Source organism: Flavobacterium sp. MEB061, assembly GCF_000834715.1.
In the GTDB taxonomy this organism is placed as follows: Bacteria; Bacteroidota; Bacteroidia; order Flavobacteriales; family Flavobacteriaceae; genus Flavobacterium; species Flavobacterium pectinovorum.
In genome coordinates this window covers 519,045-576,715 of record NZ_JXQR01000015.1, presented here as the reverse complement: position 1 = coordinate 576,715, position 57,671 = coordinate 519,045, and the positions used below count along the sequence as shown (strand labels likewise).

Below are 57,671 nucleotides of genomic sequence, written 5' to 3'. Positions count from 1 at the left end.
AATATCCTTTACTCAAAGATGAAACTATCAAAAAATGGAAAAAACCGCCCACACTTATTTTTGGCATTCTGGAAGAAGAATGTAAAAAATTGTCTTTATAATTTGAGCTTATATTTCTCCCGTCATCAAAATATTTTCTTTTACACCTTTGTTTTTTAGCATTCTAAAGTGAGAACGCACCGCATGGTAAAAAGGATAAGAAGTATAAGGAAGATCATATTCCTGAGCGTAACGCCTTATAATTGGCGTAATATAAGGATAATACGTATGACCAACTCCCGGAAAAAGATGATGTGCAACATGATGCGTGAACCCGCCGTATAAAAAGTTAGCCAATTTACTATCTGTACTAAAATCCTTAGTTACAATCATTTGATGCAAAGCCCAGCTCGCAGATAGATTTCCTTCATCATCTGTTACCGGAAAATGGGCGTCTTCGTCAACATGTGTAGATACAAGTGCTACAACTCCAAGCATACTTCCGCATAAATGCATGGCAAACCAGGCGCCTAAAACAACATACCAAGGCTGATTTAAAACCATCATCGGAATAAAAAGCAAATAGATAAGATTGAATACTTTTGCTGCAAATAACTTATAGATTTCTTTTTTCGGAATCTGATCAACTACTTTCTTTACATAATTGTCTTTCTTCCCAAAAAAGTCCTTAAAATCGCGAATATAAATCCAATTTAGGCTATACAACGGATAAATAAACCACATATAAATATGCTGATATTTATGGTAATTGAACAGCGGACTATTGGGGAAAATCCTGATGATATCGCTTTGCTTAATATCAATATCCCAATCGGGAACGTTAGGATACGCATGATGAAGACCAACATGGCGACGTATCCAAAGCCAATGATTACTGCCAAAAAGTTCTAATGCGTAAGTAAACCATTCGTTATGTTTTGGCTTTTTAAATAGTGCTCCGTGCGCCGCATCATGAAATGCATTGATAAAAAGTACAATCATGTTTATACCGCACAAAATATAAAAGCTATAAAGTAAAGGCGTGCTGTTACCGAATAACAGAATACAGGTGTAAAATAAAAAAAAGAGTACTAAAAGTCCAATAGACTTAATGATATTCAATCGGTACAAAGATGAATTTTTTAAAACTGTTTCTCTCACTTCTCGTTGCAGCATTTTAAAAAAATCATCAGTACCAGGTTTTAGATAAACCGGGCGTTTTAATTTTTCCATAATGGTTATTGGATAGAAATTCTTACATCAAATTTATTAAAAATCTTAAAAATAAATAATAAATTTTGCAATTATTTAAGGATAAACCATTACTTACTAGCCTTTTACATCTATTCACTAGCAAAATACTTTATCAAACAAAAAATAAGTTTAGTAGTAAAAAAAATGTTAATTTTGATTGCCCCTTTACCACAATCTACTAAAAATAACTTATGAAAAAAAATTTACATCTTAGATTAAATCAGATGAAAAAATTAAAGCCGCTATTCATTTATGCTTTCTTTTTACTGATTTCATGGCAGGCAAATTGCCAGTACATTACAGAAACCCTCGCTCCTACGGCGGTTATTAAAGAAGGTTTGTCATTAGAACAATCTTCAGACGGACGGATTTTTATCGCTGAAAGAGCAGGAATCGTCAAGGTTTTTCAAAACAATGCTGTTTCAACCGTTTTTACTGTTACTACTGTTACAGATGCTGAACAAGGACTTCTTGGACTTACACTTCATCCTGATTTTGCTACAAACGGTTATATTTACGTTTTTTATTCTATTGATGACGCAGGTGTAATCAGACACCGAATTGAAAGAATACAAATCAATGCAGCCAATCAGGTTTTAGGGAGACAGGAAATTTTATTGCTGGAACCTATTGGCGGCGGATTTCACAACGGTGGAGATTTAAAATTCTTTAACGGATTTTTGTATGTAACTGTTGGTGATAGTCAGCAAAATACAAACTCGCAGGATTTAGATACTTATAAAGGAAAAATTTTACGTTTGACAGAAAACGGATTACCTGCGCCCGGAAATCCTTTTTACGGAAGCGGTTCTATACAAAGACAAAGCATCTGGGTTTACGGTTTTAGAAATCCGTGGCGATTGGTTCCAAATGTAGCAGCCAATAAATTATTTGTTTTGGATGTTGGAACTTCATGGGAAGAAATAAACGAAATCAGCAATCCAACGATTCGCAATTATGCCTGGGGACATCCGCAAGGCGGTGACGGTAACCAAACCGAAACGAATTTGTTTACCAATCCCATTTTTACCTACGCCACCGGAAGTATTGGAAATGCTTTGACAAATGGTGTTTTGTACAATCCGACAACGCCAAGATATCCGAATCTTCAGGGGAAATTTATTATTAAGGATTTTGTTCGAAATGCTATTCGATCTTTTGATCCCAATGTTGAAGATCCGGTTTCTACCGAATTTTACGAAGCTCCGCAACAGCAGGCACTTGGAATGATGCTAGGCAACGACGGTTATATTTATTACTGCGCTTACGGAAACAACGGTTCTTTAATCAAATTAGATTATATCGAAACTGCAGCGCCAACAATTGTAAATCATCCGCAATCTCAAAGTATTATGGCAACAAAACCGGTTACTTTTGAAGTTACGGCAAGCGGTGTTGGGCAAACTTATCAATGGCAATTTAATAATGTAAATATCAACGGAGCAACGGCTTCTACTTATACAATTGCAAGTGTAACGGCTGCAAATGCAGGACAATACAAAGTTATTGTAACTAATACTGCAGGAAACGTAACGAGTAATCCGGCAACACTTACGGTAACACCGTTTAGTAATGCACCAACGGTTGATTTGAAATTTCCGTTAGCGACTTTAAAATGGAATGCTGATGATGTTGTTAATTTTGAAGCTACAGCAACCGATATAGAAGATGGCGTATTGCCTGCCAGTGCTTTTTCATGGAGTATGGATCTTTTTCACGAAGATATTCCCGGAGCCGGACATTCACATCCCGGTGCAAGTCCACAAGGAGTAAAATCCGGAACTTTTGTAGCATCCAATCAAGGTGAAAAAACACCAAACGTTTGGTACAGGTTTACCGTAAAAGTAACCGACAGCAACGGCTTAACCGCAACAAAATTTGTGGATATAAAACCCAATTTGGTTGATGTTACTGTAACAAGTTCTCCAGCATTACTTAATTTAGAATTCAATCAAAAGCCGGTTACTGCACCTTCGACCAAACAAGTTGTCGCCAATGCAAAACTACAAACGCTTAATGCGCCAACTCCACAATATGTTGGTAATATTAGATATGATTTTGACCATTGGAGTCAGGGCGGAACTGTAAACCAGAATTTTCAGGCACCAGTAACGGGAACTATAACCTATACAGCATTTTATACAGCGACAACACTTCCTTCTGCACCATACCAAGGGTTAATTGCACAGATTCCGGGAATTATTGAAGCTGAAAACTATGATATTGGTCCTTCTGCCTTTTTTGACAGTAATAGCGGTGGAGACACTGCTTATAGGGCTGGCGACGGTGTAGGAACCGAAGCTTGTAACGAAGGCGGATTTAATATTTCATATGTAGCTAAAAACGAATGGCTTAAATATACAGCAAAAGTAAACACAACCGGAAATTATGACGTAAAACTAAGAGTTGCAACGCCATACAATAATAAAGCACTTCATATTGAAGTTGACGGCGTAAATGTTTCCGGTCGATTTGCGGTTCCTAATACAACCGGTTTTCAAGCCTGGCAAACGATTACGATTCCAAATATTCCATTAACTCAGGGCGTTCATGTGATCACGCTTTGGTTTGATGAAGCCGACGTTAACGTAAACAAAATGGAATTTTCATTATCAGGAAATTCAACAACTCCGGTTGCTGATTTTGAAGTTAATCAATCAATGGGATGTATCAATAGTGCGGTTACCTTTACCTCTGTTTCGATTGGCACAGTTGATACTTATCTCTGGAATTTTGGCGAAAATGCAACACCAACAACCGCAACAGGTGTTGGTCCACATACTATATTATATGGCACAGAAGGCGACAAAACCGTTTCTTTAACCGTAACTAATACAGCAGGAAATAACAAAAAAGAGATTACTTATATGGTTCATAGCTGTACTCTTGATGTTGATTTCCCATTAGAAGATTCAAAAAAAGTAATCGTTTTCCCGAATCCTTCAACAGGAGTTTATCATCTTTCAAAGGAAATGGAATGGAAAATTTATTCCTCATCAGGAGCTAAAATTCAGGAAGGAAAAGGAAATCTGATTAACATCTCTGATCAGGCTTCTGGAGTATATTTCATTAAAAATAATGAAAGCAGTAAAGCAATTCATATTGTGAAACAGTAGCATTTATAAAACTCAAATTTCACTAATTTTCACTAATTTAAATTTGTGTTAATTAGTGAAATTCGTGTTTAAAAGAGAATTTAATATCTTTACTAAATGATAGAAATAGGAATAGACAGTTTTGCTTCGGCAATGTATGGCGACAATAATACGCTTAGTAGTGTTGATGCTATGGAGCAATTGCTTCAAAGAATTGAGCTTGCCGATCAGGTGGGCCTTGATGTTTTTGGAATTGGAGAACATCATAAAAAAGAATTTTTAGATTCGGCTACAGCTGTAATATTGAGTGCGGCGGCTGCGCGAACAAAAAACATACGATTGGCAAGTGCTGTAAGTGTTTTAAGCGCTGCAGATCCGGTTAGGGTTTATCAGGAATTTGCTACTTTAGATTTAGTTTCAAAAGGAAGAGCTGAAATCGTCGTAGGCCGCGGATCTTCTATTGAAGCTTATCCCCTTTTCGGATTTAATCTAAATGATTATGATGCTCTTTTTAAAGAAAAATTAGAGTTGTTATTACAAATTCGCGACAATGAATTTGTAAGCTGGTCAGGAAAATTCCGTCCGGCAATAAATAACTTGCCTGTTTACCCGAGAGCCTTACAGGAAAAATTACCAATCTGGCTAGGAGTTGGCGGAACTCCCGAATCTTTTGTACGTGCAGGATCGCTTGGTTTACCTTTAATGGTAGCCGTTATTGGCGGACAAACGTATCGTTTTCGCCCGTTGATCGATTTATATCGTGAAGCCGGAAAAGCTGCCGGTTATAAACCGGAAGAATTAAAAGTAGGTTTGCATTCTCCGGGTTATGTTTCGGGATCTACCGAAAAAGCAATCGAAGAATATTATCCGGGTTATGCTGAACTTTGGACAAAATTAGGACTGGAACGCGGCTGGCCTCCTGTAACAAAAGATAAATTTGATGGTTTAATTGACGATAAAGGTGTTTTAGTTGTGGGAAGTCCGGAACGTGTTGCCGAGAAAATTTTGACTCATAGCGAATCGCTTGGAGGTATTTCGAGATTTACGTTTCAAATGGATAACGCGGGACTTACACACAATCAATTAATGAGTGCCATAGAATTCATTGGAACAAAAGTTATTCCTTTGGTTCGTAAGGGATAAAGTCTTTTTTACCGCAAAGAGCGCAAAGGTTTTACGCAAAGAACGCAAAGTTTTATCTTATAAAGAAGGCAAAGTTCGCAAAGCTACATATTGAAAAAGCTTTGCGAACTTTGTGTTTTTCCCCTCTTTCACTTTGTGGTAAAATATTATAGTGAATAAAAAACTTAGCGAACCTTGCGTAAAATCTTTGCGATCTTTGCGATCTTTGCGGTTAAGCCTTGCCTCCTATTCCTCATACATTTCCATCCACAAACGCGTTTCTTCCAAATCAAGTTCTTTTTCTATTTTTCTGAAAATTTCCTCGTTTACAGAACCTGATTTATGCATTGTTTCCAGTTTAGCACGTTCCACATTCAGCAAATCGATTTGCAATTTGGTAAAATCGTTAAAAATCTGCCCTCCCATTACATTTCCTTTTCCGAAGAAATTCGCCGGAAGTTCTGTTTTTTGCAAACGATTAAATTTTACTTCGTATTTACTCTTGATATTATGAAGCAAATCATCATTCAATAAAGAAAAATTATCTTCGATATGTGTAATAGTTTGAGAAACAATACTATTTCGAATTTCATATTCTTCAGCTAAAATAGAATAACGCTCAATTTTTAATTTTTTAATTACCCACGGAAGTGTCAATCCCTGAATTACCAAAGTCGAAAGTATCACACAAAAAACCAGATAAATAATAAGGTTTCGCAACGGAAATACTTCTGTATCATTATTAATTGTTAACGGAAGAGCCAATGCAGCCGCCATGGATACAACGCCACGCATTCCGGACCAACCGAAAATAATCATATTGCGATAATCGAATTCTTCTTTTTGCCTGATTTTTTTACTGAGAAATCTTGGAACCAACGTTGCCGGAACCACCCATAAAAAGCGGACTAAAATAACCACGGCACTTACAGAAGCTCCCCAAATAAACAATGACAGACCAGAATAATCGCCAATTCCCGAAATAATCTGACGCAACTGAAGTCCGATTAAAATAAAGATTAATCCGTTTAGAATATTCGTAAGCACGCTCCAGATTGTATTGGTCATAATACGGCTTTCGTGTGTAAAAATAGTTCCTGATCTGGCCGAAAGAAATAAACCCGTTGTTACAACCGCCAAAACTCCCGAACATTCAAAATGTTCTGCTATTAAATAAGAAGCAAAAGGCGTTAAAAGTGTTAAGGTAGCCTCGATAACATCGTCGCACACAAACCTTTTATGAATAATACTCATGGCATAACCAACAACTAAACCAATCGCGATTCCTAATATCGACATGATAAAGAAATTCAATCCTGCCTGCCAAAGCACAAAATTACCCGCTGTAATGGCTGCAAGTGCATATTTGTAAGCTACAAGTCCGCTTGCATCATTCAATAAACTCTCGCCTTCTAAGATCGCAATAAGGCGTGGATGCAAGCCTAGTCCTTTTGTTATGGCTGTCGCCGAAACAGCATCGGGAGGTGAAACAATCGCACCCAATAAAAAAGCCAACGGCCAGGAAATATCATCAATAAGATAATGCACGGCTACTGCAACAGAAACTGTTGTAAAAAGAACCAACCCAACTGCGGCAAGTGTTATAGGGCGAATGGTTTGTTTAAACTCAGACCAGCTTGTATACCATGCTGCATGATACAAAAGCGGTGGTAAGAAGATAATAAAAACGACTTCGGGATTTAATGCAATAACCGGAAGCCCGGGAATGATACTAATTGTAACACCACAAAGAACCAATACAATAGGAACCGGGAAATTATACCTTTTACTTAAAAGACTCAGGAATGCAACCCCGAATAACAACATGATGATTACTGTGATATTCTCCATTTTTTAAATTTACTTTCGTCTGATTTTATGACTCATTTGAAGAGTACGAATATAATATTTTACAAAATAACCGCCAATCTTTGTCAAAGTTTAAAACTTTGACAAAGATCACTCAGATACCAAACAAAAAAAACGCCTCATTTCTGAGGCGTTTTTCAAGTCATGTTTTTTAATTAGTGGCGATCATCGTGGCCATGATCCTTATTTTTATCGGAATTATTTCCTTTTGATTTTTTTGAATTACCCTTTTTTGTATTATCCTTTTTTGCATTATCCTTATTCGGTTTCTGCTTGCTGTCAGGTTTGTTTCCTCTGGTTTTCTGAGGTTTTCCTTTATAGCCTTTTGGATAATTGGTAACGTGTTTTTTATGATATGAATAAGGAGAATCTCCTTTGTAATCATTCAAAACTACTTTGTAACCATCGTAAAGATCATAATTTCTGTATCTTGAAGGCAATCTTTTATCACGAACCCATTTACCGCTATTTTCATAAATATACTGGCTTTGAGCAACATCATAATAGATATCAATATCCGGTAAATAGTAATATCTGCTTTCATCATTTCCTTCAGGTCCCCAGCTTGGCGGTGTACCAATATTTACGTTTATTGATACTTGTGCATGTGCAAAAACACTCATTAAAAGCATTAGAGCAAGTCCTAATTTTTTCATTTTTTTTAGTTGTTAAGTTTAAATTTGATTTGAATAAAGCGAAAGTAATGCCATTTTTCAGGTTTATCGAACTCATTATACAGAACCTCTAAACCAATCGACGAACACCGCTTTTTAACCGATACTATTTATCAAATTTCAACCTTCAACTCAATATTTTTAAGAACTTTATTTCCATCCACCGCCTAAAGCGCGATACAAATCAACCAAAGCCTGCAGCTTTTGCAAATTATCATTTATACCATTCAATTGTGCCGATAAAAGATTTTGTTCTGATGTTAAAACATCAGTATAATTTGTCGCTGAACTGTACTCTAAAAGCTGTTGTGTAAAATCAACTGCTTTTACTAAAGATTCAATTTGTTTTTGTCTCGAATCTTCTTTTTCAACCGCCATTTGGTACGAATACATTGCATTCGAAACTTCCTGTCCGGCAACCAAAAGACTTTGCTGAAAACTATTTAAAGCTTGTAATTGTTGCGATTGTGCCGTTGTTAATCTTGCTTTGTTTAAACCCTGATTAAAAAGTGGCTGTGTTAATCCTCCAATTATCGAATAAAAAATAGAATTATCGAAGAAGTTTTTCAACTCTAAATTCGAAAACCCACCACTAGCCGTAAGCGTCAGGCTTGGATAAAAATAGGTTCTGGCCAAATTTGTATTTTCAAAAGCAACTCTGAAATTAAACTCTGCCTGACGAACATCAGGACGATTTTGTAATAACTGAGACGGTAAACCTATCGCCAGATTATCAGGAGTTTGCTGTTCTCCTAAAACGCCTCTTTCGATTGGTCCCGGAGCTTGTCCTAATAAAATATTCAAAGCATTTTCGGTTTCACGAATGCTTTGTTTAATGTCCGGAATCAATACTTCGGCAGCATAACGATTGGCTTCACTTTGTACCACAGCAGCGCCTGTAACAATTGCACCTTCTTTTAAGGCTTTGATCGTTTCTACATTTTTAACACGGGCTTCTAAAGTTTGCTGTGTAATTTCAAGAGATTTATCATAAGACAACAATAAAAAATAATTGTTGGCAATATCAGCAATCAATTGGGTTTGAACCGCTTGTTTTGCAGCATCTGTCGCAAGATAAGTGGCCAAAGCTGCTCTTTTAGTACTGCTAAGTTTTCCCCAGATATCTGCTTCCCACGACGTACTTAAACCTAATTTATAGGTTGTCGTTAAAGTATTAATATTGATTCCTGCCGGAAAGTTAAGTCCTGCTTCTGATTGTTTGGTGCGTGTTACATTGGCATCCAGATTTAAATTTGGATAATAAGCCAATTTGCTTTGGCGTAAACTGGCACGAGCCTGAACAATATTTTCAATTGCATTTTTCAAATTCAGGTTCTGATCCAGACCTTTCTGAATTAAGGCACTCAATTTTGCATCTTTAAAAACACTTTGCCAAGGCATATTCGCCAGATTTGTAGAATCGGCAGCGGCCTGATCACGAAACAGCTTATCTGTAGAAAGTGTCGTGGGACGTTCGTATTTTTTGGTAACGCAGGCACTTAAAAGTGTGGCTGCGATTACCATTAAAATATATTTATTTGAACTATGAGTCATTTTTTGTCTTTTAAATTACTACTCTTTATGAGCTTCTATCAATTGAACTTCTTCATCATCATCTTCATCGTAACCATCTTTTGCAGGTCCGCTCACTTTTTCCTGTAAAGTCTGGAAAACGATAAACAATACCGGAATTACGAATACTCCCAAAATGGTTCCGATTAACATACCTCCAACTGCTCCCGTACCAATCGATTTATTACCAACAGCTCCGGCTCCTGAAGCAAACATTAAAGGCACAAGTCCTAAAATAAAAGCAAAAGAGGTCATTAAAATTGGTCGCAAACGCGCTACAGCTCCTTCAATAGCAGCCTGAACAATTGGCAATCCTTTTCTTCTTCTGTCCAAAGCAAATTCGACAATCAAGATACCGTTCTTCGCCAGCAATCCAATCAACATGATTAAGGAAATCTGCAAATAAATATTACTGTTTAGTTTGAATATAATCGAGAACAGATAAGCTCCGGCCAATCCAAAAGGAATGGAGAACAATACAGCAAAAGGCAAAATATAACTCTCATATTGAGCACTTAACAAGAAGTAAACAAATACAAGACATAATATAAAGATGAAAATAGTTTCACTTCCTGATGCTAACTCTTCACGCGTTAAACCTGAAAATTCATATCCATAACCTGCAGGTAAATTTTCGGCCGCAACTTCCTGAATCGCTTTAATGGCATCTCCTGAACTAAAGCCCGGATTTGGCGCTCCAGTAATAGAAATCGAAGTAAACAAGTTAAATCTTGAAATAGATTCCGGACCAAAAACCCTTGTCATTTTTACAAACTCTGTAATTGGCGCCATGTTTCCTGAAGCGTTTCTAACAAAAATTTTATTTAGTCCTTCTGTATTAGTTCTAAATTCTGGTGATGCCTGAATCATAACACGGTATTGTTTCCCGAATTTATTGAAATTCGAAGCGTACAAACCTCCATAATACCCTTGCATTGTAGACAAAATTGTATTGATTGGAACTCCTGCAGCTTTAGCTTTTGCCAAATTTATATCCATCATATATTGAGGAAAACCAGGATTAAATGGCGTTGTAGCATATTGTATTTCAGGACGTTTTGAAAGTTTCTCCAGAAAATCAACATTTACTTTATAGAATTCGGCTGTAGTATGCCCTCCTTTATCCTGAAGCTGAAACTCAAATCCACCACTTTGTCCAAATCCCTGAATGGTTGGCGGTGAAATGAAGAATATATTAGCTTCACGAATACCGCTTGTTTTGGCAAAAAGCTGACCAATTACATCATTAACACTTAATTCACGTTTGTCCCAGGTTTCCAGTTTTACAATAACCATACTGTAAGCACTACCCGCTCCGGCTGTAAAGTTTTGTCCCACAATACGAAGTGTATTTTTAACTCCCGGAATAGTCTTAGCAATACTATCGACTCTTTTGGCAATTACATCAGAACGTTCCATCGAAGCTGATGGCGGTAAACTAATGTTGGCGAAAACAGTTCCCTGATCTTCCGCCGGAACGAAAGCAGACGGTGTGGTTTTCATCATATAAAATAAAGCGGCACCGGCAATTAAAATCGAAGCCAATACAATCCATTTTTTTACAGAAAGAAAACTTACAGAACGTTTGTATCGCTCTGTTACATTATCAAATGCGACGTTAAACGCAGTATAAAAACGCTGAATAAAACTTTTATGTTTATGATCGTCTGCATGTGGTTTCAATAATAAAGCACATAAAGCCGGACTTAATGTCAAGGCGTTAATGGCCGAAAGAATAATCGCAACCGCTAACGTAATACCAAATTGTTTGTAGAAAACTCCCGTAGATCCTGTAATAAAGGTAACCGGAATAAATACCGCCGCCATTACTAATGTAATCGAAATAATCGCTCCAGAAATTTCATCCATCGCATCGATTGTAGCTTTCTTAGCCGATTTGTAACCGTGATCGAGTTTGGCATGCACCGCCTCGACGACCACAATCGCATCATCGACCACAATACCAATGGCAAGAACCATTGCAAAAAGCGTCAATAAATTAATCGTAAATCCGAATAGATTCAGGAAGAAAAATGTTCCAACAATCGCAACCGGAACCGCAATGGCCGGGATTAATGTAGATCTGAAATCCTGAAGGAAGATAAAAACTACGATGAAAACCAGAATAAAAGCTTCAATCAAAGTATGAATTACTTTTTCGATAGAAGCATCAAGATTTTCGTTAACATCCACAAGAAGCGTATATTTTACTCCTTTTGGGAAATTTTTTGCTGCTTCTTCAATTAGTTTTTTAGAGTTGTTAATTACGTCACGGGCGTTAGAACCAGGCGTTTGGCTAATTGCCATCGCTGCAGATTCGACACCGTTTGTTTTAATTGTCGAAGAATAACTCAATGATCCTAATTCTACTTTTGCTACATCTTTCAATCTTAAAACCTGTCCGTTTCCAACAGATTTTATAACGATATCTCCAAATTCCTGAGCGCTTGTTAAACGTCCTTTATATTTAATTACGTATTGAAAAGCCTGATTTCCGTTTTCACCAAATTTACCCGGCGCAGCTTCGATATTTTGTTCAGCCAAAGCTGCCGAAATATCACTTGGGATCAATTTGTATTGCTGCATGATATCCGGCTTAAGCCAAATTCTCATCGAGTAATCTTTGGCACCAAAAACGGTTACATCTCCCACCCCAACCACACGTTGAATTTGCGGAACAAGATTAATCTTAGCATAATTTTGAAGAAAAGTCTGATCGTAAGCTTTATCATCGCTATATAGCGAGAATATCAACAAGTTACTACTCTGGCTTTTTGTAACTGTTACACCGGCCTGAGTTACCTCTACAGGTAATAAACTTGTGGCTCTTGAAACCCTGTTTTGCACGTTTACTGCAGCCAAATCGGGATTTGTTCCTACTTTAAAGAATATTTTTATAGACGCATTACCGTCGTTTGTTGCTGTAGAAGTCATGTAAGTCATGTTTTCTACACCATTAATTTGCTCTTCCAGCGGAATTACAATACTTTTAAGTACCACATCTGCGTTGGCTCCTGTATAACTTGCCGAAACGTTTACCGTTGGTGGAGCAATATCGGGATATTGGGAAATAGGAAGCTCTATAAGCCCTAAAACACCTAGAATGACAATAATAACCGAAATTACTGTCGAGAGTACAGGTCTTTGAATGAATATTTTAAACATGTATTTTTATTTTAAGTCTGCGTAAACAGTTTCAGCATTCTGATTTTGAGTTTTAATCTCAGTTCCTTCTTTTAAAGAGGCAACTCCTTCTAAAACAATCTGATCTCCGGCTTTTAAACCGCTTGTTACCACATAATAATTTCCGGCTTTATTTTCTAAAATCGTAATATTTGCGTTTTTGGTTTTACCGTCTTTTCCAACTGTTACTGCGAAAATTTTATCCTGAAGTTCAAACGTAGCGCTTTGCGGAATAATTAATCCCTCTTTTACCTGAGTCGGAATTCTAACTGTTGTGCTACTTCCGCTTCTGATGATTCCTCTTGGGTTTGGAAAACGAGCCCTGATGTTTACAGAACCGGTTTCTGTATTAATCAATCCGTTTACGGTTTCAATTTTTCCTTTTTCTCCGTAAATTGATCCATCAGAAAGCAATAAAGAAACCTGTGGCAATTGTTTGATTTTTTGTGCCAATGTTCCGGAACCTTCACTAAAAGTTAAAAGCACTTTTTCGTTCATTGCAAAATAAGCATAAACGTTTCCGATACTAGAAACTGTCGTTAACGGTTCGGTATTATTTGAACTTACTAAACTTCCTAAACGAAATGGAATTGATCCTACAACTCCATCAACCGGACTTGTAACTGTAGTATAACCCAAATTAGTTCTTGCATTTACCAGACTTGCATTGGCCTGAGCCAAAGTTGCCAAAGCAGAATCATAGTTATACTGAGCCGTTTCCAGTTCGTATTTGCTTATGATTTCTTTCTCAACAAGTGGTTTTACTTTATTTACAGCCAATTTTGCTGAACTTACCGCTGCCTGAGCACTTTTAATGCTTGCTGTTGCCGTACGAACTTCCTGCTCATATTCTGGAGCACTGATTTTAAACAAAGGCTGTCCTGCTCTTACAACCGCACCTTCATCAACATAAATCTTGTCGATGTAACCTTCTACTCTCGGACGAATTTCTATGTTTTGCTGTCCCTGTATACTTGCCGGATAATCAGTATTTAAAGTTGCTGATTCTGGCTGTATTACCAGTGTTTTATATTCTTTAACTTGTCCTGCAGCAGCGGCCTGAGCTGCTTTGTCATCTTTTTTACCACACGAGATGATAATAACTGATGCTGCGAAAATGCTTAAAAGTGATTGCTTATTCATTGGATATAATGTGATTTCTATAATTACGCTAACAAAATAAAAGAATTAAGTTACGTAAAAAATTTCGAATAGACGAAGAGCGACGCACAATCGATAGAGATAACCTTAGAACCGATGGATTTTTATTTAAATTAAACGAGTGTTTAATTTTAAAATTCGTCGGCTCTAATATCGTTTTTAAAGGCTGTAAATATCTCTATGGCGATTGCTTTAAAATTGCATTCAAATAAAATGTAATATTGCCCTTAAAAAAAGAAAATATAATGTGGACAAACATCTTTAGACCCTATTTATTTGCAGGATTACACCTTTTGGGCTGGTTGTTATTGGGATTTCTAATGTTGTTTTACATTCCTTTAACCTGGAATGTAATTCTGCCTTCTGTTTTTTGGCTTTGGCAGATTATTGTACTCTTTTTGCTGATTATCATATTTTATTCTAATGCTAAAATCATCGTTCCAAAAACTATTATAAAAGACAATACTTCTCTGTTTTTAATCTGGGCTTTTCTCGCAATTGTTGCCATGCAGCTTATCGCCTATTTTTATACTTCGCAAACAGATCTTCATGCAAAAGTGAGCCTTGTTTTGGGTTTCAAAAAAAATAGAAATCCTTATTTTGATAATTATGCTTTTATGCTGACTTTAATGGTTTTAGGCATCAGTACAAGTTTATCGATGTTACAATATTGGCAGAAAGCCGCACAGCACAAACAAAAACTGGAACAGGATAAAACAATGGCCGAACTGGCAATGTTGAAAGCACAGATAAATCCACACTTTTTTTTCAATTCGCTCAATAGTATTTATTCCCTTACTTATACTGATATCGAAGATTCGAGAAATGCGCTGCATACTTTAAGCAGAATGATGCGCTATTTACTTTATAGTACAGAAGAAACTACGACTTTGCTGAAAGAAGCCGAATTTATGAGGGATTTTATTGCTTTGATGAAACTTCGTGCCAACAGCAAATTAACGATTACAACAGATATTCCGGAAAAAATACAGGATTACCCAATTGTTCCAATGTTATTACTACCTTTAGTAGAGAATGCTTTTAAACATGGTGTTCATGCTACTGATAAAAGTGAAATACATATTTCGCTCAGGCAAAATGGCAGCAATCTTGAATTTGAAGTCGAAAACACGTATTTTGAAAAATCTGCCACGCCCAATGAAGGTGGTATCGGTTTAACAAATACAAAACGCAGGCTTCATTTAATTTACCCGCACAGGCATTCGCTAACCGCCGAAATAGCCAAAAACGGCATGTATAATGTAAAACTGCAAATAACTTTAGAATAATGACAATATTAAAATGTATAGCAGTCGATGATGAACCTCTCGCATTAAAATTGGTGCAGACCTTTATTGATCAAACACCTTTTTTAGAATTAACAGCGAGTTGTGATAATGCCGTTGAAGCCCTGACTTTAATTCGGGAGAAACAGCCCGATCTTGTTTTTTTGGATATTAATATGCCCAATTTAACGGGAATGGAGCTTGCCAGACTTTTGCAGGAACAACCCGGAGCAGTCCCAAAAATTGTTTTTACAACAGCTTATAATCATTATGCTATTGAAGGTTATCGTGTAAATGCCATAGATTATCTTTTAAAACCTTTTAGTTACGAGGAATTCTTGCGTGCTGCCAATAAAGTATTGCAAATAACAGAAGAATCTTCAAATCAATATCAGCCTATCACGGCAGACGATGAATTTATTTTTTTGAAAGTAGAGTACCAATGGGTTCGAATTTCCCTTAAAGATATAACCTATATCGAAAGTTTAAAAGATTACGTAAAGGTACATTTTGACGATTCTCAAAAAGCAATTCTTTCACTGATTTCCTTAAAAGCACTGGAAGAAAAATTACCATCATCAAAATTTATGAGAGTACATCGTTCCTATATTGTGTCTCTCGAAAAAATAAGCGCCATCAGTAAAAACTCAATATTTATCGATAAAGCCGAAATAACTGTTGGCGAACAATACAAAGAAACCTTTAAGGCAATTGTCGATAAATGGATTAAATAGATTAAATGTTATGGAAAAAAGAGCAAACAAATATTATCTTACACTAAGCCTGAAAGAATATGCAGACGGCCAAACTGAACCGGCAAAAGAACTTGGAATAGAGTTTACAAATCACGACGAAATATTTAGTATTATTGAAAGAATAAAAGACAAAAATATATTCGAAAATGATTCTGAAGCCACACAATTTGCACTTGGTTTGAAATTGTTTAGTGAAATCAAACTGAAACACCGCAAAAATCCGTTGTTTGAAGAATTAAATGACGTGTTTCCTGTATTTATGAAGAAACTTAAGAGTTTGTAAAAACGCTTAAAAAAAAATAGCCACGAATTCACGAATATTACTTATAAAATTCGTGAATTCGTGGCTAAAAAATTTAAGTTTTTTATTATGTTTCAAACAGAGCTTCTATCTTTGGAAAAAAATAAAAAATGCCATTTGTACGTATTAGTCTTCCTAAGAAACTTTCGCAGGAAACAAAAAATAAAATCTCACAATCAGTTCATCAGTCATTGATAGCAGAATTTCATATTCCAAAAGATGATTATTTTCATGTTATTGAAGAACTCGAAACACAACAAATAAAATATCCTGAAAGCTATCTTGGAATTTCACATTCTGAAAACATAATCTATGTTCAAATCATTGCAGGACAAGGAAGAACATTAGAACAGAAAAAGAAATTATACCATACAATTGCTACTACAATTTCCTCCGAAACAGAAATTACCATTAATAATATAATTATCGTTCTTTTAGAAAATAATGGATTAGAAAACTGGTCTTTTGGCAATGGCGAAATTCAGGAACCAAAACATTTAAAGTAAAAATTTGGCCACGAATTGCAATAATTTTCACTAATTTTTTATTTTTTTGCGTAAAGTTTTTTGGTGTAAATTAGTGCAATTCGTGGCAAACCTTTCTTCTAATTATGAAACAATTTTAAAATTTTATGTAAATCTAAGCTCATTAAATTTCGGTAATTTTAGATTCCAAAATAGGAGATTATGATACGCAAACACGGATTAATTATTACAAAAACAGCATTAGATTTTGAAGTTGAAGGAGTTTTAAATCCCGCTGTTATTGCTGTCGACGGAAAAATTCATATTTTTTACAGAGCTGTTGCTTTAGGAAATCATTCTACAATAGGCTATTGCCGGCTTTCTGATCCTCTTACTATCGAAGAAAGATACGACCATCCCGTGATTGTTCCCGAAATGCCAAATGAAGAATACGGCGTTGAAGATCCGAGGATTGTGAAAATTGATGATCTTTATTATCTTTCCTATTGCGGTTATGACGGCGCAAATGCTTTTGGCTGCGTTGCCACTTCCAAAGATTTAAAAACTTTTGAGAAACATGGTATTATAGTTCCGCAAATGAGTGGTGACGAACTTCGGTTTCTTATCAAAAATCAACAGGATTTAAATATCAAATATTTTCAGCCAAGTACCGGAAGCGCTTATGTCTGGGATAAAAATGTAGTTTTTTTTCCAAGAAGAATAAACGGAAAATTACACTTTTTACACCGCATTCGTCCCGGAATTCAAATGGCTGCCGTAAACACTCTTGATGAATTAACTCCCGAATTTTGGCGAGAATATATGCTTGATTTTAAAAATCATATTGTTTTAGATCCAAAATTTACACACGAATTAAGCTATTTAGGCAACGGCGCACCGCCAATAGAAACCGAACACGGCTGGCTTTTAATTTATCACGGCGTTCATGATACCATAAATGGCTATATGTACGTGGCTTGTGCTGCACTTTTAGACATTGATAACCCTACCAAAGAAATTGCACGCTTGCCTTTTCCCCTATTCATTCCCGATCAGCCCTGGGAACTAAAAGGATATGTAAACTACGTTTGTTTTCCAACCGGAACTGTTTTAATTGATGACGAACTTTATATCTATTATGGTGCTGCCGATGAAGGTATCGCATGTGCATCTGTAAGTGTCAGTACCTTGTTAAAAGAATTACTCGCGAATAAAATTTAGGCCTTTTCACTCTTTATTTGAAACAATAAGAATTATAAAGCAGTTTATTTCTTAAATTAGTTTCAAAATTAAAGTCATGGAAAAATTAACCAAAGAAGATATCAGTCAGGAAGTATTTGATTTATATGACGATTATGCGCATAATAAAATCAACCGAAGACAATTTGTAGAAAAACTTTCCATTTTTGCGGTTGGATCACTTACACTTCCATCGCTTTTAAGTTTTATGACACCCAATTATGTCGACAGTATTTTAATTCAGCCCACAGATCCCAGAATAAAAAGCGGCTACATCAATTATGATTCTCCAAAAGGAGGCGGAAGCATTAAAGGGCTTTTGTCTCAGCCATCAGATAACAAAAAGAAATTACCCGGAATAATTGTTGTTCACGAAAATCGCGGTTTAAATCCTTACATCGAAGATGTTGGAAGAAGAGCCGCTATAGAAGGATTCATAACCATTGCTCCCGATGCATTATCGCCATTAGGCGGTTATCCCGGCAACGACGACGACGGACGTGAATTGCAAAAGAAGCGAACCCGAGAAGAAATGCTCGAAGATTTTATTGCCGCATACGAATATCTCAAATCACATAAAGACTGCAACGGCTCTGTTGGTGTAGTAGGTTTTTGCTTTGGTGGATGGATTTCGAATATGCTGGCGGTAAAAATTCCAACTTTAAAAGCTGCAGTTCCTTATTACGGCGGACAGCCAACAAAAGAAGAAGCTGAAAAAATTATAACACCATTACTATTACATTACGCTGGTTTAGACACACGCGTAAACGAAGGCTGGCCTGCGTTTCAGGAAATTCTCAATAAAAATAAAGTCGAAAATACGGCTTATTTTTATCCCAACGTAAATCATGGCTTTCATAATAATACAACTCCAAGATATGATGAAGCCGCTGCTACTCTATCCTGGACAAGAACAATTGATTTTTTTAAGGAAAAATTGAAATAAAGCATACATTCTCAAATGACAAAATCAAAATCTACGGTTTTTTTTATATTCCTAAAGACATTTCTTTACTTGATTTAAGCGGTGTTGTCGAAGTTTTTCAGGAAGCCAATAATTTAGGATTTGAATATGAACTGAAGTTTATTAGCAGTGAACCTTCCATAAAATCAAATTCAGGTTTAGAACTTTCCTCTTTAATTCATTTTTCTAAAACTGCTCCGCAAAAAGATGACATTGTCATTATTTCAGGATTTAGCACACAACAAATAGATTTACTTCAGGAGGATGATTTGTTTTTTAGCTGGCTGCATAAAGCAAATGCGAACCAAACCACGATTTGCAGTGTATGTACGGGAGCATTTCTATTGGCAAAATCAGGGCTTTTAAATCATAAAGAATGTACAACACACTGGAAACTTCTGGAAAAACTCAAAAATGATTTTCCGCTTTTAAAACCTCAAAAAAAAACACTTTTCACCAAATCAGATAACATTTACACCAGCGCCGGAATTGTAACAGGAATTGATTTGGCTTTATTTTTAATTGAAGAAAGGCACGGAAAAGACATTACAAATAAAATTGCCAAGGAACTTGTTGTTTATAAACGACGAAACGGAACTGACGAACAGGAAAGCGTTTATTTGCAAAACAGAAACCATCGCGACGAAAAAATTCATACTATTCAGGATTGGATTATCTATAACTTAGAAAAAACATCAACTATTGATTCCCTGGCCGATTTGGTTTATGTAAGTCCGCGAAATTTAACACGCATTTTTAAAAAAGAAACCGGAATTACTATTGCCGAATACCGCACAAAACTAAGAATTGAAAAAGCCAAAAGTCTGCTGGCCAATTCAGATTATAAAATAGAACATATTGCCCATCTATGTGGCTACAAAACTTCAAAACAACTAAGAGCTGTGCTGGAAGAACACCTTGATGCCTTGCCAACTGCACTTAAAATGATACTGTCTTAAAAAACACGAATTGCACGAATTTGCACAAATTTCAATGGTTAAATTAGTTGTTAAATTAATTTCACAAACTAATTAGTGTCAATTAGTGAAATTTGTGTTTGCCTTTATAGTTTCAAATAGTTCGTCTCAAAACGACTATTGTTTGTCCTTTTTCTGTAATTAGTTCACAAGTACATTTGTATCAAACAATTAAAAATAACATGTTTGGTGTAATTGTTTTAACACATAGCTATGTGTGAAGAAACGAGTTTCTTTTTGATTTACTTTTTTTCAAAATCATAAAATCTACGTTTCTATGTGTTAAAACAAACACAATCAAACACTTAAAAAAAAAATACAAATGAAACTTAGAGAAAAAAATGCAGCATTAATTTTAATTGATGTTCAAAAAGGTTTTAATGACGAAGATTTCTGGGGTGGTAACCGAAATAATAAAGATGCCGAAGCTAAAATTGCTCAAATTCTTGAAAAATGGAGGTCACTTCAACTGCCTGTTTTTCATATTGTTCATAGTTCTGTGCATCCAAATTCAAAACTTCACGCCTCAAACCCGGGGTTTGAGATCAAAGAGGAAGCAAAACCAATTGACGGTGAACCCGTAATCGTAAAAAACGTCAATAGCGCCTTCATCGGAACAGATTTAAAAGAAAGGCTCGATAATCAAAAAATCACAACCCTTGTTATTGTGGGCTTAACCACCAATCATTGCGTTTCTACAACAACCAGAATGGCAGGAAATTACGGATACGACAATTTGCTTATCGCCGATGCCACCGCCACTTTTGACCGAATTGGGATAAATGGAGAAAAATTCGATTCGGAATTAATTCACCAAACCTCTTTAGCCAGTTTAAATGGCGAATTTGCAGAAGTAATCACTACCGAAAAATTGTTGGAATTGGTATAAAAAATGTAAATTTGGACTATTAGTTTTGCAACTTTCAAACATAAACAAATAGTCCAGATGTTACGACCTTGGGAATTTGAAATTCAGTTGAATAAAAAATCAGATAAAGCACTTTATCTGCAAATTGCCGATGCTATAATTAATGCCATTAAATCCGGTAACTTAAGCAGTGGCAACACTTTACCCGGAAGCAGACAGCTTGCAGGTTTATTAAGCGTAAACAGAAATACAGTAATCGAAGCACTTGATGTTTTAATTGCCGAAGGCTGGTTAATTACGATGGATCGAAAGGGAACTTTTATCGCCGATATATTGCCAGAGGTTATTCGAAGTGCAAAAAATCAGGAAAAAACTACTGTAATTATTGAAGAAACAAAACCGCATCTTGTTTTTGATGATGGACTTCCGGACAGCCGTCTCGCTCCTATGAATGATCTGGCTCGTGCCTACAGAGAAATTTTTAACAGAAAATCACGTTGGCAAATAATGGGTTACAGCAACGAACTTGGTGATATTGAGTTTAGAAAAGCCATAGTGCAAATGCTAAATTTTAAAAGAGGAATGAATGTTTCTCCGGATCAAATTTGCATTACCCGCGGGAGTCAGATGGCGATGTATCTGGCGGCACATTCTCTGTTTACAAATGGTGATTATATGATGATTGAAAATCCCGGATATAAACCTGCCTGGGAAGCTTTTGAAAATGCAGGAGCAAATTTGCTTCCCGTAAATATTGACTCAGACGGCCTAAACGTAGACGAAGTCGAAGCGTATTTAAAAAAATACAATACCATAAAAGCCATTTATGTTACACCGCATCATCAATTTCCAACAACGGTTACGATGAGTTTAAAGAAAAGATTGAAACTTATAGAACTCTCTAATCAATACGGTTTTACAATTATTGAAGATGATTACGATAACGAATTTCACTTTGGTCAGCGTCCTATTTTGCCTATTTCCAGTTACAGCAACGCCGAAAACTTCATTTACATTGGTACATTAAGCAAAATTGTCGCTCCGGCGTTAAGAATTGGCTATTTGGCAAGTTCGGCAGAAATTGTTCAAAAAGTAGCCAAACACCGTAAAATGATTGATGTTCAAGGAGATAATATTATGGAAGAAGCTATTTTGAATCTTATAAACGAAGGAAAAATCAAAAGACATCTAAAAAAAACAAACCTTATTTATAAAACAAAAAGAGATTTGTTCGAAACGCTTTGCAATCAGCATCTTAAGGACAAAGTTACCTTTACAAAACCAGAAGGCGGTTTGGCTTTTTGGATGGTTCCAAATGCTAAAACTGATACAAAAGCAGTTTGTGAAAAATTGCTAAGCAAAGGCATAAAACTAATGGATCCTGAAAAATTTAGTTATGGAAACCCTGTTTCGGGTTTTAGATTGGGATATGCTTCTTTAACCGAACAACAAATGGAAGAAGGAATTATAGCACTTTCAAAATTGCTATAAATGCGCAGGTTTATGATCCTACTGCCAGAACATAAGTATAAAACAACACGAATTTCACTAATTGCCACTAATTTTCGTTTGTGAAATTAATTTCACAAACGAAGCTAAGTATTGAAATTTGTGTTTAAAATTGATTATACTATTTGTGTCCAGATGGTAGGTTTATGATCAGAACAATCTATTCTAATATCATCTGATTCTAATTTGATATTCATCAACTGACAATATTTTACTTTATTTTCTTCAGAATAATAATGACAATTAGAACACGTATTCTGAAGATTAATAATCTGCAAATGGTTCAAGTGCTGAAGCAACGAACTAATAGTTCTCCACAAAATCAATTTATCATTTTTACTTGTTGAACCCACCATATCGTATAACGGATCTGTAAAGTCTTCGATTAAAAGCACCATTTCCAGGCCTTTCGGCGTTAATGCAACTGTGTAACTTCTGGAATCGCTAGGCTGTATTTCTTTAGATATGTATTGTTTGTGTTCCAAAATCTTAACCGTATCGCTTACAGTGGCTTTTGTCAAATTAAATTCTTTTGCCAAATAACTTACGGTCGATTTATTTTTAGAATGGTACTTTATAAATATCAAAAGCTGAATCTGTATTGGGCTCAAATCATATTTCTTTGCCTTTTCCCACAACAAAACTTTGAAAACCTGTGACAAACGCTCAAATCCAGCCACAATTTTCCCTTCAACATTGCTGTTTTGAATCTCTAAATCAAAAATATTTTTCATAATAATAACAAATAAAATAGACTGAAAGCCCCCAAACTTCCAATCTATAAGATTAATCCGCTGGAGCTTTAGTCACAGATTATAGGATAGATTTTTATTTCACGCAGATTTTAAAACATAAGCAATTAACTTAATAACAATTCTCCATTTCAATAATAGAAAATCCGTTTTTAAGAATCTCATTTTCAACTTCATCTGGCGCTTTATCAATATGGCAAAATCTACATTCGTTTGAGCTCAAAGGCTGACCTTCTTGTAAAACAGATTTAAGATAAGTTCTTCCAAATTCATAAATCTTGTTGGCATCATCTGTATTTTCATCAACGAGAATATCAAAATGCATCACTTTTCCGTCTTTTCGGGTTACATAAGTATCCCATACTGCTACTTTCATAATGTTATATTTATATATTTCTAATAATTTATTTTTCTTAAAATGATATAAAAACCTCTCTGTAATAGTCCAGAGAGGTATTTTATTTACCCAATTACATCTGCCATAGACGCCCCAAAATTAATGTGCAATACATTTCCGTTTGGCGTTACCAAAGCCGGAACAGATTGAATACCTGCTTTTTGAGCTTCGGCAATTCGGAATCTGTCTTCTCCAATATTAACTACTTCAACATCTTTAACTAAATTTAAAATGTCGTGTTCTGCGCTTACACAAACCGGGCAGCCTGCGTGATAAAAAATTGATTTACTCATTTGATTTGTTTTTAGTTAAACTTATTTTCTGAGACAAAATTAGTCAGGATACCTAACCATTAAATCATCCAGTTTTATCATTTATACGAGCTTACTGGTCCAGCTATAATTTTTAAAACAGAAAAATCACCTCAAAACTGGACTGTATAGAATAGTACAAACTGGATCATAAACACGTTCCAGATGATTTGTAATTTTGTGCTATGAAAGAAGAGATACTATATAATTTGAAACAGGTTCACGCTCGTATCGAAAATGCCTGTAAAGCTTCTGGCAGACAAGCATCAGATGTTCAGCTTTTACTGGCCACTAAAACTGTTTCTGCAGCAAAAATCAGAATTGCAATTGAAGCCGGAGAAAGCTTAATTGGCGAAAATAAAATGCAGGAATTCCGAGATAAAGATGCTGAATTAAAGGATTTAAATATCGAACGGCATTTTATTGGGCTATTTGCAAACCAACAAAATAAAAGACGTTTTGAAATACGTAACCTGCATTCAGTCTTTGGACCGGTTGAATCTTGCGCAGGAATTACATAAACAATTGCAAAAAGAAAACCGAAATCTGGATGTTTTTATACAAGTCAATACGTCATTTGAAGAAAGTAAATTTGGATTATCTCCTGCAGAAGTAATTCCTTTTATCAAGGAAATAAAAAAGTATGACACTTTAAAAATCAAAGGATTAATAACAATTGGCCTTTTAGATGTAGAAAAAGAAAAAATGCTGCCGTCACTTCGCCTTTTAAGAGAAATAAGAGATGATATTTATACTGAAAAAACAACAGGAATAACCGATTTGAAGCTTTCTATGGGAATGTCACAGGATTTGGGATTGGCTATAGCCGAAGGTTCCAATTTGGTTAGAATAGGAACTTCTATCTTTGGAAACCGGTTTTTAGGAAAAGAAATATGGAATGAGAATATTGCAGAATAAAATCTAATTTTGCAGCAAATAAAATCCAAATGAATCTATACGAACTTACCGTAAACGATACTGAAAAAATTGCTTTGAATGATTTGCTTTTTAGTGATGAAAACAAAGTTGCCTTATTGCAAACCATCAAAGAGCATCAATATCTTGACGAATTAAAAAAATATAATCTTCAGGTTGACAATAAGATACTGCTACACGGGCATTCCGGTTGTGGCAAGACGACAACTGCAAAAGCGATTGCTACAGCTTTGAACAAAAATATCGTGATCATCAATTTAAGTACTTTAATTAATGCGCGAATTGGGGAAACTTCTAAAAATGTAAAAGCTATTTTTGACAAAGCAATTCGCGAAAAAGCAGTTTTATTTTTAGATGAATTTGATCAGATAGGAAAAAGCCGTGATAGCGAAGACAAAGATGTTGCAGAAATGAAACGTCTCGTAAACACCATTATTCAGTTAATGGATTATTTTCCAAGCGAAAGTTTACTTATCTGTGCAACAAACCATTATCACAACATTGATACCGCTTTATTGAGAAGATTTCAAATAAGATTAAAGTTTGAAATGCCAAATGAAAGCGAACTTGATGTTTATTATGATAAAATCCTTGCTCCTTTTCCTGTTCATTTACAAGATATTCAACGCAAATACAATGTTTCGTACGCTGAAACAAAAGATTATGTTCATACCACAATGAAAAAGCAGATTATTGCTGAATTAGAACTTAGGAATAACTATTAAAAAAACAACACATTAACGCAATCATAGCAAACATAGCCAGTGGTTTCAACCGTTGGAGCGCAATCCATTATCACGTTATGTTTTTCTTTATTGCGTTTTCATGAGATGTTCGTGATGTGTTTATCATACGTCTCCCACGGTTGAAACCGTGGGCTATATTGGAATACGTTGAATTTCAACAGATATAGATTAAAAAAAACAGAGTTTAGAAGATGAATTCTAAACTCTGTTGCCAATAACTAACCTAACCAAAATAAAGTATAAAGTATTTTTATCTGCGTCCTCTAAAACCGCCTCCGCCTCTAAAACCTCCACCATTTCTAAAGCCGCCGCCATTAACTCCGCCGCTTCGCTGTAAATTTTGAAAATTTCGAGTTTGTGTTTCTCCTCTGTCCCTTGCAAAATCAGAATGATTTAGACCGTCAATTGTATTGGAATGACCTGCTTCACCAAGTGGTTTATTGGGTTCACCTAAAACTCTGTCTTGTTTTTGCAGATTATTATTTTGAATTTTATTTCCCGCATTCTGAATTTTATCTCCCGAATGTTGCGTAGATCCTAAAGTTCCGGCCTGAGTCCAGCCTCCGTTTCCGTTATTATAATGGCTCCAGTTTCCGTTGGCGTCTTTTTTATAGACATGACCGTCATGTCCGGCATATAGTCCATTATCCGTACGTACAGTAGTTCCTCCACCTCTGTGATGCGTAATTACACCCTCTTTTCCACCCGAAGTTTGATAACCAACTACAGTTCCCCTTCTTGTAGTTACGTGTCCTGACTGCACCCAATCGTGTCCATTTGATGCAGCAGAATGTCCCCATTGTGCATACGCGTTATGTCCCTGCGCTGTAGCACCGTAATTTCCTGTCCACGGATTATAAGAATGCGCCACTGTACGACCACCATACCAGCCTTGTACGCTCGCTGCACGTCCATATCTTCCGGTTGCGGGATTGTACCATGCAGCACTTCCTGCCGATCCGTATGGGCCATAAACTGCTCTTCCAGCCGCCCAGCCGCCTGTCCAGGGGTTATAAACTGCTCCAACACCGTACGTACAAGGCCATGGACGATAGATTGGATACATTGGACCATAATAAAAATACGGCGGATAGTAAAACCCTGTTCCGTAAGTCAATATAGCTCCAAACATAGCCCCAACAATAAAAGCACCAAAATAACCTGCTGTTGTACTGCTTTCTACGGTTGTATCTGTAACATTTGTCTGGGTAACATACGTAACATTATAAACCGGAGAGCTTGGCGGAATAGTATAAATCTCTGTGGGAACTGAATTTGTAACTTTCCATGGACCATTGGGAGTTGTAGACATAAACCAAACTGCCTGAAAGCACAGATAATACAAATCTCCAACCTTTATTACTTTTTCCTGCGTATTGCTCGCATATTGAAGCGACGTTCCCTCAATTGGCTTAAACTGTGGTGCTCCATCGTAATTTACCTTTGCTTTAGCTTCGGCATCAGCTTTTTTTACGATTGCCGTTGTAGGTACCTGAGCCAGTAGTACGGCATCAGACGCCTCCTGAGTTCCGGGTACGGAAGGTAATACGCTTGCACGGGGAGAATCTTTTGGGATTTTTGCAAAATCTGCAGGTAAACTAGTCGTGGCATAACTCCATGGCCCGGTTAATTCTTTAGATTTAAACCATCTTCCTGATAGCAGAACATAATATTGTCCGTCTTTTTCATCAGCAAAAACATCATTATCCGTATTATCAATATACATCAATTGAGTTCCCGGTATTTTTACAAATTTGGGAGCGCCATTTACTGCAATAAGTTCTGCGGGTTTATTGCTAAAGAAAACCTCCAGATTTACATTTGCCGTTGGAGGTGGAACCATTTTTTTGACATCATCAAAATTTTGACCAGAAGGTAACTTACTCATTTCCTTTGGCAGGCTTTGTGTTTTTGCCCATTTTCCTTTCAAATCTGTGGCAGTAAGCCATACATTTTCGACCAATAAATAGTATTTTTTTGAAGGTTTATCAAAAAACAAATCCCAGTTTGTATTTACCACATAACTCAGGTTTGTTTTTTCTATTGGTGCCAAAACGGGTTCGCCCTGAACAATCAGTAAAATTGATGGATTAGCACTGTAAAAAATCTCCGGAGGGTCATTTTTTACAGCCACACCTTTTGGCGGATTGTTGGTATGGCTTAAATCTGCCATAATACGATCTAAGGCAATTGGGTTTCCTCCTTTTGGAATCAGTTCTTTGAAGAGTTTTTCCATTTGTGGTTCTGATTTTTCATCAAGAGCAGGAAATCTCACGTCTGTAACTGTCACATTTTTAAGAAACACATTTCTGGTATCTTTATCTACCAGCGTTTCTGATTTCATAGAAGCAACGCCCAAAACCTCTTTCCCTCCTTTTGGAGTAAGAGAAAAGGCAACATCTGCTGTTATTTCCTTAAAATCTTTCCATTGATCAACCTGTGGCTGATAATAAACCAATTTTGATCCATTGAGGCTTACCTCACGCGGCCAGCCAATATCTGTTGCTGCAATTGAATCTGAAGCGGTTGATTTTACTACTTCGGCAAAATTTTCATCTTTTTTGTCCTTTTTACAGGATAAAACAATAAAAACAGTACTAAATACCACTATTATAAAAAGTCCTTTTTTCATAATTTATTTTATTCTTTGATTCTACTTGATTTTCAATTCTTGATTTATGGGTTTTTGTTATTATTCTTTTCTGATAAGATAAATCAGTATTTCTTCTTCTAATTCTTTTGATAAATTTTCGAATTCTAATTTATGGCGGAAGTCTTTTTCAAACTTTTTCCGGTATTTTTCAGTATTTGCTTTGCTATCACAATAATCATCGCACATGGTTTTAAATTTATCATCTATCAAATACAAGATCTTTAGGGATTCTATATATTCGGCAAATTTTGAGTTATATAATTCGTTGGGAAGAGACATAAATATTATTTTGTATTTAATAATTAGGTTAAATTTAAATCCTCAAAACAATACAAACAGAGTTGAAACAATCCGGTCAACACTTCATTTTTGGTTCCCCTAAATTATAAATAACTCTTACACAAAATCTTACAAATAGGTTTCATTTTATAGAATGAAACATCAACTATGCTATTTTGAAACATCAAAAAATGAAAAAAAGTCATTTTTAAAGATCTGGGCGTCTTCAAAATATATTTATATTAGCATTGCAAATTCCACCAAATCATAAGATTAAAATCAATTTTAATTCAAAACAAGCCCAACAATGACAACAGATATTATCGAATTGAATGATTTTATTGTTTTGATTGAACAATCGAATGCCGAAAAAATATTCATCCAGAAATGTGAAATTGATGGTGATGCCGTAGGATTTGCTTTTTATGGTTCAGGAAATGTCGAATTGGAAATAAAACACAACCAGCAAACCAAATACCTGACCAATACAACCGGTTTGGCGATTTGTTTTTTTGGGAATCAGAAGGTAGAATTCTCTCATAAAATTGAACCTGACAAACCTTTACAGTCGATTAGTATTTTTTCTAAACTAAAAAACATGCACTTATTATCTCAGGCAGAAAAAGAGATTTTTGAGAAACATTTGCCCGATTTATTAGATCCAAAAGAACATTTTGTAAAAGGTCCTTCGTTTTATATGACGCTTGATATGCAGCTTGCTGTTCAAAAAATCTTCAATACAACTTATACCGGAAATACGAGATTGCTCTTTTTGAAAAGCCAGATAAACGAGCTTCTTTCTCACTTTTATGGATTACTGTCAAGCGATCAAAAAAGTGATTTTTCGGAGAAAGATAAAAACAAATTATTTCAGGCCAAAGAAATCGTAACACATAACTATTCGCAACCGCCATCGATTACACAACTCTCTAAAATGGTTGGACTTAACAGCAACAAGTTAAAAAAAAACTTTAAGGAGTTATTTGGCATTCCGGTTTTCAAATACATTCAGGAAGAGCGACTAAACAAAGCTTATGAACTTTTGCAAAATACTGACAAAACAGTCCAGGAAGCAGCTTGGGAAGTAGGTTATGAAAGCCTCAGTTCCTTCTCAAATGCCTTCTTTAAAAAATTTGGAACCCGTCCAAATGACGTCAGACAAAAATGCTTTTCAAACAAATCATAATTCTTTTGCAACAAATGATTTGATTCATTACTAAACACCTTTGTATCAGTATTCACTTTAAAAAATATTGATATGAAAACACAGAAAATTTTAGTTCTTGGAGCTAACGGAAAAACAGGGAGCCGTGTAATTGAACGTTTGCAAAACAATAAAAATGTCGAAATTAAAATAGGTTCTCGTACTGCAGAAATACCTTTTGACTGGGAAAATCCTGAAACATGGAACGCTGTTTTAACTGGAACAGATGCCGTTTACATCACTTTTCAACCCGATTTAGCAGTTCCTTCAGCAGTAGAAATAATTCATAAATTTACAGTTTTAGCTTCAAAACTTGGCGTTCAGAAAATGGTTTTACTATCCGGAAGAGGCGAAGAAGAAGCGCAGGTTTGTGAAGAAATAGTAAAAAACACGGCCAAAAACTGGACGATTGTCAGAGCAAGCTGGTTCAATCAAAATTTTAGTGAAAGCTTCTTTCTAGACCCAATATTAGCCGGTTTTGTGGCCTTGCCAAGAGCAGAAGCACTCGAACCTTTTACAGATGCAAATGATATTGCGGATGTTGTTACAGAATGTCTTTTGCAGGATAAACACAACGGTCAGACCTACGAACTTACAGGTCCTGAACTGTTAACATTCCCGGAAGCTGTTGCCAAAATTGCTGAAGCCAGCAATAAAAAAATTAAATTTCAGGCCTTAAGTTTAGAAGAATATACCCAAATGCTACAGGAATATCAGGTTCCGGAAGATCATATTTGGTTGATTAATTATCTATTTGAACAGGTTTTAGACGGAAGAAATTCTTCGGTAAAAAATGACATTGAAAAGGTGCTTGGACGCAAAGCAACTGCCTTTTCAGCCTATGCAAAAGAAGCAGCAAAAACCGGAATCTGGAATGCTGTAAACGTCTAGTTTTTGTCTGATGAAGTATCTTAAAATTCTGCTGCCAGGTATCTTTGTATGGCTTTGCGTAAGTGTTTCTTTTTATATTTTAGGCTTTGTTCCTTTAATAAATGGTTCCTTTAAATCACAAGCTGTAATAGTTATGATATTCATAGTATTATATGCAAATGAAAGTGCATTATTTTATTATAAAAACGGAATAAAACTGCACGGATTGCTGCTCGGAATTATAATGTCGTTGACTGCATTGCTTTTAGACGCTTTAATAACAGTTCCGTTTATCGAAATCCCCAATGGAGGGAATTATTATAGCTTTTTCAGCAGTCCCGTTCTTTGGATTTTAGCAAGTATAAATTCCATAACAGTTTATTGTTTTTGGAGGATGAAAATTAAATCTAAAGTATAAGCTTGTACCGGAAATCCCTTTTTTAAACTTACAAAAAATCCGATTTTTATGAATTGGATTTTTTGTATTCAATATTAGATTATATATTTAAGTAATTAATTTTAAAAATCTGGTTTACAATATATTTATAAAAAAGTTACACAAAAGTTACATTTTTAAATTGAGTATAAAAAGGAAAAATACGGCTTAAAAAAAACTTACTTTTTTCTTTTCAATAACTCAATCAAAATCTTAAGATAAACTTCACCTTAAATCTTCTATTTTTGTACCGAAAGTTTACCAAAAAAATCTAAATTTGGAAACCCTAAATTCACACAAAACATTATGATTTTAAAAAGAAGTTTTATTGCTTTATTGACTCTGTTTGTCGGATTGCTTTTTGCGCCACTTTCCTATTCGCAAACGGACACTTTAAAAAAGGAAAATCCAAAAACGGAAACTCCGAAAAAAGAAACGCGTTCAAAGTTATTTGAAGAAAGCGCCACCGACAGCGATTATTTGATGGCGATTGAAAAAGCAAGTGCCGCTATGGAAACTGCTTTTAACGATGCCGATTTTGATGGTGCAAGTCATCACTTGTTTGGTGAAATCAAAAGAACCCAAAGCAAACTCGATTTAATTTTAAACAGCCTGAAAGGCGCAAACCCAAATGCGCGCAACCAACAAATGTATCGCATTGTTCTAAAAGAGATTCAGCTGGAACTTGAGGAACAAAATACTGCGATCAACCTGAGAAATCAGAATCTTGAAAAAATCAAGAGCCGATTTATCGAGCTGCGCAAGGATAAAGCCCTGATGACGCTGATAAAAGATACGATTCGCCGCAAGCAATTTAAAAAAGAATTTGCCAATCTTAGAAGCAGATATAAAGCTACAGACAGCCTGATGACTAAAAATCAGGGAATACTAAACAACAACAAACGATTGACTGTAGAAAGAAAAATTGCGGTTTCAAACGCTTTAATTGCAGTTGACAATAAGCTTGAGCAATCTGGAATCAGCATGCGCAAAAAAGAATATCCATTTTTGTGGAGCATCAACGATTCTGTGCCAAAAGAAAAAGTCGCTCAGAATATCGGTGCAAAAGTAATTATCGAAGAAAGTGTCGCGGCATATTACCTAAGCTATCGCGCCGGTGGATTAATTACGCTTTTATTTTTTATGGGAATTCTGGGCTGGTATATTTCTCGCAATTTGAAATACCTGAAAGAAAACGGGCACGCTGAAAATTTATCGCTTTTTAATTTCAAATATCTAAACCGAGGTATCATCATTCCGGTTGCCGTAATTGGGCTTAATATTGCCGTTGTGGGTAATTTATATGCTCCGGCATTATTTATTGAGTTTCTTCACCTGATTCTACTGGGACTTCTTACGATACTTTTCAAAAATCAATGGTCTGGAGTTTCGATGAGAAACTGGCTTTTACTTTTAGGATTGTTTTTTATTCTTTGCTTCTTAGATCTATTCATCTCTGTAGGCTTATTTCAACGCTGTTCTTTTATCGTAATTAATATTTTGGCCATAAGATATGGTTTAGTACAAATTAAGACCTTAAAAGAACAATTATACATCAAAGGATTTTTTAAATGGGCTACGATTCTTTTTATCGGGCTGAATGTGCTTTCGATATTGCACAATATTTTTGGAAGAGTTTCAATCTCAAACATGTTAAGTTTAACCGCTTTTATTTCGCTTACGCAGATTGTGGCATTGAGTGTTCTTTTGAAAATCATTCTTGAAATCATCATTTTACAGATCTACACTACAAGAGTTAAACGCGGAATCGAAAAGATTTTTGATCACGAGCATTTATCTGAAACGCTTAAAAAACCGTTTATCATCGTAATCAGTTACATGTGGCTTGTTGTGATTGCTTCAAATTTAAATGTCTGGGAATCGCTGCGAACTTCGTTGGGATCTTTACTTAGTCATCCAAACACGATTGGAAGCATCACTTTTACGCTAGGAAACATTATTTTGTTTTTCATCATCATCTGGGTTGCGCATTTACTTCAAAAATATGTCGCTTACTTTTTTGGTGAAATTGACGACGAAAACGAAGAAAACATCAACAAAAGACAACACTCAAAATTGCTTATTACGCGACTTGTTGTTTTAATCATTGGATATCTTTTGGCAGTAGCCGCTTCAGGAATGCCTCTGGATAAATTAAGCATTCTTTTAGGAGCGTTGGGTGTCGGTGTTGGACTTGGACTTCAAAACGTGGTGAACAACTTCGTATCGGGTATTATTTTGATTTTTGATAAACCAATCCAAATTGGAGATGTTATTGATATTAGTTCAGAATCCGGTCGTGTAAAATCGATGGGGTTGCGTACAACCAAAATCAATGCGCCAAATGGTGCCGAAATTATTATCCCAAATGGTAATTTGTTATCGCAGAATATTACGAACTGGACATATACTGATAATTTTAAACTGGTAGATATTTCAATTGAAATAACCGGCGAAACAACTCCCGAAGCCATCAACGAAACTATCAACAAATCGCTGGAAAGTCTTCCGCTTGTAAATAACGCCAAACCTTCGCAAATTTACTACACTTCGATTTCTGAAGGAAAATATAAAATCCAGGTCAAATTTTGGTGCAGTATTTACAAAACTGAAGAAACTGTTAGCGGTGCCCGTCAGACTTTGTTTAGTAATTTTAAAGCTAAAGGGTTAACTTTTTCGACATAGAAATTAAATTTTGATTTTATTAAAAAGGCCGTCAAATTAATTATTTGACGGCTTTTTTAATTGGGCTGATTTGTGACTTTTAAAATACGCAATTTAGTTGCGTTAAACTACTAACTCCTTGTCAATACATTGATTTTCAACACGATGTTAAATCATAACTTTAAGTACAAATATGTGTAATCCCTACGGGATATTATGTGTGTACATTTATTGATTCTACCAATATTTAACTCCTACCGGAGTAATTCCCAGAAATAATACCTCGGATAGATAAAATATTAATAGAACCAATATGTAACTACTAACATATTAAGCGCCAAAAATAATATCTCGGAGAGATTACATATTGGTAGAAAACATATTGGTAGAAAATCATTATTTAAATTCTAACGAATAATCACCAAAAATAATATCTCGGAGAGATTACATATTGGTAGAAAACATATTGGTAGAAAATCATTATTTTTCATATTGTTTTTGTCCCGTAGGGACTACACTTTGATGAATTAAAATTTTTCAGCAAATTCTTTTGCAAAATCTTCTAATTTAATTTTCCCATCAACAGAGAAATTATTGCTTAAAAAATGCGCTGCAATTTTTCCGCTTCTTAAACCTGAACCCATTTCAGTGTACATAGCTGCCATTTCTTCCGGTAATCCGGCTTGCGTCATTCCTTGTAGAGATTGTTCATCTGTAAATTCAATCCATGGTAAATCGGTTTTACCAATCGCGTTTCCTAAAACATTGGCAACATCATTTGGCGTACGCACGTCACTAATAATATAACGGATATTTTTTCCGGTTGCGTCTTTTTGTAATTCTTCGGCTGCGGCAGCTGCAATATCTTTTGGATGCACAAATGGTATTTTAAGACTTGCAGGATAATTAGCTCCCACAATCCCTGCTCCTTTTATCATTGGTACATCGTTATACAAATTAGTAAAGAAAAATCCGGCACGTAAAAAAGTCACCGCTGTATTTTCTAATCCATTGTATATTTTTTCGATTTGGTGCAATCCGGCGATCGGACCAGTTCCTTTTTCTAAATCAGCACCAATACTGCTTAACATAACAACACGCTTTACTCCTGCTTTATTAATTGCTTCTGCAAAAGCTTTTCCTGCATTTACGGTATTCGAAATTATATTCGAACCTCCCAAATTTGGTGGCGTCATCGCAAAAAGGGAATCAGCTCCGGCGAAAGTTTCTGCCAAAAAATCAGCATCACTAACAGAACCAATCGCAGCTTTTGCGCCTAAATTTTCTATATCCGATTTTCTGTCAGCATTACTGCTTACAACTGTAACATCATGTCCCGAAGCAATTAAATTTTGCGCTAATGGTTTTCCTATATTCCCTAAAGAACCTGTAATTATAATTTTCATCTTTAAATTGTTTTTTATTTATAGAAACAAAGGTATATTTGTACTTACTTTTATACAAGTACTTACCCTAAAGTATGCATCATGACAGCAATTAAAGAATCATCAACTATACAGGAAAACAAGCAATATGCCTTAGACACTTGTCCGGTAACTTATGTAATGGAAAAAATTGGCGGTTATTGGAAACCCATTATTATCCACCATTTATCGATTGGCACCATGCGTTACAGCGAATTAAAAAGAACAATTCCGGCTATAACCGAAAAAATGCTGATTCAGCATTTGAAACAATTAGAAGCAGACGGTATTGTTATCAGAGAAGCAAAACCAGTCGTACCTCCTTTTGTAACTTACAAACTGAGTAATTCCGGTAAGGGTTTGTTGCCGGTTATCGAAGCAATGGCCGTTTGGGCGTTTAAAGAAAAGGACGGCGTTTTTAGTACCGAAAACTAATAAATAAACAAACTGGCTTCTTAAAAATGGACGGCCAGTTTTTTTTTATTGTTTACATTAAAACCGACCATTTTAAAAACCGGTTTAGTACATCTTGCTTCTATTCAGAAAAGTGCTCTTTTTTAATTCCGAGTTTTTTCATTTTTGAAACCAGAGTTGTCGAAGGAATTTCCAATTTTACAGCAGCTCCGTTTGGACCGGAAATTCTGCCGTTGCAAATTTTTATAATTTTAAGAATGTATTCTTTTTCAATTTCTTTTAATGGTTTTACCTGAAACGCATTAAAATTATTAAGCGCCAGAATTTGTTCGCTCTCTGATAAAAAGCTTACATCGTTTATCATTGCCCCTTCTGATAAAAGAATACTTCGCTCGATACAATGTTCCAGTTCTCTGATATTTCCGGGCCAGGAATGGTTTTGTATTGCTTTTAAAGCATTTGCAGATAATGCGATATTTTTTTTATTGGTATTTAGAGTGTATTTATTCAGGAAATAAAAACACAAATCAGCGATATCCTCTTTTCGGTTTCGAAGTGGCGGAATCATTATTGGGAATATATTTAGTCTGTAAAACAAGTCTTTTCTAAATCGCCCTTCAAGCATTTCTAGCTGCAAATCACGATTGGTTGCGGCAATAATGCGAACATTTATTTTTATGGCTTTTTTGCCTCCAATTCTTTCAATTTCCTTTTCCTGAAGTGTGCGCAGTAATTTGGTCTGCATTTCCAGAGGAAGATCTCCAATCTCATCCAGAAACAAAGTACCATTGTTGGCCAATTCAAATTTTCCAATTCTTTTTTCTATCGCGCCGGTAAAACTGCCTTTTTCATGTCCAAATAATTCACTTTCGATAAGATTCACTGGAATTGCAGCACAATTTACCTTAATCATCGGTTGATTCTTTCTGGATGAATTATAATGAATTTCGCGGGCCACGACTTCCTTTCCTGTTCCGCTTTCGCCCAAAATCAAAACGCCGCTGTCTGAAGGCGCCACCTGACCGATCAGGGTTTTTACTTTTTTGATCTGAGCGCTTTCTCCAATAATTTCGGTTGTTTTTTGATTCTGACTTTCATCAATAGATTGAAATATCTTTTGAGACGAGATATTTCCATTGTTTTCTATTTTGTGTTTGATCAAAATATTAGAAACCGTCAATGCCAAAGGCATCGACAAACCTTTAAGCAATCGGATGGCATTTCTGTCGAGATTTTGCGTTTTTTTAAAGAAAAGAAATAAAACCGAAGGATTGTTTTTATGGTATTGCAAAGGTATTGCTGCCATTTCGCGTATTCCCTGCAAATTTATATTTGCTATAAAAGAATCAGACTTTGTTTTTTTATTTAAAAAAATGTTATCGAATACAACAGGATCTGCAGATTGCATTGCAATATTAAAAAGATCATCCTGAGTATCGTACAATTTTCTCTCCGTTGCCCTAAAAATTTTCTGATCGTTGTGGTAAAACAAATAATATTGTTTTTCGCTGCTGTCTGTTGTTCCAATAGCAAAATAATCAAAAGATAATGCCTCTTTTAATTGTCCGTTTACAATTGGAGAAAGTTCATCGTAGGCAGAAACATTGGCAAAACTGCTGCTTAAAGAAAGTAAAAGATGGTGTTCTTTTTCGCGTTCCTGAATTGATTTTAATATTGCTTCTGTTTTGTCCATATTTATAATTTCAGAAAAAGAAGTAAATTTAAGATCAATAATGATTTACTTAATCATCAAATCGTAATAAAAATAGATTTTCTGGGCTTGTTTTCTATATTTTTAGTTTTGTGTCCTTTTCCGGTTGTGTCTTCTACCAAAAGAATCTCTCCGGTTTTAAAACTTCTTTTTTCTCCCAAAGAAGTTTCGATTTCAACGCCTCCATCCAACAAAATGATATATTGTTTTTGCGGGGCGTTATGAAAATTATAATCGTATGAAGCCAGAACTTCTCTGAAAATAATATTCTTGACAGGCTGTGATTCTGAGAGAAATCCAATTTCGCCTTTATCTATAAGCGGAATCATCACATCTTCAAAATGACTTTCTCCGGCGTCATCGCTGTATATTCGGGTTAATGAAAACATATTTTACCGTTTAAAAATTAGTTTATTAAAAGTAACCTTGTTTTATGTTGAGCTTTTTCATTTTTGAATATAAAGTTGAAGGCGAAATTTTCAACATTTCTGCCGCTCCGCCCGGACCAAATACTTTTCCGTTGGCTGCTTTTAAAACATTCAAAATATGCTCCTTTTCCATATCTGCCATGGATAAGATTTCGTTATCATTTTCTTTTTTTATGGCCGGAATGTCATTTGAAATATCAAATCCTGTAATTTCATTTCCTGTTGCCAGTAAAATACTGCGTTCTATCAAATGTTCTAATTCTCTAATGTTTCCCGGCCAGTCGTATTGCTGCAGTTGTCGTAAGGCATGATCTGAAATTATTCTGATATTTCTTTTGGCTTTCTCTGCATATTTATGGAGAAAATAATAAGCTAAATCTTCTATATCTTCTTTTCGTTCTTTGAGAGCTGGCAATTCTAAAGGAAAAACATTCAAACGATAATATAAATCCAGCCTAAATCTTCCTTCGGCAACTTCAGACGGAAGACATCTGTTTGTGGCCGCAATAACCCTGACATCGAGTTTGATTGTTTTTTCGCCGCCAAGCCTTTCGATTTCTTTTTCCTGTAAAACCCTTAATAATTTTACCTGCGAATCTAGTGGCAGCTCTCCTATTTCATCCAGAAAAATAGTTCCTCCGTTGGCTTGTTCAAATTTTCCAATTCTAACAGTATCTGCTCCGGTAAAAGCCCCTTTTTCATGGCCAAATAATTCTGATTCTATCAGGGATTCCGGCAATGCAGCGCAATTTACAACCACCAAAGTTTTTGCTTTTTTTGGCGATAAAGAATGAATTAAACGGGCAATTTTTTCTTTTCCTGTTCCGCTTTCTCCCAAAATCATTACAGAAGTTTCTGTTGGCGCTACAATCTCAATTTTTTGCATTAAATCGAGCAGTTTTTTGTTTTTGCCAATGATTTCTATCTTTTTATTTTCTTTTGATGAAGGTTTTACAGAAGAGTCATTATTGAGATTTCCGTTTTCTACGCTGTATTTGTATCGTGCAATGTCGAGCATTACAAACAAATCACGTTCTCTAAACGGTTTTACCAAAAAACCATAAGGCTGGGTTTCTTTTACGGCATTTAAAATAGAATGATTGGTATTGGCAGAGATGTATAAAAAAGGTATTTTTTTGGTTTCCAATTCCCAGGCAAGATCAATTCCCGTAAGGTTTCCTTTTAAAATAATATCGAGTAAAACCCAATTTGGTTTTTGTGCGTCAATCAAAATTCGGGCTTCTTCTACAGATGCGGCAATTCCGCAAACTTCGTAACCTGATTTTACCAAAATCATTTTTAAGTCATTTGCAACAATAAATTCATCCTCAACAATTAAAATTTTCTCCTTCATTATTTATGATTTGATTCCATTTTTCTTAAAGTTTAATATAATCGAAAGTCCGTTTTTACTTTCAACTTCAAAAGAACCATCAATTTGATTGCTTAATCCGTACATTAAATTCATACCAAGCGAGTTTCTGTTTTTTAACTCAAAATCAGGAACACCTACTCCATTATCCGAAATAATAAGCTGGTATAAATTATCCTGCTTTTCTTTTAGTAAAATTTTTACTTCGCCTTTGTGTGTTTCAGGATATGCATATTTTAGGGCGTTTATGATGGCTTCATTTAAAATTAAGCCCAAAGGCATAGCCTGCGCCACATCTAAATCGACATGATCTATATCTAACAAAAAAGCAATTTTATGATCTGCATCAAAAACAGTTTTTAAATAACTTACAAGTTCAGGAATGTACCAGTGCATGTCTATCGTAGATAAATTATCATTTTGATATAGTTTTTGATGTATCAGTGACATCGCAAACATCCTGTTTTGGCTGTCTTGTATGGCTAAAAGTGCATCTTTATTTTCAAGATAAGCCGACTGGGTGTTTAAAAGACTAATTACAACCTGTAAATTGTTCTTTACACGATGATGAAGCTCTTTTAGTAGCCATTCTTTATCCAAAAGTAGTTTTTTTAGGCTTATACTCTGTTCATTAATTTTTTCCTCTTTTAAAACTAAATCCTTATTTATTTCATTTTTAGAACTATAACATTTGTAGATGATCACAAAAATTAAAAAAAGTAATCCGAGTATTATTACAACATGGTATTTTGCAGTTTCCTGATAAAAATTACTTTTTTTAATGTCTTTATAATTTAAAATATCAAAAGCCAGTAAAATCTGTGTGAAATCAAAAAAAAAGAAAGCTTTATTGAGTTTTACAATTGTTTTTTGAGAGTGCTCAATTTCATGAATAAAAACTGGATCGTTTATAGCATTGGTTTGCATAAAAAGGTTTTGATTCGTAATCCAGAACAGGATCACGAACCAAAAATGTATATGAAATTTTTTAAGGCAACTTTCTTTATACATAACCTGCAGCTCTGTTATTTAACTCATAACTTTGTTTCCACTTTGATATGATTGTTTTTTAAATAGCAAAAAATCATAAATATTCCCGGAATCAAAACAGGTATCAATCCCCATTTTTTTCCGGCAATAGCGCCTAAAAAACAGCCAAGTAAAAAACCTCCAATGGTAACGAATTGCTTTTTAAAACTTAACTGACTGTTGGCGTCCTTAAATTTTGATTTTAATAAAGCTCCAATATCAAGAGCTGCCTGTGTAACATTTCCGGTCATCATGGTAGTTGGGCCGTGGGTTTCTTTGCTGAAGATTTTACCAAAAGCATTTTGCAGTCCCATCGCAAAAACGATTAACATAGCTATGATATACATGGTCCATAAATTATCCATTTTTAGATAATGGAATAAAACTGCCAATAATCCGCTGAGTGTTAAAATGCAGCCTTCCCAAAACAATATTCTATATTTTAAGCTGGATTTTGAAGCAATATAACCTCCAATTATTACTGAAATAATAAATATTGGAAACGTTAATAATTTTATCCAGGCATAAATATCATTTCCGTTAATGACCTGATATGCAAAAACAATAAAGTTTCCTGTTACGTGGGCAGAAAATAAAGTGTCTGCCGCAACAAAAGTGAGCGTATCACAAAAACCGGCTATGGTGGTAAGCAGCAATGTGATGTACCAAATGCTTTTAGGCTGTTCCATACTATTTATTTTAATATTTATCTTAAATGAGAGCGTAACATCCACGCCATTTTTTCATGTGTTTCCATTAAACCTGTAATGTAATCACTTGTTCCTAAGTCCTGATATTCATTGGCATAAACTGTAATATTTTCACGTAAGTGTATAATAATACTTTCATGATCTATTAAAAGCTCTTTGATGAATCCTTTACTGTCGTTATTTTCTTTTGTTTGTTCGGTAAGATGTGTTAATTCCAGAAATTCTTTTAATGTCGCCGGTGCATAATGTCCTAACATTCTGATTCTTTCTGCAACGCCATCGATTATTTCATCAATCTGATTGTATTGTTCTTCAAAAAACAAATGTTTGTTATAGAAATCATCCCCTTCAACATTCCAATGTGCTTTTCTGGTTTTGGTGTATAAAATGAATTCATCGGCCAAAACCTGACATAATGAATGTGCTATTTTTGATAAATTTTCCTGCTTGATTCCGATTTGAGTTTGCATGATTTTAATTGGTTTTATAGTAAATTTAAAATATAATGATCTAAAGAATAAGTACCTGCGCCCAACGCTAATAAAAACAGCAAAGTGACGGTGTATATATAAGGAACATCTCTAACTTCAAGAGAATCTTTTCTGTGAACGACAAAATATCCAACAGCTGTAACGCCAATTGTTGGCAAAATGAACAATCTTGTCCCTAAACCAAGAATGATAAAAAAGGGCACAACAGTATCTGAAAACGTGGCAACTAAACCATTTAGTTTTTCCGGCAAATGCAACGGATTTGGTACATGTTCGCGTTCTCCGTTTTCGACCCTGAATTTTTTCATTCCGTGAACCCTGAACAATTCAACCGCAATTAAAATTCTAAAAACCAATAAAGCAATGTTGTTGATGTCGCTTCCGGCATCTGAATAAAGTAGTAATTTAATTATTTCCATTTTTTTATGTATTAAAAGGCAAAACAAGAGCATCCTAATGCGCCCCAAAAAGCGTTGTAATTATTTACGGGAACCGTACTTAGTCGTGCGGCGTTATGATCGTGGGCATGAATATCACAACTTCCGGAGCAGCAATGAATTTGTGCAGCATTATTTATAGTCGAATTTGATTTTTTCAATTTTAAATCAATAGCATTTTTGTTGTGCGATTCGGCGTGATAATAACCGTTGTAAATATTGGTTGGCGACCAGTCCGGAAGTATCGGAATTGATGGCGGCGAAAACGAAGAGAAATCTCCTTTTGCATACACAATTTTCCCGTCAACAACGGTAAGAACCGATTCTATGTTTTTAATATCTTCATCGTCGACTGTAAAATAATCACGGTCCAAAACCACAAGATCAGCCAGCATTCCGGTTTCAATATTTCCTTTTTTATTTTGTTCCTGCGAAAACCAGGCACTTCCCTGTGTATAAAGCTGTAGCGCAATTTCACGGCTCAAACGGCTTTCATTGTACAATTGCAAACCACCAACAGTTTTACCAACTGTAAGCCAATACATTGAAACCCACGGATTGTAACTGCTTACTCTTGTTGCATCTGAACCTCCGCCAACCGGAATTTCCATTTCGAGCATTTTCTTGATTGGTGGTGTGTTTTCGGCAGCTTTTGCACCGTAACGATCCGTAAAATATTCGCCCTGATACGCCATTCGGCTTTGAATTGCGATTCCGCCACCCAAAGCTTTTACTCTTTCGATATTGCGTTCATCGATCGTTTCGGCATGATCAAATATCCACGGTAAATTATTAAACGGGATTTCTTTGTTTACTTTTTCGAAAACATTCAAGAAACGGGTAATGCTTTCATTATAAGTCGCATGTAGTCTGAAAGGCCAGCGATTTGCGACCAGTAACCGAATTACTTTTTCTAATTCTGCTTCCATATTTTCGGGAAGATCGGGTCTTGGCTGTAGAAAATCTTCAAAATCTGCTGCCGAAAAAACCAGCATTTCCCCCGCTCCGTTATGGCGGTACATATCATCGCCCTGATATAATTTTACTTCTTGAATCCATTCATCAAAATCTTCAAACTCTTGTTTTGGGCGTTGCGTAAATAAATTATAGGCAATACGAACGGTTAGTTCTTTCTTTTCATTTAATTCATTGACAACTTTATAATCGTCCGGAAAATTCTGAAATCCACCGCCGGCATCAATAACACTTGTGATCCCGAAACGGTTTAACTCTTTCATAAAATGACGGGTCGAATTAAGCTGATGTTCGTATGAAAGTTTTGGGCCTTTTGCCAGAGTCGAATACAAAATCATGGCATTTGGCGAAGCAATTATCAAACCTGTTGGTTCTCCGTTTGCATCTTTTTGGATTACTCCTCCTGCAGGCGCCGGAGTATCTTTGGTAAAACCAATTACTTTTAATGCCGCGCGATTCATAAAGGCACGATCGTATAAATGCAATATAAAAACGGGTGTTTCCGGAGCAATTGCATTAATTTCCTCCAGGGTTGGCATGCGTCTTTCGGCAAACTGAAATTCAGACCAGCCTCCTACTACACGCACCCATTGCGGCGATGGCGTTCTGTCAACCTGTTCTTTCAACATTCGCATTGCATCTGCTAACGACGGAACTCCATCCCAACGCAATTCAAGGTTATAATTTAATCCGCCGCGAATCAAATGAATATGGGAATCATTTAGTCCCGGAACGACTCTTTTTTGATGTAAATCAATCAATTTTGTTGCTGCATCACTATATTCTAAAATTTCGCTATCGCTGCCAACTGCAATAAATTTTCCGTCTTTAATGGCGACCGCTGTTGCGTTTTTATAATTGGTATTGAATGAATGTATTTTTCCGTTGAATAAAATTGTATCTGCTTTCATATTCAAATCCTTTGTTGATTTTTATTTCCGTAAACACTCTGTTCAATAAAGATACCTAAAGTTTTAAACAGTTATAATACAAGCTCTTTACCATTTTTCCTCTAATTAAATTTTACGATATATCGCTAATTTATGATGAGTTTATTATATTCAGTAATTGTTGCTTAATATTGTGCTTGTTTTTCTTTACCGCTATATAAATTTTCAATTGCAATAAATCAATCTTAAAGCTTTTATTAATTCAAAATTTGATTGGCTTTTTTACTAATCATGCACTTTTTTAGTTTTGAAATATTTAAAAGATAATTATGGTCAAATTCTTGTTTTGCAAAAGGATATTAATCAAAAAATGACATAGCTTTGCTATCCTGTAGTAAGATTTATATCTTCTAAAAAAGCAAATTTATTAGCCTCAGAAACTATTTATGCAGTAGTAAATTAAAACTAATTACAGCATTCAACTATACCCTTTATGTATCATTTACTTAAAAACTTCTTTTTAATTTTTCTTTTTCAATTGAATTTTACTGCCTTGTCGCAACCCTTATTAAAACAAGAAAGTGATAAAATAAAAGCTGAATTAAAAACAAAACTAAATGATACCACACGTGTTTTAAAATTACAAAAACTGAGTTTATATTATGTTACAAAAGTTGGTGAGGAAAAAGCCGATATGGACAGCAGTTATGTTTTTGCCAAACAAGCTGAATTAATCAGTGACAAAATCAGGTTTTATAAGGGAAAATGGATGAGTCATATTTTGTACTCACAAATATATCGCGAAGGCGGAAATCCTTTTAAAGGCAAAAGAGAACTTAAGAAGGTTTTTGAAATTGCGCGAAAAAACAATACTTCCTGGCTCGAAGGCGAAGCTTACCGGGAATTGACCAATTATTATAGTCTTGACAGCGAGATTGGCGAACGAATAAAAGTGGTTGAAAAGGCTTATCAGGCTTTTAAAAAAGGCGGTTCTAAACAACAAATTGCGGATATTTTACTTTATTACGGCGGTCATTATTTTTTTATGGGAGATTTTAAAGCGGCTCTTCAAAAATTTAATGAAGCCAAGATTATATATGAAACCATTGGTGATACTAGAAATCAGAATTTATACAGTCATCTGGCCGAAACGTATTCGAAACTGGGTTTGTATACCGAAGCTGTAAAATTTGGGCTGATCTCTATAGAAATTGGGGAACAAAATAAGGATGTCTATTATATGACAGAAGATTATACCAATCTGGCACTTACGTATTATAAAATGGAAAATTACGAACTGGCGTTAAAATACCACCAAAAATCCTTTGATGGTAGTTTAAAGCTGTATTCTGAATTTTTACCTTTTTACAATGCCAGTTACATTATTAAAGATTTACTGAAACTTGGCAGGAGAAAAGAAGCCAAACAATTTTTAGACACAAAGGTTAAAAATTTAAAGGTAACCGATGCGAGGGATTTAATCTGGCTTCAAATATGTTATATCACTGTTTATGATGATTTGGGCTGGTATAAACTGGCCGATAAATATTGTAATAAACTAATAGAACTTCAAAAAGAGAATAAAACACTTTTACCCGTAATTTCGAATCTTGAAATTAATAACAACATTGTAAATCACTTATTTAAAACTAAAAATTACCAATTGGCGGCAGAATATCTGGATCGCAACAAAAAACTGGGGGCTTCTATCAAAGACATTAATATGATAATTAACAGTCATATGATGGCTTTCAAGTTAGATTCGGCATCCGGAAATTATATTTCGGCAATAGCCAACCTTAAAAAATATCAAAAAGCAAAAGACAGTATTTTTAATGATGTAAAGTTTTATCAGATTTCAGATTTGGAGATAAAATACGAAACGGCAAAAAAGGATAAAAACATTCAATTATTAACGAATGAAAGTGAACTTCAAAAAGTTAAGATAAAAAATGATAAAGTAGTAAAACTTATTGCGGGTTTAGTTTTAATTTTAGTACTTATTATTACGGCATTGATTTTTAGAAGTTATAAAAACAAAAAAGAAAGTAATAAACAACTCCAGATCAGTAAAAGCAGAATTGAAAAGAAAAATAAAATCCTGCAGAATGTTGTAAAGGAAAAAGAATGGCTTTTGAAAGAAGTGCATCATCGTGTAAAAAACAATTTGCAGGTTGTGATGAGCTTATTAAACACCCAATCTGTTTATTTAAAAGAAGAATCGGCTGTAAATGCGATAAAAGACAGCCAGAACAGAATCAATTCGATGTCGCTGATTCACCAGCGATTGTATCAGTCAGAAGGGCTTTCGTGCATTAAAATGCCGGAATATATTAAGGAACTTATTAGCTATTTAAAAGACAGTTACAACGCCAATTACAGTTTTGCAGTTGATGTTGAATATATTGAAATGCATGTTGCACAGGCGATTCCGATTGGTTTAATCTTAAATGAAGCCATTACAAACGCCATAAAATATGCTTTTCCAGATGAGAAAAAAGGAAAAATTACCATCACGCTAAAACATTTTCAGGATGATTCGTTTTTACTTGAAATTGCCGATAATGGCGTTGGGATTGAAGGAGAAATTGATATTGAAAAATACGATTCGTTTGGTATGAAACTAATGGAAGGCCTTAGTAAAGATTTAAACGGAAAGTTCAGCATTACAAGCTCAAACGGGTTAAAAGTGTCTGTAATTTTTGTTTACGATTATACTTTTACGGTCAAATAAAATTAAAATATCCAATATAAATTTAACTAAATCATTACTATGGAAAATCAGGGTAAAATAAGAAAAGTAGCCATTGTGGGTTATAACCGAATTCCTTTTGCAAGGGCAAATACTTTTTATTCAAACGTTAGTAATCTACAAATGATGACGGCAACGCTTGATGGTCTTGTGGCAAAATACAACCTGCAAGGCGAATTACTTGGAGAAGTTGTTGGCGGTGCTGTAATTAAACACACCATGGATAATAATTTGATTAGAGAGTGTGTTATGAAAACGGCTCTTGATCCTGCTACTCCTGCCTGCGATTTACAACAAGCCTGTGATACCGGTATTGAAAGTGCTATTTATATTGCCAATAAAATTGCTTTGGGCCAAATTGATTCGGGAATTGCATGCGGTGTCGATTCTATTAGTGATATGCCTATTGCAGTAAGCGAAAAGCTTAGAAAAATATTGCTGGATGCAAGAAAAGCAAAATCACTGGGAGAAAAAATAAAGATATTTTTAAAATTGAGGCCAAAAGATTTAACTCCGCTTGTTCCCAGAAATGAAGAAGCTCAAACCGGACTTTCGATGGGCGGACATACTGAAATTACGGCTAAATATTACCAGATTCCAAGAGAAGATCAGGATAAACTGGCGCTTCAAAGTCATTTGAATATGGCAAAAGCATACGACGAAGGTTTTTTTGATGATATGATTACGCCTTTTAACGGACTTGAAAGAGATAATAATCTTAGGAAAGACAGTACGCTTGAAAAACTGGCAAAACTTTCTCCGGCTTTTGATAAAACAAACGGAACGCTTACGGCAGGAAACTCTACTCCGCTTACCGATGGCGCTTCGAGTATTCTTTTGGCCAGCGAAGAATGGGCAAAAGAGCATAATTTACCAATTCTTGCTTACATCACACATGCCGAAGTTGCCGCAATTGAATATGTAAAAAACCAACAGAATTTATTGCTCGCGCCTGTATTTGCCGCAACAAGAATGCTTGAAAAAGCAAACTTAACATTGCAGGATTTTGATTTTTATGAAATTCACGAAGCATTTGCAGCTCAGGTTTTAGCAACTTTAAAAATTTGGGAAAGCCCGGAGCTTACCACAGCATTGGGATTAAAGAAAAACCTTGGTGCTATCGACAGAAGTAAATTAAATGTAAAAGGAAGCAGTCTGGCAGCCGCGCATCCGTTTGCAGCTACAGGTGGAAGAATTATTGGCGTTATGGCAAAATTGCTAAACGAAAAAGGTTCCGGAAAAGGTTTTATTTCTATTTGTGCAGCGGGAGGACAGGGAATTACTATGATTATTGAGAAATAATTATTAATGGTTAATTATTAATGATGAATTTTGAATTCGATCCTGCAAGGTTTTCAAAACCTTGTAGGTATTTCTAAGTCTTATTAAAGGTAATTATTAACTGCTATAATTTCTAAAACTTAAAAATTCATTTCTAATTGCTTTAAAAATATACCTACAAGGTTTTGAAAACCTTGCAGGAATATAATTAGCCATTAACAATTTATAATTAACAATTATTAAAACGCATATTCTTCAACGCTTGCCAATGCTTTTGGTAAGGCACCTTCTGCAAAATCAGGAATTGCAGTTCCTTCTACACGAAAAACGGTAATATCTGTCATTCCCAGAAAGCCAAGTACGGCACGTAAATAAGGTTCTGAGAAATCGTAAGCTTTGTACGGACCATCAGAAAATATAGCTCCTGAAGCAATTGACAAATAGACTTTTTTATTCGTTACCAATCCTTTTGGTGAACCATCAGCATAACTGAATGTTGCTCCTGCCCTTGCAACCTGATCAATCCATCCTTTTAAAACTGCCGGAATTCCGAAATTGTACATTGGTACTCCAATTACAATAACATCAGCTTCTAATAAATCTCTTATGGCTTCATTTGAATATTTAATAGTTTCTTGCTGTTCTGCTGTATGTGCATCTGCCGGTGTGTAAAATGCCGCCAAATCCAATCCGCTTAAATATGGTGAAGGCGCTTTAGAAAGATCTGATGTTTTCACCTGACTTTCCGGATATTCTGCTGCCAATTTTTCCAGAATGGCGTTTGATAATTTAATGCTAAACGAAGCATCTCCTTTTAGACTTGAAGTTATATTCAGAATTTTTTTGCTCATGATTATATATTAATTTGTTTTATGATACAAACTTATATACATTTACTATCCCTTTTATAGTACTATCCCCGAGGATAGCGCTATCCTTGAGGATAGTAACACAATTGGTATGATAAAAAACGACGAAATAAAAGAATTTGCCCATAGACCACAAGAATGCATGGCCGCATTATTGCCAGTAAGGGATGCTTTAGAGGTTTTAAACGGAAGATGGAAACTGCCGATTTTAATTGCTTTATCTGACCGACCAAAACGATTCAAGGAGATTTCGAAAGACATTAACGGAATTACAGATAAAATGCTTTCGAAAGAACTTAAAGATCTTGAGATAAATAAATTGGTAACGAGAACGGTTTATGACACGTTTCCGCCAACGGTAGAATATGCGCGAACGGAACACAGCCAATCACTTACCCATGTAATTATGGCATTGAAAGATTGGGGCACATTACATCGCAAGGAAATTATTGGGAAATAATTAAAAATTGAGAATTAAAAATCTTTCTCATAACTATCTCAAAAAAAGCGTTTCACTTCATATTTTTTCACGCAGATTTTAAAAAGATTTTAGCAGATGCACGCAGATTATTATCGAAATCTAAATCTGCTCAAATTTGCCAAATCTGCGTGAAATAAAAATCTAAAATCTTTGTTGTTTTAAACTCTCACACTCGTAACTCTACTAGGATTGGATTCACGGGATGACAATATTGGGGTTACTTTGCGTTCAAGGGATTAAAATCCCTGGCTACAAAATAAATCATTCCTCCGGAATTTTATAAAGAGTTCCGGAGGAACGGATCATATTGTAGGGATGGATTTTAATCCATCTTGTAATTAGAATGGCCAATCATTGCGGAGTTTCTTGCGGAGATTCCTCGTTCCTCGGAATGACAAATACGTGTGAAATCAAAAATCTAAAATCTTTTCTTAATGAGAAAATCCGAATGAAATACTAAGGATAATTATTCCGATGACAATTGCAGTAATAGTAACATACAGATAATCTTTCTCTAAAAGAAAAGAAAACAGCGAAAGCAAAACACGAAATACGGGCGTAAGAAATAATAGTATTACTCCGAAAAAGATGATCGATTCTCCACTTCCGTGAATGACGCCGTTGTAAACATTGGCAAATACTTCAAAAATATTTCTGTCGTTTTCTTTAAATACCGAATAATCTTCGATGTCGCTGCCGTGGTGCATCAAATAAACAATTCCGCCAATAAAAGCTACTGATAATGAAATCCATACACCGTAGCGCAATAAATTACCTATAATGGTTTGAAAATCTTTTTCTCCAAATTTTTCCTGTGTCATAGTTTTAGATTTTTCCATTAAGTCCGTTATAAATCATGTTTACTGCCAATACAAATATCAGGCAGGCAAAAAAGATACGCAGTTTTTTAGGGTTTGTTCTCACCAATATTTTTGCTCCGACCATAGCGCCAAATAATACACCAATTACAACAGGCATGCATATTCCGGGTTCGATATACCCTTTTTGAATATAGATTACAGAACTCGCCATTGCAGTAACACCCATCATAAAATTACTGGTTGTGGTAGAAACCTTAAAAGGAATTCGCATAATATTGTCCATCGCAATAACTTTAAAAGCTCCTGAACCTATACCTAGTAAACCAGACATCATTCCGGCAAGTCCCATCATGCTGAAACCGCCAATTACATTTTTGGTTCCATAATGTACAACTTGTCCGTCGTGCGTAGGATATGTTCCCTGCAAATGAAGTTTTTTTGCTAAAGGACTTGATTCTAAAACAATATGTTCTTCTTTTTTTCTTAAGGAATTAATGGCCGAGAAAATTAAAGTCAATCCGAATAAAACAGCTATAAATGAAGTTGGTGCAATAGCAGAAAGTAATGCCCCGCCAACTGCGCCAATTGTAGTGGCGATTTCGAGAAAAATTCCTAAACGCATATTCGTTATTCCTTCTTTTACATATGCCGCTGCAGATCCTGAAGAAGTTGCAATGACCGAAACTAAAGCCGCCCCAATGGCGTAATGAATATCGACGCCCAGCACAACAGTTAAAAGTGGTATGATAATTATTCCGCCGCCAAGTCCTGATAATGAACCAATAAAACCGGCTAAAAAAGCACCCAGAATCATAATCAGGGTAAATGTAAGTACTGTCATGTGGATATTATTTGGCTACTAATTTACGAATACATATTGGCTATTACAGTATTATACTTTTGATTATTATAATAAAATGCTCACATTTATTTTAAACTGCTTGTTTTTCAATTAAATAAGCACAACTTAAAAATGCCTTAAAAATTTAAAAAAATGCAAAAAATAGCCATTTGATTACGAAAAAAATGATTTGACGATCGCATTTATTAAAAATGAAATAAATACTGCATTTTAAGTTTACAAATGCAGAGAATCCGATTTAAAAAATAATTAGCAAAAATGACACTGTTTTAATTGTTTTACACTAATTTTAAGCCGCAAAAAAAAGTTGCGTTATTCTTATAAACCCCAAATTTACAAGACTTTAACTGTAATGTTTTTATTATTGATTTATAAAACTAAAATGTATGGTACTTTGTTTTAAAAGGCTTTATTTATTGTTGTTTTTATTTGTATCAATTGGTTTGCAGGCGCAAACGGAAAGTACAAAACTGCTTATTTCTTCTTCATTTCACAATTCACATGCTTCTCTCATTTTTAATGCTGTTGTAAGCAATTCTGTCAAGAACTTTTTGCTTGCAAGTAATGAAATACAGGATACACAATTGTTTATTATCGTTACTTTTTTGTCACTTTTGATCTTGATTTCGGGGCTTTTATTTCAAACTTACAGAAGTTTAAGCGCACAACGTTTATTAAACAGCAAACAAGAAGAAATCAATTCTCAAAGAATAGACAGTTTGCTAAAAGAACAGGAATTAAATTTGATTAAAGCCTGGATTAATCGTCAGGAAAAAGAACGTGAACATATTTCGCAGGAAATATACAATACGATCGGTAAAAATTTGGCTGCTGTAAAACTCCAGCTAAATCATCTGAATAATAGTAATTTAAAAAACATTACGAAGATTAATCTGCAACTGGAAGAAACTTACAAACTAGTACGAAACTTATCTAATTCTTTGGTTCCCAAGAAATTTAGTCCCGACAAGTTTTGCGAAGTTTTAGAAACATATATCATCAATTTAAGTGCGGCGAGCCAATTAAAAATTTCGTTTCTTACTTTTCCGAAAAAAGACATTAATACTATTAATGAGCTTATTCAAATGGAAGTTTTTAAAATAGTTCACGAGCTTTTAAACCATACAATAAAATATGCAAAAGCTTCACAAATCGAAATTCAGCTCAATCTTGTTGACAACTGTTTAAGCCTTTTATTTAAGGATAACGGAACTGAATTTCATACTAAAAATTATATTCTGGGATTTGGTTATATTAATTTAGAAACCCGAATTCATAATTTAAAAGGTTGGTTTTTAATAGAATCTAAGTCCAAATCAGGAACTGTTATTGAAATAGAAATTCCGACTTTAATTGAAACATCAAATTCAAAAAATAAATTTAAAACCGTAAAAGGTATCAATTTAAAGAACCAGCTGGATGAATTGAATAGCAGGCTTTAAATAAGACAATAATATTACTTAACAAGATGCACTTCATATATTTTTGAAGTGCATCTTGTTTTATAACAACCTGTAAATTATGAAATTATGAAGCATTTTTGTGTAAATATTTAAAAATCATAGCGGTTAAATTTGTAATATTAATTATTTAAACCTTATTATTATGAATACTTCAAATCACAAAACCAGCAGCACTACAGGTGCAAAAATGTCGGACAAAAAATCTGATATGAAATCTACTACTTCGAAAAGCAATGCGAAGTCTGCAACAGACAAAAAAGCGAATTCTAAAAAAAATTAATTTCATAAAAATAATATTATGGAAATAGAAAAAAGAGAAGATTACGGTCGTCGCGACCGTAATTTTCATAATTCAGAGAATGTTACGATTAGCGCCAGAGAACGAAGCATACAAGAGTTAGGATATTGGGACCTGGAAGATGATTTGAGTATTTATAGCCAAACAGACAGCCATCACCCAAGATTTGCTAAAAACCCTGATGAAGAAGAGAAAATCATCAATCAGGACGATGCTATTACGAATGATGAAAATCAGGAAGAAGCCGACCAAAAGCTTGAGGATTATTATGATGAAGAAGAAAATGATATTTATGAAGAAGAGGAAGAAGAAGACTTATTTAGAGATGCAGATTTATCAGGAAATGGCAAATTTAGAGTTGAATAAAACTTTACTTCAAAAAACATAAAAAAACCGTTAGCAAAAACTAACGGTTTTTTGTTTTTATACAAACTTCTTAAAGCTGAGTCTCTTCATAGACTAAATTTGCGACTGCATCTACGGCCTGCGTGATAATTTCTTCCGGATTTCCATCGAATTTAAATCTTTTTGCTATTTCTTTATCCGGAAAAATAATATGTACAAAAATAGTTCCAACGGGCTTTGAGGGAGTTTCACTTCCTCCAGGACTTGCTAATCCTGTTAAGGCCACACAAATATCCGAAGTAACAAAACGATGGAAATTCTGCGCCATTAATTTTGTTACAATGGCAGATTCCGCCGTGTGTTGTTCAATAGTTCCCTTTGGTATTAAAAGTAAATCTTCTTTCATCGATACATGATAACAAACCAGACCTCCAATTAAGATTTGTCCTGAATTAATAACAGTAGAAAATTCATTACACAGTTTTCCTGCCGATGCACTTTCTACAAAACTTATCGTCCATTTTTTCTCTATTAGTGCCTGGCAGCACTGTATTACTTTTTCACTTGGCATATTATTGAGTCATTTAAAGTTATTACATGTCAAAATAATTTAGTTTCGGTTTACTGTAAATTACAAATTCGCTTCTCTTTCCCAAAAACGGTGGTTGGCCAATGCGTCAATAAAAGAAGCCGATAAATATTCATCGCCTATTTGATCGCTTACCAAAATACCAACATCTCTAATGGGTTTTTCTGAATCATTATTATTAACAAACGGAAGTATCTCTATTCCCTGACCTTCGGCGGCAATAAACTTGCAATGTTTGTAAGCATCGGTAAGAAATTCTTTGACATCGCCATTGTTTTTTAGATCCAGAATTCCTTTTCCGGCAGGTACAAATACGGCATCAAAAAGTACAGAAGCTGCCGTTAGGTAACTTTGATCAACCGGAATTTCCGAATCATCTTCAGAAACTATGGATCCTAAATGCGGCGCTATAATTTTTACAACCGCCCCGGCCTTTTTTAAAGCTGCTTTCATATTGTTTACTGATGCCGCATTTACACCATCTGCACATAAAAAAGCGATTTGTCTTGTTACAATAGAATCTTTACCGGTTTCACTTTTTAAAATACTTAAGGAATCTGAAGTTTCTGTTGGTCTTTTTACAAAAGTCGGCTCGTGTTTATTAGGATCGGCATCTGCTCCTACTCCATGATTAATAGGTTTTTCGAGTTCTTTTGGTACTTTTAAACCTAAACATTTTGATACTTTGCTTACCAAAATAGGATCTACTCTTGATAATAAACCAAGCATTCTTTCTCTAATGGCTACTGTTTCTACTTTTCCTAATTCAAAAGTCAAAGCTTTAATAATATGTTCTTGTTCTGTATCGGTCTGGCTTTGGTAAAAAAGCGTTGCCTGGCTAAAATGATCTGAAAAACTGGCACTTCTGTCGCGAACTTTATGCGCATCGATTCGCTCATTAAAACTTGCAAATCCTCCTTCGTCTATTTTTGCCTGAAACGGACAGCCGCCTCCTAATGAATTTGGGTGATAACTTACTCTGCCTGTTGCAATTTCCTGACGCATATGTCCGTCACGCTGATTATTGTGCATTGGTGCAATCGTGCGGTTAATGGGAATTTCATGAAAATTAGGGCTTCCCAATCTTGATAATTGCGTATCAGTATAAGAAAATAAACGTCCCTGTAATAAAGGATCATTTGTAAAATCAATTCCGGGAACAACATGTCCGGGATGAAAAGCAACTTGTTCTGTCTCTGCAAAGAAATTATCGGGATTTTTATTTAATGTCATCTTACCAATAATCGTTACCGGAACAAGTTCTTCAGGAACTAGTTTTGTTGGATCGAGTAAATCAAAATCAAAAATATGTTCATCTTTTTCGGGAATAATCTGCACTCCTAATTCCCATTCGGGGAAATTACCAGATTCTATAGCTTCCCATAAATCCTGTTTATGAAAATCAGAGTTTTTACCGGATATTTTTTGTGCTTCATCCCATAAAACACTATGGGTTCCTAATTTTGGTTTCCAATGAAATTTTATAAAATGAGATTCGTTTTTATCATTTACAAATCTAAAAGTGTGTACGCCAAAACCTTCCATCATTCGCAGGCTTCTTGGTATTGCGCGATCGCTCATTACCCACATAATCATGTGCATGGATTCTGGCATTAGCGAAATAAAATCCCAAAACGTATCGTGTGCAGATGCCGCCTGGGGAATTTCGTTATGCGGTTCGGGTTTTACGGCATGAATTAAATCCGGAAACTTCATAGCATCCTGAATAAAAAATACCGGCATATTGTTTCCTACCAAATCAAAAATTCCTTCCTGTGTATAAAATTTTACGGCAAATCCGCGAACATCACGTGCCAAATCTGTAGAACCTCTTGAACCCGCTACTGTAGAAAATCGAACAAAAACCGGTGTTTTAATACTCGTATCGTTTAAAAAACCCGCCTTAGTATATTTGTCTAATGGTTTGTAAAGTTCAAAATAACCGTGTGCTGCAGAGCCTCTGGCATGTACAATACGTTCTGGAATGCGCTCATGGTCAAAATTGGTAATTTTTTCTCTTAGAATAAAATCTTCTAATAAGGATGGACCTCTTTCACCGGCTTTGGCAGAATTATTATTGTCATTTATTTTAACCCCTTGGTTTGTGGTAAGAAACTGATTTTCGGCATTTGATTTATTTATATCCAGATCTCTTTCCTTATCATTTGGATGATCCTGGTTTGGCGTGGAATTTTTCATTTTAAATGGGTTTTATATTTTTAAGTAGTATCGTGATTTGATCTGAATTCATTTGGCCAAATGACAGTTGATCATTCAACAAAAGTAATTTACAAACAAAACCAAGCCATTACATGATTGTTTACAAAGCTTACAATATTTAAACATTTGATAATCAAACAATAATTCATAAAATTCAAAATGGACTAAATGAAGATCAACTGTTAATTATGAAAATACAATTGATTTTTCTGTAAGAAGTAAAAGTGATTTCGATAGTAGCTTTGTAAATGAACATTTTTACAGACCTGAATTAACATTCTTCACTGATTATGAGAAATCTTTATCAATTAAAACAATTTCAAATTTTACTTGCTATGAAAAATGAAAACAATAAAAATTACGGACAGGTTGAACGTAATTTTCACCACGACGATACTATTACAGAGACACACAATGATGCTTCGGTAAAAGACTTATTTGATAACGATAAACATAAATATCAGGAAGATGATCTTCAATATAAAGAAGATGACCTTCAATATAAAGATGAAGAGCTGCATGATTTAAATCATGAAACAAATGATTTTAACCGAAATGAAAATATTCCGAATGAGGAACGTGTGATTGATGAAGATGACTTGTCTACAAACGATAATCCGGAACGCAACGAAGAAAATCTGGATCAGGAAATTGAAAAGGATGGAGATCTTGACAATAACGATGATGAGAAACTGGAAGAAAATGATGAACATTTTCACGAAATCCATCCGCGCGAATGACATAATGCCAAAAAAATTGTAAACCCAAAGCCGTTATATTTTAAATATGTAACGGCTTTTTGTTGTGCGAAATTCTGTAAAATTAACAGAAAACTATATAAAGGCAAAAAATCAGACGAATCGTATCTTTAAAAGATTGATTTCATAGAATTTAATCTAAAAACGTATAAAAATGGATATTGCAACTCAAATTGTCTGGCTTTTTATTCTTGCCATTCCCATATCCTGCATTGCATGGACTGTAACTCATGAAGAAATTTTTAAGGAACCACGAGAATGGTGTGTAAAACGTTCTCAAAATGGCCGCACAATCTTAGTTAGAAAAGCCTTTTATCTTTTTACCTGCGAATATTGTTTTAGTCATTATGTCACTATCTTTTTTATTGCTTTATGTGATTATAAACTTTTAATCGACGATTGGCGCGGCTATATTATTGCCGGTTTTGCATTGGTTTTTGTTGCCAATGTTTATATGAGTCTTTTTGGGTTATTAAGACAGGCAATTAAGAAAGAAAAAGTTGAAATCAAACAAATTGAAACGTCTGAAGAAGAACATAAAATCCTGTTTTAGAGACCCGAACATGGAAATTATATAACGATCTGAAAAAATTATGTAAACACGAAATTATTGCCACTTTTATTTTTGTTTTAATCCTTAAAAATAAACCCATAAAAATCAAACAAAATGAAACATTTAAACTTAAAACTTATCTTTTTTATTATTGCTATTTCGTTTCTAAACATCTATTGCAGCGGTTATTGTGACGACGAAGATCTAAGAAGGGACCAAAACGAAAACAAAAACAAAAAGGAAGCTGCAGTAATAAAACATCAGGATTCTTTAAACATGGATATTGATTAAACAAAAAGCCTGTAAATATTTACAGGCTTTTTCATCTTCAGTTTTTCATTATGGTTTCTTTTTTGTATCAGTTCCTGTTCCTACGCCGCCATCACTTCCTGAACCGGTTCCGTATCCGGGTTTTGTAGTATCTCTGGGTATTGTAGAATTGGGAGTAGAAGGATTTGTTGTTTTAGACTTATCTGTATGCTGTTTATGGGCAGGATCGTTTTTATAAGTCGTTGTACTCTTTTTATTCGTCTTTTGTACGGTAGTAGTATCTGTCGTACTTTTAGATTGCTTTTTTTTCTGGGTGTCTTGTGCCATGGCTGCACTTCCTAGAAACATAATCATTGCACATGTTAAAAATAAATTTTTCATAATATTGATTTTTTACAATTAATAATTTGATTATAAACTAACTACAGTTTTTTAATTAAACTTACATGTACAAATTTTATAAAGAATTGCAACTCCTGCTTATATTTTAAAGTTTTCATTTTTATAAGATTTCCACTTCATACTCTTCTTTTTTAATTGTAAAAGGATTCATACCTTTGATTATGTTAATAATTATTTTTTTATGAATATTCCTGAAAATACACGCCCAAAAAAAACAACCCAGGATTTTCCCGTAGTTGGTATAGGAGCCTCAGCCGGAGGCTTGGATGCCTTTAAAAAAGTACTTAAAACCATACCCGAAAATTC

The 57,671-nt window shown here is 34.9% G+C and carries 54 protein-coding genes and 1 pseudogene (2 of these 55 cut by a window edge); 29 read left to right on the top strand and 26 right to left on the bottom strand.

Going from position 1 to position 57,671, the window contains the following annotated elements:
* On the top strand, window positions 1-101 hold the end of the coding sequence (locus tag RT99_RS09810; RefSeq protein ID WP_042564531.1) for a nucleoside deaminase. Its footprint begins 352 nt before the window's first position; 101 of the gene's 453 nt are visible here — the last part of the coding sequence; the start codon falls outside the window, past its left edge; its stop codon occupies window positions 99-101.
* Window positions 102-108: 7 nt separating this feature from the next.
* Here RT99_RS09810 and RT99_RS09805 read toward each other — a convergent pair whose 3' ends face one another.
* Window positions 109-1,212 carry a fatty acid desaturase gene (locus RT99_RS09805; RefSeq protein ID WP_042564530.1) on the bottom strand — a complete coding sequence of 368 codons (1,104 nt, stop codon included), beginning with the start codon at window positions 1,210-1,212 and terminating at the stop codon, window positions 109-111.
* 245 nt (window positions 1,213-1,457) lie between these two features.
* On the opposite strand from RT99_RS09805, the gene RT99_RS09800 reads away from it, so the two are divergent.
* The gene (locus RT99_RS09800) at window positions 1,458-4,349 is read left to right on the top strand and encodes a PQQ-dependent sugar dehydrogenase (RefSeq protein WP_117614808.1); all 2,892 of its coding nucleotides are present in this window, start codon (window positions 1,458-1,460) and stop codon (window positions 4,347-4,349) included.
* Between the two features lie 99 nt (window positions 4,350-4,448).
* Window positions 4,449-5,471: an LLM class flavin-dependent oxidoreductase gene (locus RT99_RS09795; RefSeq protein WP_042564609.1), complete on the top strand. Its 1,023-nt coding sequence runs from the start codon at window positions 4,449-4,451 to the stop codon at window positions 5,469-5,471.
* A 225-nt stretch (window positions 5,472-5,696) separates the two neighbouring features.
* On the opposite strand, the gene RT99_RS09790 is transcribed toward RT99_RS09795, so the two are convergent.
* From RT99_RS09790 to RT99_RS09770, 5 genes are all read right to left on the bottom strand, one after another.
* Entirely contained in the window at window positions 5,697-7,301 is a 1,605-nt protein-coding gene (locus tag RT99_RS09790) for a Na+/H+ antiporter (RefSeq protein ID WP_042564528.1), read from the bottom strand.
* Between the two features lie 173 nt (window positions 7,302-7,474).
* Window positions 7,475-7,975 (bottom strand): hypothetical protein, encoded by a 501-nt coding sequence (locus tag RT99_RS09785; protein ID WP_042564527.1) that lies wholly within the window; start codon window positions 7,973-7,975, stop codon window positions 7,475-7,477.
* A gap of 168 nt (window positions 7,976-8,143) precedes the next feature.
* Window positions 8,144-9,547, bottom strand: a complete 1,404-nt coding sequence (locus tag RT99_RS09780) for an efflux transporter outer membrane subunit (RefSeq protein WP_042564526.1) — start codon at window positions 9,545-9,547, stop codon at window positions 8,144-8,146.
* A gap of 18 nt (window positions 9,548-9,565) precedes the next feature.
* Window positions 9,566-12,730 carry an efflux RND transporter permease subunit gene (locus tag RT99_RS09775; RefSeq protein ID WP_042564525.1) on the bottom strand — a complete coding sequence of 1,055 codons (3,165 nt, stop codon included), beginning with the start codon at window positions 12,728-12,730 and terminating at the stop codon, window positions 9,566-9,568.
* A 6-nt stretch (window positions 12,731-12,736) separates the two neighbouring features.
* Entirely contained in the window at window positions 12,737-13,891 is a 1,155-nt protein-coding gene (locus RT99_RS09770) for an efflux RND transporter periplasmic adaptor subunit (RefSeq protein ID WP_042564524.1), read from the bottom strand.
* 263 nt (window positions 13,892-14,154) lie between these two features.
* Here RT99_RS09770 and RT99_RS09765 point away from each other — a divergent pair, with 263 nt between their 5' ends.
* The 9 genes from RT99_RS09765 to RT99_RS09725 all read left to right on the top strand — a co-directional run bounded on the left by RT99_RS09765 (window position 14,155) and on the right by RT99_RS09725 (window position 22,254).
* Window positions 14,155-15,198 (top strand): sensor histidine kinase, encoded by a 1,044-nt coding sequence (locus tag RT99_RS09765; RefSeq protein ID WP_042564523.1) that lies wholly within the window; start codon window positions 14,155-14,157, stop codon window positions 15,196-15,198.
* Window positions 15,198-15,929: a LytTR family DNA-binding domain-containing protein gene (locus RT99_RS09760; protein ID WP_042564522.1), complete on the top strand. Its 732-nt coding sequence runs from the start codon at window positions 15,198-15,200 to the stop codon at window positions 15,927-15,929. Before RT99_RS09765 ends, RT99_RS09760 begins: the two co-directional genes overlap by 1 nt.
* Before the next feature lie 10 nt (window positions 15,930-15,939).
* Complete coding sequence (locus RT99_RS09755; protein WP_042564521.1) at window positions 15,940-16,233, top strand: DUF3861 domain-containing protein; 294 nt, start codon at window positions 15,940-15,942, stop codon at window positions 16,231-16,233.
* 128 nt (window positions 16,234-16,361) lie between these two features.
* Window positions 16,362-16,757 (top strand): tautomerase family protein, encoded by a 396-nt coding sequence (locus tag RT99_RS09750; protein WP_042564520.1) that lies wholly within the window; start codon window positions 16,362-16,364, stop codon window positions 16,755-16,757.
* Window positions 16,758-16,937: 180 nt separating this feature from the next.
* A complete protein-coding gene (locus RT99_RS09745; RefSeq protein ID WP_042564519.1) occupies window positions 16,938-17,936 on the top strand; it encodes a pesticidal protein Cry7Aa in 999 nt (332 codons plus the stop codon).
* Window positions 17,937-18,012: 76 nt separating this feature from the next.
* Complete coding sequence (locus RT99_RS09740) at window positions 18,013-18,900, top strand: dienelactone hydrolase family protein (protein ID WP_042564518.1); 888 nt, start codon at window positions 18,013-18,015, stop codon at window positions 18,898-18,900.
* Entirely contained in the window at window positions 18,891-19,877 is a 987-nt protein-coding gene (locus tag RT99_RS24670; RefSeq protein WP_371197939.1) for a GlxA family transcriptional regulator, read from the top strand. The genes RT99_RS09740 and RT99_RS24670 overlap by 10 nt, the downstream gene beginning before the upstream one ends.
* A gap of 340 nt (window positions 19,878-20,217) precedes the next feature.
* Complete coding sequence (locus tag RT99_RS09730; RefSeq protein ID WP_042564516.1) at window positions 20,218-20,784, top strand: cysteine hydrolase family protein; 567 nt, start codon at window positions 20,218-20,220, stop codon at window positions 20,782-20,784.
* A 57-nt stretch (window positions 20,785-20,841) separates the two neighbouring features.
* Window positions 20,842-22,254: a PLP-dependent aminotransferase family protein gene (locus tag RT99_RS09725; protein ID WP_042564515.1), complete on the top strand. Its 1,413-nt coding sequence runs from the start codon at window positions 20,842-20,844 to the stop codon at window positions 22,252-22,254.
* 134 nt (window positions 22,255-22,388) lie between these two features.
* Here the strand turns inward: RT99_RS09725 and RT99_RS09720 are convergent, their stop codons facing one another.
* From RT99_RS09720 to RT99_RS09710, 3 genes are all read right to left on the bottom strand, one after another.
* On the bottom strand, window positions 22,389-23,006 hold the full coding sequence (locus RT99_RS09720) for a MarR family winged helix-turn-helix transcriptional regulator (RefSeq protein WP_042564514.1): 618 nt from the start codon (window positions 23,004-23,006) through the stop codon (window positions 22,389-22,391).
* A 130-nt stretch (window positions 23,007-23,136) separates the two neighbouring features.
* Window positions 23,137-23,400 (bottom strand): DUF2024 family protein, encoded by a 264-nt coding sequence (locus RT99_RS09715; RefSeq protein ID WP_042564513.1) that lies wholly within the window; start codon window positions 23,398-23,400, stop codon window positions 23,137-23,139.
* Window positions 23,401-23,486: 86 nt separating this feature from the next.
* Window positions 23,487-23,714: a thioredoxin gene (locus tag RT99_RS09710; protein ID WP_042564512.1), complete on the bottom strand. Its 228-nt coding sequence runs from the start codon at window positions 23,712-23,714 to the stop codon at window positions 23,487-23,489.
* 203 nt (window positions 23,715-23,917) lie between these two features.
* Here RT99_RS09710 and RT99_RS09705 point away from each other — a divergent pair.
* Both RT99_RS09705 and RT99_RS09700 read left to right on the top strand, forming a co-directional pair.
* Window positions 23,918-24,650: pseudogene (locus tag RT99_RS09705) on the top strand (YggS family pyridoxal phosphate-dependent enzyme).
* A gap of 29 nt (window positions 24,651-24,679) precedes the next feature.
* Window positions 24,680-25,393 (top strand): AAA family ATPase, encoded by a 714-nt coding sequence (locus RT99_RS09700; RefSeq protein ID WP_042564511.1) that lies wholly within the window; start codon window positions 24,680-24,682, stop codon window positions 25,391-25,393.
* 271 nt (window positions 25,394-25,664) lie between these two features.
* Here the strand turns inward: RT99_RS09700 and RT99_RS09695 are convergent, their stop codons facing one another.
* Window positions 25,665-28,046, bottom strand: coding sequence for a hypothetical protein (locus RT99_RS09695; RefSeq protein WP_042564510.1), 2,382 nt, complete (start codon window positions 28,044-28,046; stop codon window positions 25,665-25,667).
* Between the two features lie 60 nt (window positions 28,047-28,106).
* The gene (locus RT99_RS09690) at window positions 28,107-28,277 is read right to left on the bottom strand and encodes a hypothetical protein (RefSeq protein ID WP_242607182.1); all 171 of its coding nucleotides are present in this window, start codon (window positions 28,275-28,277) and stop codon (window positions 28,107-28,109) included.
* A gap of 376 nt (window positions 28,278-28,653) precedes the next feature.
* On the opposite strand from RT99_RS09690, the gene RT99_RS09685 reads away from it, so the two are divergent.
* From RT99_RS09685 to RT99_RS09670, 4 genes are all read left to right on the top strand, one after another.
* The gene (locus RT99_RS09685; protein WP_042564508.1) at window positions 28,654-29,532 is read left to right on the top strand and encodes an AraC family transcriptional regulator; all 879 of its coding nucleotides are present in this window, start codon (window positions 28,654-28,656) and stop codon (window positions 29,530-29,532) included.
* A gap of 72 nt (window positions 29,533-29,604) precedes the next feature.
* Window positions 29,605-30,441, top strand: a complete 837-nt coding sequence (locus RT99_RS09680; RefSeq protein ID WP_042564507.1) for an SDR family oxidoreductase — start codon at window positions 29,605-29,607, stop codon at window positions 30,439-30,441.
* Window positions 30,442-30,574: 133 nt separating this feature from the next.
* On the top strand, window positions 30,575-30,838 hold the full coding sequence (locus tag RT99_RS09675) for a DUF5367 family protein (protein ID WP_131494911.1): 264 nt from the start codon (window positions 30,575-30,577) through the stop codon (window positions 30,836-30,838).
* A 324-nt stretch (window positions 30,839-31,162) separates the two neighbouring features.
* Entirely contained in the window at window positions 31,163-33,541 is a 2,379-nt protein-coding gene (locus tag RT99_RS09670) for a mechanosensitive ion channel family protein (protein ID WP_082036939.1), read from the top strand.
* 506 nt (window positions 33,542-34,047) lie between these two features.
* Here RT99_RS09670 and RT99_RS09665 read toward each other — a convergent pair.
* Window positions 34,048-34,926, bottom strand: coding sequence for an NAD(P)H-binding protein (locus RT99_RS09665; RefSeq protein ID WP_042564505.1), 879 nt, complete (start codon window positions 34,924-34,926; stop codon window positions 34,048-34,050).
* Window positions 34,927-35,007: 81 nt separating this feature from the next.
* Here RT99_RS09665 and RT99_RS09660 point away from each other — a divergent pair, with 81 nt between their 5' ends.
* On the top strand, window positions 35,008-35,379 hold the full coding sequence (locus RT99_RS09660; protein ID WP_042564504.1) for a helix-turn-helix domain-containing protein: 372 nt from the start codon (window positions 35,008-35,010) through the stop codon (window positions 35,377-35,379).
* A 100-nt stretch (window positions 35,380-35,479) separates the two neighbouring features.
* On the opposite strand, the gene RT99_RS09655 is transcribed toward RT99_RS09660, so the two are convergent.
* The 8 genes from RT99_RS09655 to RT99_RS09620 all read right to left on the bottom strand — a co-directional run bounded on the left by RT99_RS09655 (window position 35,480) and on the right by RT99_RS09620 (window position 43,422).
* Complete coding sequence (locus RT99_RS09655; RefSeq protein ID WP_042564503.1) at window positions 35,480-37,051, bottom strand: sigma-54-dependent Fis family transcriptional regulator; 1,572 nt, start codon at window positions 37,049-37,051, stop codon at window positions 35,480-35,482.
* 56 nt (window positions 37,052-37,107) lie between these two features.
* On the bottom strand, window positions 37,108-37,458 hold the full coding sequence (locus tag RT99_RS09650; protein WP_042564502.1) for a hypothetical protein: 351 nt from the start codon (window positions 37,456-37,458) through the stop codon (window positions 37,108-37,110).
* A gap of 25 nt (window positions 37,459-37,483) precedes the next feature.
* Window positions 37,484-38,851, bottom strand: a complete 1,368-nt coding sequence (locus RT99_RS09645) for a sigma-54 dependent transcriptional regulator (RefSeq protein ID WP_042564501.1) — start codon at window positions 38,849-38,851, stop codon at window positions 37,484-37,486.
* A gap of 3 nt (window positions 38,852-38,854) precedes the next feature.
* The gene (locus RT99_RS09640; protein WP_052483636.1) at window positions 38,855-39,796 is read right to left on the bottom strand and encodes a sensor histidine kinase; all 942 of its coding nucleotides are present in this window, start codon (window positions 39,794-39,796) and stop codon (window positions 38,855-38,857) included.
* 107 nt (window positions 39,797-39,903) lie between these two features.
* On the bottom strand, window positions 39,904-40,587 hold the full coding sequence (locus RT99_RS09635; protein WP_042564500.1) for a YoaK family protein: 684 nt from the start codon (window positions 40,585-40,587) through the stop codon (window positions 39,904-39,906).
* A 17-nt stretch (window positions 40,588-40,604) separates the two neighbouring features.
* Entirely contained in the window at window positions 40,605-41,078 is a 474-nt protein-coding gene (locus RT99_RS09630; protein ID WP_042564499.1) for a Dps family protein, read from the bottom strand.
* A 14-nt stretch (window positions 41,079-41,092) separates the two neighbouring features.
* Window positions 41,093-41,518, bottom strand: a complete 426-nt coding sequence (locus RT99_RS09625) for a DoxX family protein (protein ID WP_042564498.1) — start codon at window positions 41,516-41,518, stop codon at window positions 41,093-41,095.
* Window positions 41,519-41,529: 11 nt separating this feature from the next.
* Window positions 41,530-43,422, bottom strand: coding sequence for an amidohydrolase (locus RT99_RS09620; protein WP_042564497.1), 1,893 nt, complete (start codon window positions 43,420-43,422; stop codon window positions 41,530-41,532).
* Between the two features lie 472 nt (window positions 43,423-43,894).
* Between RT99_RS09620 and RT99_RS09615 the strand changes: the two genes are divergently transcribed.
* Window positions 43,895-46,135 (top strand): histidine kinase dimerization/phosphoacceptor domain -containing protein, encoded by a 2,241-nt coding sequence (locus RT99_RS09615; RefSeq protein WP_042564496.1) that lies wholly within the window; start codon window positions 43,895-43,897, stop codon window positions 46,133-46,135.
* Between the two features lie 39 nt (window positions 46,136-46,174).
* Window positions 46,175-47,455: an acetyl-CoA C-acetyltransferase gene (locus RT99_RS09610; RefSeq protein WP_042564495.1), complete on the top strand. Its 1,281-nt coding sequence runs from the start codon at window positions 46,175-46,177 to the stop codon at window positions 47,453-47,455.
* A 218-nt stretch (window positions 47,456-47,673) separates the two neighbouring features.
* Here the strand turns inward: RT99_RS09610 and RT99_RS09605 are convergent, their stop codons facing one another.
* Window positions 47,674-48,285 (bottom strand): FMN-dependent NADH-azoreductase, encoded by a 612-nt coding sequence (locus tag RT99_RS09605; RefSeq protein ID WP_042564494.1) that lies wholly within the window; start codon window positions 48,283-48,285, stop codon window positions 47,674-47,676.
* 109 nt (window positions 48,286-48,394) lie between these two features.
* Between RT99_RS09605 and RT99_RS09600 the strand changes: the two genes are divergently transcribed.
* On the top strand, window positions 48,395-48,763 hold the full coding sequence (locus RT99_RS09600; RefSeq protein WP_042564493.1) for a helix-turn-helix domain-containing protein: 369 nt from the start codon (window positions 48,395-48,397) through the stop codon (window positions 48,761-48,763).
* 452 nt (window positions 48,764-49,215) lie between these two features.
* On the opposite strand, the gene RT99_RS09595 is transcribed toward RT99_RS09600, so the two are convergent.
* Both RT99_RS09595 and RT99_RS09590 read right to left on the bottom strand, forming a co-directional pair.
* Complete coding sequence (locus RT99_RS09595; protein ID WP_082036937.1) at window positions 49,216-49,623, bottom strand: DUF1634 domain-containing protein; 408 nt, start codon at window positions 49,621-49,623, stop codon at window positions 49,216-49,218.
* A complete protein-coding gene (locus tag RT99_RS09590; RefSeq protein WP_042564492.1) occupies window positions 49,610-50,446 on the bottom strand; it encodes a sulfite exporter TauE/SafE family protein in 837 nt (278 codons plus the stop codon). Before RT99_RS09590 ends, RT99_RS09595 begins: the two co-directional genes overlap by 14 nt.
* Before the next feature lie 407 nt (window positions 50,447-50,853).
* Between RT99_RS09590 and RT99_RS09585 the strand changes: the two genes are divergently transcribed.
* The 3 genes from RT99_RS09585 to RT99_RS09580 all read left to right on the top strand — a co-directional run bounded on the left by RT99_RS09585 (window position 50,854) and on the right by RT99_RS09580 (window position 52,594).
* Window positions 50,854-51,909: a sensor histidine kinase gene (locus RT99_RS09585; RefSeq protein ID WP_052483635.1), complete on the top strand. Its 1,056-nt coding sequence runs from the start codon at window positions 50,854-50,856 to the stop codon at window positions 51,907-51,909.
* A gap of 163 nt (window positions 51,910-52,072) precedes the next feature.
* Window positions 52,073-52,210, top strand: coding sequence for a hypothetical protein (locus RT99_RS25315; protein ID WP_159438459.1), 138 nt, complete (start codon window positions 52,073-52,075; stop codon window positions 52,208-52,210).
* An 18-nt stretch (window positions 52,211-52,228) separates the two neighbouring features.
* Window positions 52,229-52,594, top strand: coding sequence for a hypothetical protein (locus RT99_RS09580; RefSeq protein WP_042564491.1), 366 nt, complete (start codon window positions 52,229-52,231; stop codon window positions 52,592-52,594).
* 70 nt (window positions 52,595-52,664) lie between these two features.
* Here the strand turns inward: RT99_RS09580 and RT99_RS09575 are convergent, their stop codons facing one another.
* Entirely contained in the window at window positions 52,665-53,144 is a 480-nt protein-coding gene (locus RT99_RS09575) for a CinA family protein (protein ID WP_042564490.1), read from the bottom strand.
* Window positions 53,145-53,204: 60 nt separating this feature from the next.
* Window positions 53,205-55,361, bottom strand: a complete 2,157-nt coding sequence (locus tag RT99_RS09570; RefSeq protein WP_042564489.1) for a catalase — start codon at window positions 55,359-55,361, stop codon at window positions 53,205-53,207.
* 356 nt (window positions 55,362-55,717) lie between these two features.
* On the opposite strand from RT99_RS09570, the gene RT99_RS09565 reads away from it, so the two are divergent.
* The 3 genes from RT99_RS09565 to RT99_RS25310 all read left to right on the top strand — a co-directional run bounded on the left by RT99_RS09565 (window position 55,718) and on the right by RT99_RS25310 (window position 56,984).
* Window positions 55,718-56,122, top strand: a complete 405-nt coding sequence (locus RT99_RS09565) for a hypothetical protein (RefSeq protein WP_131494910.1) — start codon at window positions 55,718-55,720, stop codon at window positions 56,120-56,122.
* A 172-nt stretch (window positions 56,123-56,294) separates the two neighbouring features.
* Window positions 56,295-56,693, top strand: coding sequence for a hypothetical protein (locus tag RT99_RS09560; RefSeq protein ID WP_042564487.1), 399 nt, complete (start codon window positions 56,295-56,297; stop codon window positions 56,691-56,693).
* Window positions 56,694-56,807: 114 nt separating this feature from the next.
* Window positions 56,808-56,984 (top strand): hypothetical protein, encoded by a 177-nt coding sequence (locus RT99_RS25310; RefSeq protein ID WP_165587193.1) that lies wholly within the window; start codon window positions 56,808-56,810, stop codon window positions 56,982-56,984.
* Between the two features lie 48 nt (window positions 56,985-57,032).
* Here RT99_RS25310 and RT99_RS09555 read toward each other — a convergent pair whose 3' ends face one another.
* The gene (locus tag RT99_RS09555; RefSeq protein WP_042564486.1) at window positions 57,033-57,344 is read right to left on the bottom strand and encodes a hypothetical protein; all 312 of its coding nucleotides are present in this window, start codon (window positions 57,342-57,344) and stop codon (window positions 57,033-57,035) included.
* Window positions 57,345-57,546: 202 nt separating this feature from the next.
* Here RT99_RS09555 and RT99_RS09550 point away from each other — a divergent pair, with 202 nt between their 5' ends.
* Window positions 57,547-57,671: the start of a CheR family methyltransferase gene (locus RT99_RS09550; RefSeq protein WP_052483634.1), read on the top strand. Its footprint extends 3,160 nt past the window's final position; only the first 125 of its 3,285 coding nucleotides appear in the window; it begins with the start codon at window positions 57,547-57,549; the stop codon falls past the right edge of the window.

Excerpts from the sequence above, each read along its gene's own strand:
- RT99_RS09805 (WP_042564530.1), bottom strand. The coding sequence starts at position 1,212 with ATGGAAAAATTAAAACGCCCGGTTTATCTAAAACCTGGTACTGATGAT.
- RT99_RS25315 (WP_159438459.1), top strand. The coding sequence starts at position 52,073 with ATGAATACTTCAAATCACAAAACCAGCAGCACTACAGGTGCAAAAATG.
- RT99_RS09665 (WP_042564505.1), bottom strand. The coding sequence starts at position 34,926 with ATGAAAATTATAATTACAGGTTCTTTAGGGAATATAGGAAAACCATTA.
- RT99_RS09700 (WP_042564511.1), top strand. The coding sequence starts at position 24,680 with ATGAATCTATACGAACTTACCGTAAACGATACTGAAAAAATTGCTTTG.
- RT99_RS09635 (WP_042564500.1), bottom strand. The coding sequence starts at position 40,587 with ATGGAACAGCCTAAAAGCATTTGGTACATCACATTGCTGCTTACCACC.
- RT99_RS09580 (WP_042564491.1), top strand. The coding sequence starts at position 52,229 with ATGGAAATAGAAAAAAGAGAAGATTACGGTCGTCGCGACCGTAATTTT.
- RT99_RS09555 (WP_042564486.1), bottom strand. The coding sequence starts at position 57,344 with ATGAAAAATTTATTTTTAACATGTGCAATGATTATGTTTCTAGGAAGT.
- RT99_RS09710 (WP_042564512.1), bottom strand. The coding sequence starts at position 23,714 with ATGAGTAAATCAATTTTTTATCACGCAGGCTGCCCGGTTTGTGTAAGC.
- RT99_RS09615 (WP_042564496.1), top strand. The coding sequence starts at position 43,895 with ATGTATCATTTACTTAAAAACTTCTTTTTAATTTTTCTTTTTCAATTG.
- RT99_RS09770 (WP_042564524.1), bottom strand. The coding sequence starts at position 13,891 with ATGAATAAGCAATCACTTTTAAGCATTTTCGCAGCATCAGTTATTATC.
- RT99_RS09785 (WP_042564527.1), bottom strand. The coding sequence starts at position 7,975 with ATGAAAAAATTAGGACTTGCTCTAATGCTTTTAATGAGTGTTTTTGCA.
- RT99_RS09720 (WP_042564514.1), bottom strand. The coding sequence starts at position 23,006 with ATGAAAAATATTTTTGATTTAGAGATTCAAAACAGCAATGTTGAAGGG.
- RT99_RS09765 (WP_042564523.1), top strand. The coding sequence starts at position 14,155 with ATGTGGACAAACATCTTTAGACCCTATTTATTTGCAGGATTACACCTT.
- RT99_RS09660 (WP_042564504.1), top strand. The coding sequence starts at position 35,008 with ATGACAGCAATTAAAGAATCATCAACTATACAGGAAAACAAGCAATAT.
- RT99_RS09575 (WP_042564490.1), bottom strand. The coding sequence starts at position 53,144 with ATGCCAAGTGAAAAAGTAATACAGTGCTGCCAGGCACTAATAGAGAAA.
- RT99_RS09650 (WP_042564502.1), bottom strand. The coding sequence starts at position 37,458 with ATGTTTTCATTAACCCGAATATACAGCGATGACGCCGGAGAAAGTCAT.
- RT99_RS09605 (WP_042564494.1), bottom strand. The coding sequence starts at position 48,285 with ATGAGCAAAAAAATTCTGAATATAACTTCAAGTCTAAAAGGAGATGCT.
- RT99_RS09695 (WP_042564510.1), bottom strand. The coding sequence starts at position 28,046 with ATGAAAAAAGGACTTTTTATAATAGTGGTATTTAGTACTGTTTTTATT.
- RT99_RS09745 (WP_042564519.1), top strand. The coding sequence starts at position 16,938 with ATGATACGCAAACACGGATTAATTATTACAAAAACAGCATTAGATTTT.
- RT99_RS09800 (WP_117614808.1), top strand. The coding sequence starts at position 1,458 with ATGAAAAAATTAAAGCCGCTATTCATTTATGCTTTCTTTTTACTGATT.
- RT99_RS09590 (WP_042564492.1), bottom strand. The coding sequence starts at position 50,446 with ATGACAGTACTTACATTTACCCTGATTATGATTCTGGGTGCTTTTTTA.
- RT99_RS09780 (WP_042564526.1), bottom strand. The coding sequence starts at position 9,547 with ATGACTCATAGTTCAAATAAATATATTTTAATGGTAATCGCAGCCACA.
- RT99_RS09790 (WP_042564528.1), bottom strand. The coding sequence starts at position 7,301 with ATGGAGAATATCACAGTAATCATCATGTTGTTATTCGGGGTTGCATTC.
- RT99_RS09595 (WP_082036937.1), bottom strand. The coding sequence starts at position 49,623 with ATGGAAAAATCTAAAACTATGACACAGGAAAAATTTGGAGAAAAAGAT.
- RT99_RS09740 (WP_042564518.1), top strand. The coding sequence starts at position 18,013 with ATGGAAAAATTAACCAAAGAAGATATCAGTCAGGAAGTATTTGATTTA.
- RT99_RS09675 (WP_131494911.1), top strand. The coding sequence starts at position 30,575 with ATGATATTCATAGTATTATATGCAAATGAAAGTGCATTATTTTATTAT.
- RT99_RS09775 (WP_042564525.1), bottom strand. The coding sequence starts at position 12,730 with ATGTTTAAAATATTCATTCAAAGACCTGTACTCTCGACAGTAATTTCG.
- RT99_RS09560 (WP_042564487.1), top strand. The coding sequence starts at position 56,295 with ATGGATATTGCAACTCAAATTGTCTGGCTTTTTATTCTTGCCATTCCC.
- RT99_RS25310 (WP_165587193.1), top strand. The coding sequence starts at position 56,808 with ATGAAACATTTAAACTTAAAACTTATCTTTTTTATTATTGCTATTTCG.
- RT99_RS09630 (WP_042564499.1), bottom strand. The coding sequence starts at position 41,078 with ATGCAAACTCAAATCGGAATCAAGCAGGAAAATTTATCAAAAATAGCA.
- RT99_RS09685 (WP_042564508.1), top strand. The coding sequence starts at position 28,654 with ATGACAACAGATATTATCGAATTGAATGATTTTATTGTTTTGATTGAA.
- RT99_RS09715 (WP_042564513.1), bottom strand. The coding sequence starts at position 23,400 with ATGAAAGTAGCAGTATGGGATACTTATGTAACCCGAAAAGACGGAAAA.
- RT99_RS09645 (WP_042564501.1), bottom strand. The coding sequence starts at position 38,851 with ATGAAGGAGAAAATTTTAATTGTTGAGGATGAATTTATTGTTGCAAAT.
- RT99_RS09655 (WP_042564503.1), bottom strand. The coding sequence starts at position 37,051 with ATGGACAAAACAGAAGCAATATTAAAATCAATTCAGGAACGCGAAAAA.
- RT99_RS09570 (WP_042564489.1), bottom strand. The coding sequence starts at position 55,361 with ATGAAAAATTCCACGCCAAACCAGGATCATCCAAATGATAAGGAAAGA.
- RT99_RS09565 (WP_131494910.1), top strand. The coding sequence starts at position 55,718 with ATGAAAAATGAAAACAATAAAAATTACGGACAGGTTGAACGTAATTTT.
- RT99_RS09750 (WP_042564520.1), top strand. The coding sequence starts at position 16,362 with ATGCCATTTGTACGTATTAGTCTTCCTAAGAAACTTTCGCAGGAAACA.
- RT99_RS09755 (WP_042564521.1), top strand. The coding sequence starts at position 15,940 with ATGGAAAAAAGAGCAAACAAATATTATCTTACACTAAGCCTGAAAGAA.
- RT99_RS09620 (WP_042564497.1), bottom strand. The coding sequence starts at position 43,422 with ATGAAAGCAGATACAATTTTATTCAACGGAAAAATACATTCATTCAAT.
- RT99_RS09725 (WP_042564515.1), top strand. The coding sequence starts at position 20,842 with ATGTTACGACCTTGGGAATTTGAAATTCAGTTGAATAAAAAATCAGAT.
- RT99_RS09600 (WP_042564493.1), top strand. The coding sequence starts at position 48,395 with ATGATAAAAAACGACGAAATAAAAGAATTTGCCCATAGACCACAAGAA.
- RT99_RS09760 (WP_042564522.1), top strand. The coding sequence starts at position 15,198 with ATGACAATATTAAAATGTATAGCAGTCGATGATGAACCTCTCGCATTA.
- RT99_RS09640 (WP_052483636.1), bottom strand. The coding sequence starts at position 39,796 with ATGCAAACCAATGCTATAAACGATCCAGTTTTTATTCATGAAATTGAG.
- RT99_RS09625 (WP_042564498.1), bottom strand. The coding sequence starts at position 41,518 with ATGGAAATAATTAAATTACTACTTTATTCAGATGCCGGAAGCGACATC.
- RT99_RS09680 (WP_042564507.1), top strand. The coding sequence starts at position 29,605 with ATGAAAACACAGAAAATTTTAGTTCTTGGAGCTAACGGAAAAACAGGG.
- RT99_RS09585 (WP_052483635.1), top strand. The coding sequence starts at position 50,854 with ATGGTACTTTGTTTTAAAAGGCTTTATTTATTGTTGTTTTTATTTGTA.
- RT99_RS09670 (WP_082036939.1), top strand. The coding sequence starts at position 31,163 with ATGATTTTAAAAAGAAGTTTTATTGCTTTATTGACTCTGTTTGTCGGA.
- RT99_RS09730 (WP_042564516.1), top strand. The coding sequence starts at position 20,218 with ATGAAACTTAGAGAAAAAAATGCAGCATTAATTTTAATTGATGTTCAA.
- RT99_RS09610 (WP_042564495.1), top strand. The coding sequence starts at position 46,175 with ATGGAAAATCAGGGTAAAATAAGAAAAGTAGCCATTGTGGGTTATAAC.